Source organism: Inquilinus limosus, from assembly GCF_051487185.1.
In the GTDB taxonomy this organism is placed as follows: Bacteria; Pseudomonadota; Alphaproteobacteria; order DSM-16000; family Inquilinaceae; genus Inquilinus; species Inquilinus limosus_F.
Window position 1 is genome coordinate 55,799 of sequence record NZ_JAHVDK010000021.1, and the last position, 56,292, is coordinate 112,090.

48 protein-coding genes and 1 pseudogene (2 of these 49 only partly in view) are annotated in these 56,292 nt (G+C 70.0%); 31 read left to right on the forward strand and 18 right to left on the reverse strand.

Features of this window, described 5'->3' with window-relative positions:
- The 7 genes and pseudogenes from KXR53_RS22805 to KXR53_RS22835 form a co-directional block, all read left to right on the forward strand.
- A protein-coding gene (locus KXR53_RS22805) for a peptidase C39 family protein (protein ID WP_437377572.1) crosses the window boundary here: on the forward strand, positions 1 to 676 show its 3' portion. 461 nt of this gene lie to the left of the window's left edge; 676 of the gene's 1,137 nt are visible here — the last part of the coding sequence; the start codon falls outside the window, past its left edge; it ends in the stop codon at positions 674 to 676.
- On the forward strand, positions 673 to 2,136 hold the full coding sequence (locus KXR53_RS22810; protein ID WP_437377573.1) for a RimK family protein: 1,464 nt from the start codon (positions 673 to 675) through the stop codon (positions 2,134 to 2,136). Before KXR53_RS22805 ends, KXR53_RS22810 begins: the two co-directional genes overlap by 4 nt.
- Before the next feature lie 26 nt (positions 2,137 to 2,162).
- Entirely contained in the window at positions 2,163 to 2,756 is a 594-nt protein-coding gene (locus tag KXR53_RS22815; protein WP_437377574.1) for a DUF4893 domain-containing protein, read from the forward strand.
- 161 nt (positions 2,757 to 2,917) lie between these two features.
- Positions 2,918 to 3,673 carry an SDR family oxidoreductase gene (locus KXR53_RS22820; RefSeq protein WP_437377575.1) on the forward strand — a complete coding sequence of 252 codons (756 nt, stop codon included), beginning with the start codon at positions 2,918 to 2,920 and terminating at the stop codon, positions 3,671 to 3,673.
- A gap of 12 nt (positions 3,674 to 3,685) precedes the next feature.
- A complete protein-coding gene (locus tag KXR53_RS22825) occupies positions 3,686 to 3,895 on the forward strand; it encodes a hypothetical protein (protein WP_437377576.1) in 210 nt (69 codons plus the stop codon).
- Between the two features lie 34 nt (positions 3,896 to 3,929).
- A pseudogene (locus KXR53_RS22830) lies at positions 3,930 to 4,451 on the forward strand (low temperature requirement protein A); the annotation flags it as partial.
- A gap of 16 nt (positions 4,452 to 4,467) precedes the next feature.
- On the forward strand, positions 4,468 to 4,710 hold the full coding sequence (locus KXR53_RS22835) for a hypothetical protein (protein WP_437377645.1): 243 nt from the start codon (positions 4,468 to 4,470) through the stop codon (positions 4,708 to 4,710).
- A 12-nt stretch (positions 4,711 to 4,722) separates the two neighbouring features.
- On the opposite strand, the gene KXR53_RS22840 is transcribed toward KXR53_RS22835, so the two are convergent.
- From KXR53_RS22840 to KXR53_RS22850, 3 genes are all read right to left on the reverse strand, one after another.
- The gene (locus tag KXR53_RS22840) at positions 4,723 to 6,264 is read right to left on the reverse strand and encodes a SpoVR family protein (RefSeq protein WP_437377577.1); all 1,542 of its coding nucleotides are present in this window, start codon (positions 6,262 to 6,264) and stop codon (positions 4,723 to 4,725) included.
- A complete protein-coding gene (locus KXR53_RS22845) occupies positions 6,261 to 7,574 on the reverse strand; it encodes a YeaH/YhbH family protein (protein ID WP_437377578.1) in 1,314 nt (437 codons plus the stop codon). The genes KXR53_RS22840 and KXR53_RS22845 overlap by 4 nt, the downstream gene beginning before the upstream one ends.
- A 173-nt stretch (positions 7,575 to 7,747) precedes the next feature.
- Positions 7,748 to 9,694 carry a PrkA family serine protein kinase gene (locus KXR53_RS22850; protein ID WP_437377579.1) on the reverse strand — a complete coding sequence of 649 codons (1,947 nt, stop codon included), beginning with the start codon at positions 9,692 to 9,694 and terminating at the stop codon, positions 7,748 to 7,750.
- 664 nt (positions 9,695 to 10,358) lie between these two features.
- Here KXR53_RS22850 and KXR53_RS22855 point away from each other — a divergent pair.
- The 3 genes from KXR53_RS22855 (at position 10,359) to KXR53_RS22865 (ending at position 12,375) form a co-directional block, all read left to right on the forward strand.
- On the forward strand, positions 10,359 to 11,240 hold the full coding sequence (locus tag KXR53_RS22855; protein ID WP_437377580.1) for a LysR substrate-binding domain-containing protein: 882 nt from the start codon (positions 10,359 to 10,361) through the stop codon (positions 11,238 to 11,240).
- A gap of 81 nt (positions 11,241 to 11,321) precedes the next feature.
- Positions 11,322 to 12,053 carry an AzlC family ABC transporter permease gene (locus KXR53_RS22860; RefSeq protein ID WP_437377581.1) on the forward strand — a complete coding sequence of 244 codons (732 nt, stop codon included), beginning with the start codon at positions 11,322 to 11,324 and terminating at the stop codon, positions 12,051 to 12,053.
- The gene (locus KXR53_RS22865) at positions 12,046 to 12,375 is read left to right on the forward strand and encodes an AzlD domain-containing protein (RefSeq protein WP_437377582.1); all 330 of its coding nucleotides are present in this window, start codon (positions 12,046 to 12,048) and stop codon (positions 12,373 to 12,375) included. Before KXR53_RS22860 ends, KXR53_RS22865 begins: the two co-directional genes overlap by 8 nt.
- A 3-nt stretch (positions 12,376 to 12,378) precedes the next feature.
- Here KXR53_RS22865 and KXR53_RS22870 read toward each other — a convergent pair whose 3' ends face one another.
- Positions 12,379 to 14,046, reverse strand: a complete 1,668-nt coding sequence (locus KXR53_RS22870) for a thiamine pyrophosphate-binding protein (protein WP_437377583.1) — start codon at positions 14,044 to 14,046, stop codon at positions 12,379 to 12,381.
- Positions 14,047 to 14,179: 133 nt separating this feature from the next.
- Here KXR53_RS22870 and KXR53_RS22875 point away from each other — a divergent pair, with 133 nt between their 5' ends.
- Positions 14,180 to 15,190, forward strand: coding sequence for a serine hydrolase domain-containing protein (locus tag KXR53_RS22875; protein ID WP_437377584.1), 1,011 nt, complete (start codon positions 14,180 to 14,182; stop codon positions 15,188 to 15,190).
- A 157-nt stretch (positions 15,191 to 15,347) separates the two neighbouring features.
- Positions 15,348 to 15,797, forward strand: a complete 450-nt coding sequence (locus KXR53_RS22880) for a Dps family protein (protein WP_437377585.1) — start codon at positions 15,348 to 15,350, stop codon at positions 15,795 to 15,797.
- A 60-nt stretch (positions 15,798 to 15,857) separates the two neighbouring features.
- On the opposite strand, the gene KXR53_RS22885 is transcribed toward KXR53_RS22880, so the two are convergent.
- Complete coding sequence (locus KXR53_RS22885) at positions 15,858 to 16,757, reverse strand: LysR substrate-binding domain-containing protein (RefSeq protein WP_437377586.1); 900 nt, start codon at positions 16,755 to 16,757, stop codon at positions 15,858 to 15,860.
- Positions 16,758 to 16,879: 122 nt separating this feature from the next.
- Between KXR53_RS22885 and KXR53_RS22890 the strand changes: the two genes are divergently transcribed.
- Together KXR53_RS22890 and KXR53_RS22895 are read left to right on the forward strand one after the other, a co-directional pair.
- On the forward strand, positions 16,880 to 17,710 hold the full coding sequence (locus KXR53_RS22890) for an oxidoreductase (RefSeq protein ID WP_437377587.1): 831 nt from the start codon (positions 16,880 to 16,882) through the stop codon (positions 17,708 to 17,710).
- A 279-nt stretch (positions 17,711 to 17,989) separates the two neighbouring features.
- Positions 17,990 to 19,411: an APC family permease gene (locus tag KXR53_RS22895; RefSeq protein WP_437377588.1), complete on the forward strand. Its 1,422-nt coding sequence runs from the start codon at positions 17,990 to 17,992 to the stop codon at positions 19,409 to 19,411.
- Between the two features lie 13 nt (positions 19,412 to 19,424).
- Here KXR53_RS22895 and KXR53_RS22900 read toward each other — a convergent pair whose 3' ends face one another.
- From KXR53_RS22900 to KXR53_RS22920, 5 genes are all read right to left on the reverse strand, one after another.
- Complete coding sequence (locus KXR53_RS22900) at positions 19,425 to 20,240, reverse strand: ABC transporter permease (RefSeq protein ID WP_437377589.1); 816 nt, start codon at positions 20,238 to 20,240, stop codon at positions 19,425 to 19,427.
- A 4-nt stretch (positions 20,241 to 20,244) separates the two neighbouring features.
- Positions 20,245 to 21,483 (reverse strand): ABC transporter permease, encoded by a 1,239-nt coding sequence (locus KXR53_RS22905; protein WP_437377590.1) that lies wholly within the window; start codon positions 21,481 to 21,483, stop codon positions 20,245 to 20,247.
- Between the two features lie 184 nt (positions 21,484 to 21,667).
- Entirely contained in the window at positions 21,668 to 22,708 is a 1,041-nt protein-coding gene (locus tag KXR53_RS22910; protein WP_437377591.1) for an ABC transporter substrate-binding protein, read from the reverse strand.
- 46 nt (positions 22,709 to 22,754) lie between these two features.
- Entirely contained in the window at positions 22,755 to 23,507 is a 753-nt protein-coding gene (locus KXR53_RS22915; protein WP_437377592.1) for an SDR family NAD(P)-dependent oxidoreductase, read from the reverse strand.
- Positions 23,508 to 23,630: 123 nt separating this feature from the next.
- A complete protein-coding gene (locus tag KXR53_RS22920) occupies positions 23,631 to 25,598 on the reverse strand; it encodes a VTT domain-containing protein (protein WP_437377593.1) in 1,968 nt (655 codons plus the stop codon).
- Positions 25,599 to 25,771: 173 nt separating this feature from the next.
- On the opposite strand from KXR53_RS22920, the gene KXR53_RS22925 reads away from it, so the two are divergent.
- Both KXR53_RS22925 and KXR53_RS22930 read left to right on the forward strand, forming a co-directional pair.
- On the forward strand, positions 25,772 to 26,524 hold the full coding sequence (locus tag KXR53_RS22925; RefSeq protein WP_437377594.1) for a ChaN family lipoprotein: 753 nt from the start codon (positions 25,772 to 25,774) through the stop codon (positions 26,522 to 26,524).
- Between the two features lie 177 nt (positions 26,525 to 26,701).
- Positions 26,702 to 27,925: a hypothetical protein gene (locus KXR53_RS22930; RefSeq protein WP_437377595.1), complete on the forward strand. Its 1,224-nt coding sequence runs from the start codon at positions 26,702 to 26,704 to the stop codon at positions 27,923 to 27,925.
- A gap of 13 nt (positions 27,926 to 27,938) precedes the next feature.
- On the opposite strand, the gene KXR53_RS22935 is transcribed toward KXR53_RS22930, so the two are convergent.
- A complete protein-coding gene (locus KXR53_RS22935) occupies positions 27,939 to 28,286 on the reverse strand; it encodes a VOC family protein (protein ID WP_437377596.1) in 348 nt (115 codons plus the stop codon).
- 146 nt (positions 28,287 to 28,432) lie between these two features.
- On the reverse strand, positions 28,433 to 29,344 hold the full coding sequence (locus KXR53_RS22940; RefSeq protein ID WP_437377597.1) for a LysR family transcriptional regulator: 912 nt from the start codon (positions 29,342 to 29,344) through the stop codon (positions 28,433 to 28,435).
- Positions 29,345 to 29,602: 258 nt separating this feature from the next.
- Here KXR53_RS22940 and KXR53_RS22945 point away from each other — a divergent pair, with 258 nt between their 5' ends.
- Together KXR53_RS22945 and KXR53_RS22950 are read left to right on the forward strand one after the other, a co-directional pair.
- Positions 29,603 to 30,235 (forward strand): glutathione S-transferase family protein, encoded by a 633-nt coding sequence (locus KXR53_RS22945; RefSeq protein WP_437377598.1) that lies wholly within the window; start codon positions 29,603 to 29,605, stop codon positions 30,233 to 30,235.
- 26 nt (positions 30,236 to 30,261) lie between these two features.
- Positions 30,262 to 31,185 carry a DMT family transporter gene (locus KXR53_RS22950; protein ID WP_437377599.1) on the forward strand — a complete coding sequence of 308 codons (924 nt, stop codon included), beginning with the start codon at positions 30,262 to 30,264 and terminating at the stop codon, positions 31,183 to 31,185.
- Here KXR53_RS22950 and KXR53_RS22955 read toward each other — a convergent pair.
- The gene (locus KXR53_RS22955) at positions 31,172 to 32,044 is read right to left on the reverse strand and encodes a LysR substrate-binding domain-containing protein (protein WP_437377600.1); all 873 of its coding nucleotides are present in this window, start codon (positions 32,042 to 32,044) and stop codon (positions 31,172 to 31,174) included. The genes KXR53_RS22950 and KXR53_RS22955 overlap by 14 nt on opposite strands.
- A 103-nt stretch (positions 32,045 to 32,147) precedes the next feature.
- Between KXR53_RS22955 and KXR53_RS22960 the strand changes: the two genes are divergently transcribed.
- The 4 genes from KXR53_RS22960 (at position 32,148) to KXR53_RS22975 (ending at position 35,260) form a co-directional block, all read left to right on the forward strand.
- Entirely contained in the window at positions 32,148 to 32,780 is a 633-nt protein-coding gene (locus KXR53_RS22960; RefSeq protein WP_437377601.1) for an FMN-dependent NADH-azoreductase, read from the forward strand.
- A 74-nt stretch (positions 32,781 to 32,854) separates the two neighbouring features.
- Positions 32,855 to 33,682, forward strand: a complete 828-nt coding sequence (locus KXR53_RS22965; protein ID WP_437377602.1) for a class I SAM-dependent methyltransferase — start codon at positions 32,855 to 32,857, stop codon at positions 33,680 to 33,682.
- Between the two features lie 190 nt (positions 33,683 to 33,872).
- Positions 33,873 to 34,400 (forward strand): MarR family winged helix-turn-helix transcriptional regulator, encoded by a 528-nt coding sequence (locus KXR53_RS22970; protein WP_437377603.1) that lies wholly within the window; start codon positions 33,873 to 33,875, stop codon positions 34,398 to 34,400.
- A complete protein-coding gene (locus tag KXR53_RS22975; RefSeq protein ID WP_437377604.1) occupies positions 34,397 to 35,260 on the forward strand; it encodes a DMT family transporter in 864 nt (287 codons plus the stop codon). Before KXR53_RS22970 ends, KXR53_RS22975 begins: the two co-directional genes overlap by 4 nt.
- Here the strand turns inward: KXR53_RS22975 and KXR53_RS22980 are convergent.
- Positions 35,257 to 36,159 carry a LysR family transcriptional regulator gene (locus tag KXR53_RS22980; RefSeq protein ID WP_437377605.1) on the reverse strand — a complete coding sequence of 301 codons (903 nt, stop codon included), beginning with the start codon at positions 36,157 to 36,159 and terminating at the stop codon, positions 35,257 to 35,259. The two genes, KXR53_RS22975 and KXR53_RS22980, sit on opposite strands and share 4 nt — an antisense overlap.
- 102 nt (positions 36,160 to 36,261) lie before the next feature.
- Between KXR53_RS22980 and KXR53_RS22985 the strand changes: the two genes are divergently transcribed.
- From KXR53_RS22985 to KXR53_RS23010, 6 genes are all read left to right on the forward strand, one after another.
- A complete protein-coding gene (locus KXR53_RS22985) occupies positions 36,262 to 36,891 on the forward strand; it encodes a glutathione S-transferase family protein (protein ID WP_437377606.1) in 630 nt (209 codons plus the stop codon).
- A 29-nt stretch (positions 36,892 to 36,920) separates the two neighbouring features.
- Positions 36,921 to 38,561 carry an FAD-binding oxidoreductase gene (locus KXR53_RS22990; RefSeq protein WP_437377607.1) on the forward strand — a complete coding sequence of 547 codons (1,641 nt, stop codon included), beginning with the start codon at positions 36,921 to 36,923 and terminating at the stop codon, positions 38,559 to 38,561.
- On the forward strand, positions 38,500 to 39,030 hold the full coding sequence (locus tag KXR53_RS22995; RefSeq protein WP_437377643.1) for a flavin reductase family protein: 531 nt from the start codon (positions 38,500 to 38,502) through the stop codon (positions 39,028 to 39,030). The genes KXR53_RS22990 and KXR53_RS22995 overlap by 62 nt, the downstream gene beginning before the upstream one ends.
- 96 nt (positions 39,031 to 39,126) lie before the next feature.
- On the forward strand, positions 39,127 to 39,720 hold the full coding sequence (locus tag KXR53_RS23000; protein ID WP_437377608.1) for a hypothetical protein: 594 nt from the start codon (positions 39,127 to 39,129) through the stop codon (positions 39,718 to 39,720).
- A complete protein-coding gene (locus KXR53_RS23005) occupies positions 39,717 to 40,295 on the forward strand; it encodes a hypothetical protein (protein WP_437377609.1) in 579 nt (192 codons plus the stop codon). The genes KXR53_RS23000 and KXR53_RS23005 overlap by 4 nt, the downstream gene beginning before the upstream one ends.
- Positions 40,292 to 40,894 (forward strand): hypothetical protein, encoded by a 603-nt coding sequence (locus KXR53_RS23010; protein ID WP_437377610.1) that lies wholly within the window; start codon positions 40,292 to 40,294, stop codon positions 40,892 to 40,894. The genes KXR53_RS23005 and KXR53_RS23010 overlap by 4 nt, the downstream gene beginning before the upstream one ends.
- A 138-nt stretch (positions 40,895 to 41,032) precedes the next feature.
- Here the strand turns inward: KXR53_RS23010 and KXR53_RS23015 are convergent, their stop codons facing one another.
- Positions 41,033 to 42,421, reverse strand: coding sequence for a hypothetical protein (locus KXR53_RS23015; RefSeq protein ID WP_437377611.1), 1,389 nt, complete (start codon positions 42,419 to 42,421; stop codon positions 41,033 to 41,035).
- 166 nt (positions 42,422 to 42,587) lie between these two features.
- On the opposite strand from KXR53_RS23015, the gene KXR53_RS23020 reads away from it, so the two are divergent.
- From KXR53_RS23020 to KXR53_RS23030, 3 genes are read left to right on the forward strand one after another with little or no spacing between them, the layout of a single operon-like run.
- The gene (locus tag KXR53_RS23020) at positions 42,588 to 43,919 is read left to right on the forward strand and encodes an MdtA/MuxA family multidrug efflux RND transporter periplasmic adaptor subunit (protein WP_437377612.1); all 1,332 of its coding nucleotides are present in this window, start codon (positions 42,588 to 42,590) and stop codon (positions 43,917 to 43,919) included.
- A gap of 31 nt (positions 43,920 to 43,950) precedes the next feature.
- Positions 43,951 to 47,067: an MdtB/MuxB family multidrug efflux RND transporter permease subunit gene (locus KXR53_RS23025; RefSeq protein ID WP_437377613.1), complete on the forward strand. Its 3,117-nt coding sequence runs from the start codon at positions 43,951 to 43,953 to the stop codon at positions 47,065 to 47,067.
- Entirely contained in the window at positions 47,064 to 50,333 is a 3,270-nt protein-coding gene (locus KXR53_RS23030) for an efflux RND transporter permease subunit (protein ID WP_437377614.1), read from the forward strand. The genes KXR53_RS23025 and KXR53_RS23030 overlap by 4 nt, the downstream gene beginning before the upstream one ends.
- 108 nt (positions 50,334 to 50,441) lie before the next feature.
- Here KXR53_RS23030 and KXR53_RS23035 read toward each other — a convergent pair whose 3' ends face one another.
- The 3 genes from KXR53_RS23035 to KXR53_RS23045 all read right to left on the reverse strand — a co-directional run.
- On the reverse strand, positions 50,442 to 53,411 hold the full coding sequence (locus tag KXR53_RS23035) for a calcium-binding protein (RefSeq protein ID WP_437377615.1): 2,970 nt from the start codon (positions 53,409 to 53,411) through the stop codon (positions 50,442 to 50,444).
- A gap of 348 nt (positions 53,412 to 53,759) precedes the next feature.
- Complete coding sequence (locus KXR53_RS23040; protein ID WP_437377616.1) at positions 53,760 to 56,180, reverse strand: spermidine synthase; 2,421 nt, start codon at positions 56,178 to 56,180, stop codon at positions 53,760 to 53,762.
- 4 nt (positions 56,181 to 56,184) lie between these two features.
- Positions 56,185 to 56,292: the 3' end of a protein-L-isoaspartate(D-aspartate) O-methyltransferase gene (locus tag KXR53_RS23045; protein ID WP_437377617.1), read on the reverse strand. 534 nt of this gene lie beyond the right edge of the window; only the last 108 of its 642 coding nucleotides appear in the window; the start codon falls outside the window, past its right edge; it ends in the stop codon at positions 56,185 to 56,187.

Sequence of the window (56,292 nt, forward strand, 5' to 3'; positions counted from 1 at the left end):
GAAGCGGCTGGGCACCGAAGACCTGCCGCAGGTCGACCTGCACGTGCCCTATTACGCCCAGACCACCAACTTCACCTGCGGCGCCGCGGCGCTCTTGATGGCGCTGAAGGCGCTCGACTCGGACACCGAGCTGAGCCGGGCGCGCGAGCTGCGGCTGTGGCGCGAGGCGACGACGATCTACATGACCTCGGGCCATGGCGGCTGCGATCCGTACGGCCTGGCGCTGGCGGCGCATGACCGCGGGCTGCGGGCGCGGATCTTCGTCAGCGACGATTCGATCCTGTTCCTCGACGGCGTGCGCAGCCCGGACAAGAAGGCGGTGATGACGGTGGTGCAGGAGGATTTCCGCGCCCGCTGCGCCCGTCGCCGGATCGAGGTCGCGCACCGTGCCCTCGCTTTGCCCGAAATGTGCGCCCTGATCGCCGAGGGGGCGATCCCGATCGTCCTGATCAGCATGTTCCGGGGTTATGGCGAGAAAAATCCGCACTGGGTGGTGGCGAACGGCTTCGACGAGCGTTTCATCTACGTCCACGACCCCTGGGTCGCGGTGACGGAGATGGAAAGCGCCTCGGCCAAGGCCAATCTCCCGATCCCGCGCCAGGAATTCGAGCGTATGGCCCGCTACGGCCGCACCCAGCTCAGGGCCGCGGTCGTGCTCAGCAGGAAGGGTTCATGAGCGGTTGGATCATCGTCGTCGACCGTATCGGCGACTTCAAGGGCGACCCGGACGGCCGCCAGCTCGTCACCACCCGGGACTACATCGCCCGGCCGCAGACGCTGAAGGGAGGGGACGCGAAGGTCATCAACCTGTCGCGCTCCACCGCCTACATGACCCGGGGCTACTACGTCTCGCTGCTGGCCGAGGCCCGCGCCCACCGGGTCATCCCGATGGTCGAGACCATCCTCGATCTCGGCCAGAAGACGCTCTATAAGATCGCGCTGCCGGATCTGGAGGACGACCTCAACCGCCGGATCAAGCGCCTGTCGCCGCCGCCGGGCGGCCCGTTCAAGCTGATCATCTGCTTCGGCCGCGCCGATGACGACCGGTTCCAGGATTTCGGCCGCCGGGTGTTCGACTGGTTCCGCGCCCCGATCCTCGAGGTCAAGGTCCGCTTCACCGACCGCTTCCGCATCGCCTCGATCGGCGAGCTGTCGATCGCCGACATCGAGGGCGAGACCGAGGCCTTTTTCTACGACACGCTCGACCTCTACACGCGCCAGAGCTGGCGCAACCCGAAGGAGAACAAGCCGGCGAAATACACCCTCGCCGTGCTGTTCAACCCGAAGGAGGAGTTCGCGCCCTCGACCCACCGCTCGATCCTGAAGCTCGCCCGCGTGGCCGAGACCATGGATATGGAGGTCGAGGTCATCGAGAAGAAGGATCTGCTGCGCCTGGCCGAATACGACGCGCTGTTCATTCGCGAGACCACCGCGATCGACAACCACACCTTCCGCTTCGCCCGCAGGGCGGAGCAGGAAGGCATGCCGGTGATCGACGATTCCACCTCGATCCTGCGCTGCACCAACAAGGTCTATCTCTACGAGCTGCTGACCGCGAACAAGATCCCGACGCCGAAGACCGTGGTGGTCGACAGCCTGAAGAACATCGAGCGGCTGGAGGAGGAGTTCGCCTATCCGATGGTGCTGAAGATCCCGGACGGGTCCTTCAGCCGCGGCGTGTTCAAGGCCAATGACCGGCGCGAGCTGGAGCAGATGGCCGAGCAGCTCCTGGACGATTCCGACGTCATCCTGGCGCAGGAGTTCATGCCGACCGACCATGACTGGCGGGTCGGCGTGCTGGACGGTGAGCCGCTGTTCGTCTGCCAGTACATGATGGCGAAGAAGCACTGGCAGATCGTGCGCCATTCCGCCGACGGCAAGGTCGGCTGGGGCAACTTCAAGACCTTCCCGCTCGACGAGGTGCCGCCCGAGGTGCTGGACGTGGCGGTGCGCGCGGCCAAGCTGATCGGCGACGGGCTCTACGGCGTCGACCTGAAGCAGACCGAGAAGGGCGTGTTCGTGATCGAGATCAACGACAACCCCAATCTCGACCATGGCTGCGAGGATATGGTCGCCAAGGACGATCTGTGGCGGCGGATCTGCCGCTGGTTCATCGACCGCATCGACGCCGGCTGAGCGGCCGCGCGGAAGGGGAGGGGGGAATGGCACGTCGCGCATGGCTTCCGCTGGCTCTGGTCCTGGCCGGCACCAGCCCCGCCTGGGCCGACGGCAGCTTCGACGCCAAGATCACGGCTGCCGACCGGCAGCGGCTCGAGACCTTCGATTCCGTGCGCGGCGAGGCGATCGGCGCCGCCCGCGAGAGCGAGGACAAGGCCGCGCTCGCCGCGCTCGACGCGATCCTGTCCGGCCGGTCGGAGACGATCCGCGGCGCCGGCGACCTCGCCGGCGACTGGCGCTGCCGGGTGGCGAAGCTGGGCGGCAACCTGTCTCTCGTCGTCTATGGCTGGTTCCGCTGCCGGATCACCGACGACGCGACCGGGCTGCGGCTCGACAAGGTCTCCGGCTCGCAGCGCACCAGCGGCATCTTCTATGACGACTCGAATGCCGAGCGACTGACCTATCTCGGCGCGCTGTACTATGGCACTGAAGGCAAGCCCAAAGCCTATGGCAGCGACCCGGAGCGCGACCAGGTCGGCTATCTGGTCCGGGTCGGGCGTGACCGGCTGCGGCTCGAATTCCCGTCGCCTCGTTTCGAGTCCCAGTTCGACGTCATGGAGCTCGAACGCATCCGCTGATCGGCGCGGTCAGGCCCCCGCGGTCAAACGTCCTCGCGCCAGCGCCGACGGAAATCCCGCGGCGTCAGCCCGACATGCCGCTTGAAGGCGGTGGTCAGATGGCTGTGGCAAGATCCTGCGGTCAGCCGGCGAAGCGCCGGCCTGGATCGCAGGAGCATGCCATGACCAACCAGCCCCTCAAGGACAAGGTCGTCGTCATCGGCGGCGGCGCCAAGAATCTCGGCGGCCTGATCAGCCGCGACCTCGCCGGCGCGGGCGCGAGGATCTTCATCAATTTCAACAGCGACGCCACCCGGGGCGCGGCGGACGAGACCGTTGCGGCGGTCAAGGCGGCGGGCAGCGACGCCTTCGCCCTGCAGGGCGACCTGACCAAGGTGGCCGAGGTCGAGCGTCTTTTTGCCGAGGCGAAGTCGCGCTTCGGCCGGGTCGACATCGCCGTCAACACCGCCGGCAAGGTGCTGAAGAAGCCCTTCGTCGAGACCACCGAGGCGGAGTATGACGAGATGTTCGCCGTCAACGCCAAGGCCGCCTATTTCTTCATTCGAGAGGCCGGCCGGACGTTGGAGGATGGCGGCCGGATCATCACCATCGTCACCTCGCTGCTGGCCGCCTTCACCGGCCTCTACTCGACCTATGCCGGGGCCAAGGCGCCGGTCGAGCATTTCACCCGGGCGGCGGCCAAGGAGTTCGGGCCCCGCGGCATCTCGGTCAACAACATCGGTCCCGGTCCGATGGACACGCCGTTCTTCTATCCGGCGGAGACACCCGATTCCGTGGCCTATCACACCACGGCCTCGGCCCTCGGCGGCCTGACCAGGATCGAGCAGATCGTGCCGATCGTCCGCTTCCTCGCCACCGAGGGCGGCTGGATCACCGGCCAGACCCTGTTCGCCAATGGCGGCTACACCACCCGCTAGCGGGACCGGGCGATGGTCGAGCCCCTCGCGGATGCCACTGGCGGATGGGCGTTGGCGCCCATCCTCCTCTGGCTGTTCCGCGAGGGGCGGTTCCTGGCCGACCCGAACGAGCTGACCCGGCCCCTGGCCCTGCCGATGCCCTTCGCCGACGACCGCATGGCGTCGCTGGTGCTGGAGGCCGCCGCCGCGCGGCATCTCGCACGGATGCAGGGGCGGACATAGGATTGGGGGTCATCGGATTCGGAGGAGCCTTCACATGACGCAAGCCGGGTCTCGCAGCCTGCTCCGTCTGCGCAAGGCGCATGAGCACGGCAAGGTCACCTTCGTCGAGCTGTTCTTCGATCTCGTCTTCGTCTTCGCCGTCACTCAGCTGTCGCACGGGCTGCTGAAGGACTTCACCCTGCTCGGGGCGGTGCACACGGCCCTGCTGTTCCTGGCCGTCTGGTGGGTGTGGATCTACACTTCCTGGGTCACCAACTGGCTCGACCCGGACCGCACCCCGGTGCGCCTGCTGCTGCTGGCGCTGATGCTGGCTGGGCTGGTGCTGTCGACCTCGCTGCCCGAGGCCTTCGCCGAGAGGGGGCTGGGCTTCGCCGGGGCTTATGTCGCCATGCAGGTCGGGCGCAGCCTGTTCATGGTGGCGGCGCTGCGCGGGCACAGCCCTGGCAATTTCCGCAATTTTCAGCGCATCACCGCCTGGCTCGTGCTCTCCGCCATGTTCTGGATCGCCGGCGCCTTCGCGGCGGCGGAGGCGCGGCTGGCGCTCTGGGCCGTGGCGCTGGCGATCGCTGAAGATGCAGGGCGTCGAGCAGTTCGGCGACTTCGCCATCCAGATCCGGCTGAAGATGATGACCAAGCCGGGCGAGCAGTTCGTGATCCGGCGCAAGGCCCTGGCCATGATCAAGAAGGCCTTCGACGCCAACGGCATCTCCTTCGCCTTCCCGACCGTGACCGTGGCCGGCGGCGGGGGAGGGGCGGCCTCGGCCGTGGCCCAGCACGCGCTGGACCGCGCCAAGCCGGCGGGGGAGGCGGGGTAGGGCCGTCCAGCCTCAGAAGAACGTCGACCGGGCGCTGGCGGAATGCTCCTTCAGCACGGCGTTGCTGGCCGGGTCGATCTCCTTCAGCAGCACGTCGTAGCCCCAGAGGTCGGCCAGGTGCTGCAGCACCTGCCTCGTGTCGTTCTCGGCCAGCAGGATGCCGTTGACCACGCTGTGGTGCAGGATCAGGCGGCGGTCGCCGGCGAGGTCGACATCGATCACCTGGATGTCCGGGTCAATCCAGGCCACATCGTATTGCCGGGCCAGCACCCGGCGGATCCGGCGGTAGCCGCTCTCGTCGTGGATCGCGTCCACCCGCAGCTCCGGCTGGCCGGAATCATCCAGCAGGTGGAACATCCGCCACTGCCGGATCAGCCGCGGGCTGAGGAACTGGGAGACGAAGCTCTCGTCGCGATAGTTCGCCCAGACGTCCTGCAGCACAGCGGTGGCGTCGCCGCGTCCGGCGATGTCCGGGAACCACTCGCGGTCCTCGTCGGTCGGCTCGGTGCAGATCCGCTCGATGTCCTGCATCATGCCGAGGCCGAGGGCGTAGGGGTTGATGCCGTTGTAGTGCGGCTCGTTGAACTCCGGCTGGTACACGACATTGGTGTGCGACTGCAGGAACTCCAGGAAGGCGCCGTCGTTCATGGCGCCCTGCTCATGCAGTGCGGTCATGATCTTGTAGTGCACCCAGCAGGCGCAGCCCTCGTTCATCACCTTGGTCTGCGACTGCGGATAGAAGTACTGCGCCACCAGCCGGACGATACGCAGGATCTCGCGCTGCCAGGGCTGCAGCCGCGGCGCCGTCTTCTCGAGGAAGTAGAGGATGTTCTCCTGCGGCAGCTCCAGCAGGGCGCGGCGGCGCTCCTCGCTCAGCGTCGGCCCGGCGGAGCGGGCCGGGGCGTTGGGCAGGGTCCGCCACAGGTCGTTGAACACCTGCTCCTGATAGGCCTGACGCTCCTTCGCCCGCTGTTCCTCGGTCCTCAGGTCGGGCCGGCGCGGCCGCGGGTAGCGGTGGACGCCGTGGCTCATCAGCGCATGGGCGGCGTCCAGCAACTGCTCGACCGCCATCTGGCCGTAGCGCTCCTCGCATTGCGCGATATAGCCCTTGGCGAATTCGAGATAGTCGAGGATGCCCTCGGCGTCGGTCCACTGCTTGAACAGGTAGTTGGTCTTGAAGAAGGTGTTGTGGCCGAAGGCGGCATGGGCGATCACCAGCGTCTGCAGTGTCGCGGTGTTCTCCTCCATGATGTAGCTGATGCAGGGGCTGGAATTGATCACCAGCTCATAGGCCAGGCCGCGCAGCCCCTTGCGGTACAGCACCTCGTTCTGGGCGAACTGCTTGCCGAAGGACCAGTGCTTGTAGAACAGCGGCATGCCGATCGAGGAATAGGCGTCGAGCATCTGCTCGGCGGTGATCACCTCGATCTGGTTGGGATAGGTATCGAGCTTCAGCTCCTGGGTGGCCACCTGCTCGACCCGGTCATAGATCCGCTGGATCGTGCCGAAATCCCAGTCGGTGCCGGGAAAAAGCAGCGCGTCATCCGCCATCATTCGGCCCCCACGCCGACATCCCGACGCTGGAACAGCTCGCGGAACACCGGATAGATGTCGCGGCGGTGCCAGACCTTGCGCATCGCGAAGGGGGCATCGGCTTTCCGCACCCGATCATAGGTCTGCCACAGGTCGGTCTGCCGCGGCACCACGCCGGAGGACATCGGGTCCTCGTCGCGCCCGACCTCGAGATAGGCGAAGTACTGGCACAGCGGCAGGATCTCGTCGCTCAGCAGGGCCGCGGATTTGGCGCTGTCGCTCGACAGGTTGTCGCCGTCCGAGGCCTGGGCCGCGTAGATGTTCCAGTCCTCCGGCCGGTAGCGCTGGGCGACGATCGACGCCATCATCTCCAGCGCGGTGGAGACGACCGTGCCGCCGCTCTCGGTCGAATAGAAGAACGTCTCCTCATCCACCTCCTCAGCCATGTGGGTGTGGCGGATGAAGACGATCTCGACATGCTTGTAGCGGCGCTTCAGGAACAGGTGCAGCAGCGCGAAGAAGCGCTTCGCCAGATCCTTCATGTGCTCGGTCATCGAGCCGGAGACGTCCATCAGGCAGAACATCACCGCCTGGGCCACCGGCTTCGGCGTCGCCTCCAGCCGGCGGTAGCGCAGGTCGACCGGGTCGATATAGGGGATGCGCCGGCTGCGCGTCAGCAGGTGGTCCAGCCGTTCCTGCAGCTGGTCGATCCGGTCCTGATCGGCCTCCTCGTCGCCCTCCAGCGCCGCGATCTCGGCCTCGACATCCTTGATCTCGCCGGATTTTGGGCGGCGCAGCGCGATCCGGCGCGACATCGCCTTCTGCATGGTGCGGGTCACCGCCAGGCTCGCCGGCGGGCCGCTGGTGGAATAGCCCGCCCGCCGCCAGCCCACGCTCTCGGCCGCGACCAGCTTGCGCTTGGCCAGGTCGGGCAGCTCCAGGTCGTCGAGGAACAGCTCGAGATACTCTTCCTGTGACAGCACGAAGCGGAACTCGTCCTGGCCGTCGCCGTCGGGCGCGCCTTCGGTGCCGCCGCCCCCGCCGCCGCGCTTCGGCCGCGGGATGGTGTCGCCCTCGACGAACTCCTTGTTGCCCGGCAGCACATGGTCGCGGACGCCGCCGGAGACCGAGCGGTGCAGCCGGGGCTCGTTCACCCCGGTGACCGGGATCGACACCTCACCGCCCTGCTCGAGATCCTTGATGCTGCGCTCACGCGAACTGTCCCGGACCGCCCGCTGCACCAGGGCCTTGGCCCGGCGCAGGAAGCGCTGGCGGTTGACGAGGCTCTTGCCGCCCGGATTGAGCCGCCGGTCGATGATGTGCATGGACATCGTTGCGTCGCTTCCGACCTCCGTCCTCAAGGGCCTCCTGGAAACGCGACTGGCGTGGCCGCCCGACGGCGGTTTCTCCGCTCCCGGCGCTCACGGACCTCCATGTCCGCTGCGCTCCGGTTCTCGAAACCACCGCCAGTCGACTCACGCCAGCGCATGTCCGAAAAGGCCTCTCAACCTGCTTGCTTCACCCGCATGTACCATTCGACCAGGCGCCGGACCTGCCGCTCGGTGTAGCCGCGGGCGACCATGCGCTGAACGAACTCCTCGTGCTTCTTCTCGGTCTCGCCATCCTTCTTGGAGCCGAAGCTGATCACCGGCAGCAGCTCCTCGACCTGGCTGAACATCCGCCGCTCGATCACGTCGCGGATCTTCTCATAGCTGGTCCAGCTCGGGTTGCGGCCCTCGTTCGCGGCGCGGGACCGCAGCGCGAACTTGACCACCTCGTTGCGGAAGTCCTTCGGGTTGGCGATGCCGGCCGGCTTCTCGATCTTGGTCAGCTCCTGGTTCAGCAGGTCGCGGTTGAGCAGCTGGCCGGTGTCCGGGTCCTTGAAGTCCTGGTCCTCGATCCAGGCGTCGGCATAGTCGACATAGCGGTCGAACAGGTTCTGGCCATAGTCGTGATACGATTCCAGATAGGCCTTCTGGATCTCGTGACCAATGAACTCGGCATAGCGCGGCGCCAGATCGGCCTTCAGGAACTCGAGATAGCGCTTCTCCGTCTCCGGCGGCAGCTGTTCGCGCCGCACCATCTGCTCGACCACATACATCAGATGGACCGGGTCGGCGGCGACCTCGTTGGTGTCGTGGTTGAAGGTCGCGGCCAGCGCCTTGAAGGCGAAGCGGGTCGAGATCCCGTCCATGCCCTCGTCGACCCCGGCGGCGTCCTTGTACTCCTGCAGGCTGCGCGCGCGGGGATCGACCTCACGCAGGCTCTCGCCGTCATAGACCCGCATCTTGGAGTAGAGGTTGGAGTTCTCGTGCTCGCGCAGCCGCGACAGCACTGAGAAGCGGGCCAGCATCTCCAGCGTGCCGGGGGCGCAAGGCGCATCCGACAGCTTCGAGCCGCGGATCAGCTTGTCGTAGATCTTCTGCTCCTCGGTCACCCGCAGGCAGTAGGGCACCTTGATCACATAGATCCGGTCGATGAAGGCCTCGTTGTTCTTGTTGTTCTTGAAGCCCTGCCACTCGGCCTCGTTGGAATGCGCCATGATGATGCCGGTGAAGGGCAGACCGCCGATGTTCTCGGTGCCGACATAGTTGCCCTCCTGGGTCGCCGTCAGCAGCGGATGCAGCATCTTGATCGGCGCCTTGAACATCTCGACGAATTCGAGCAGGCCCTGGTTGGCCCGGTTCAGGCCGCCGGAATAGCTGTAGGCGTCCGGATCGTGCTGCGGCAGCATCTCCAGGCTGCGGATGTCGACCTTGCCGACCAGCGAGGAGATGTCCTGGTTGTTCTCGTCGCCCGGCTCGGTCTTGGCGACGGCGATCTGGCGCAGCCGCGACGGCTGCAGCCGCACCACCTTGAAGCGCGAGATGTCGCCGCCGAACTCGTCCAGCCGCTTCAGGCACCAGGGGCTGACCAAGCCGGTCAGGCGCCGGCGGGGAATGCCGTAGCGGTCCTCGATCTCGGCGCTCATCTGGTCGGGGTTGAACAGGCCGAGCGGGCTCTCGAAGATCGGGCTGATCTGGTCGCCCGCCTTCAGCACGTAGATCGGGTTCACCTCCATCAGCGCCTTCAGCCGTTCGGCCAGCGAGGACTTGCCGCCGCCGACCGGGCCGAGCAGGTAGAGGATCTGCTTGCGCTCCTCCAGCCCCTGGGCCGCGTGCAGCAGGAAGCTGACGATCCGCTCGATCGTCTCCTCCATGCCGTAGAATTCCGAGAAGGCCGGGTAGATCCGGATGGTCCGGTTCATGAAGATCCGGCCGAGCCTGGGGTCGCGGGCCGTGTCCAGGATCTCCGGCTCGCCGATGGCGGCGAGCAGCCGTTCCGGCGCGCTCGCATACATCATCGGGTCGCTGCGACAGCCCTTCAGGTACTCTTCGAGCGACATCTCCGCCGCACGGCGGGCCTCGTAGGACTTCGCATAGCTGGTGAAGAGGTCGTCGGTCGATGCCATTGCCACCCGCCTAGAGGTTCGAGGATCGAAACTCACCGTCTGCAGTTTCTGGGCGTCCGCCTCGGCTCATGATGTGCCGGGGTCTGCGGCGAGAATCAGGTGGCCGACGAGGTGCAGCCTCACCGCCCCTGCCCACAGACCCAACAGGGCCTGGGCAGTTCGGGATCCGGTGAGGTGTAATATCTGGCACTACCCCTTCTCCACCGCTCGCTCTGGATATCAATATAGGGCTGAAACTGGGCGATAATACTACTGCTTTGAATTTTCTGTCGGCCCGTTGCCCCGTTGATCGGGATCTTGGCTTGGCCTGCCATCGGACTGGATCGTCGGATCAGTCGTAACAGGGTATGCCCTGTTCGCCGGAAAGGCGATGCGGCTTTTCGGCCAACTCGCCTTAAGCACGAGATATGTGGCCGTACGATCGGCGACGCCTATCGATTCGATCGGAATAAGTCGACTGATCGATCGGTTGGGCGACCCGAGGGTCCCCGGCCGGGGCTACGGCACTCGCCGCCACTCCCCGGCGTCGGTCTCCGATTCGCGCCGCCCTCGAGATTCGGCCCGGCCTTCCCGTCACCGCCGCCGCGGCCCGTGTCGCACCGCCGGCCTCGACCTGATCAAGCTGTTCTTCTGATCGTCCGCTCGGCTGCGCTAGGGTCGGCGCATGACCCTGGAGCAGCTCCGGATCTTCGTCGCCGTCGCCGAGCATCTGCACGTCACCCGTGCGGCGCAGGCGCTGAACCTGACCCAGTCCGCCGCCAGCGCCGCGATCCAGGCGCTGGAGGCGCGCCACGCCACCAAGCTGTTCCACCGCGTCGGCCGCGGCATCGCCCTGACCGACGCCGGTGCCGCCTTCCTGCCGGAGGCGCGGTCGGTGCTGGCCCGCGCCGCCCTGGCCGAGCGCGCGCTCGACGACCTGTCCGGGTTGCGCCGCGGCGTCCTGGCGCTGCATGCCAGCCAGACCATCGGCAACTACTGGCTGCCGCCCCTGATGCACCGGTTCCGGATGGCGCATCCCGGGCTGCGCCTCGACCTCACCATCGGCAACACCGCCCAGGTGGCGGAAGCGGTGCGCGAGGGCCGCGCCGATCTCGGCTTCGTCGAGGGTGATCTCGACCTGGCCGGATTCGAGCATTCCAGCGTGCCGGGCGACCGGCTGGTGCTGGTGGTCGGGACCGGCCATCCCTGGGCCGGGGAGAAGACGATCGCGCCGGCCCGCTTCGCCGACAGCGCCTGGGTGCTGCGCGAGCGCGGCTCCGGCACCCGCCAGGTGTTCGAATCGGCGCTCGAACGCCTCGGCGTCGACCCCACGGCGCTGCCGGTGGCGCTCGAGCTGGCCAGCAACGAGGCGGTGCGGGCGGCGATCGAGGCCGGGGCGGGGGCCGGGGTGCTATCCAGCCTGGCGGTGGAATCGGGGCTGCGCTTCGGCACGCTGCGCCGGCTCGACCCGCCGTTTCCGGCCCGCCGCTTCCGCGTGTTGCGGCACCCGGAGCACTATCGCAGCCGGGCCGTGGACGCTTTCCTCAAGCTGCCGGAGCTCAGCTAGGCGGTCGGGCGCGGCGCCGCAGATCCTCCATGCCGGATCGGCATGCCGGCAGGTGCGATCGCCGTCCTAAAAGCGAGTCCCATGCTCGACCGGACTCGCGCCGACGCCTCGCCGCGCGCCGCCTTTCGCGGCGGGGCTCGGGACATCCTGGGCGCGCCGCTGCTGGTGCTCGGCGCCTCCTATGTCGGTTTCGGCTCGCTGGTGCGTGCCAGCGGGCTCGATCTCTCGGTCGGGCTGCTCTCGACCCTGACCGGCTGGGCGCTGCCCGGCCAGATGGTGCTGGTCGAGGCCTATGCCGTCGGCGCTTCCCTCCTGGCCATGATTGCGGCGGTGGCGCTGGTCAATGTCCGGCTGCTGCCGATGACCCTGGTGCTGCTGCCCGGCTTGCGGGTGCCCGGGCGGCCGCGCTGGTGGGATTATGCGACGGCCCATCTCGTCGCCATCACCGGCTGGGTGCAGGGGATGCGGGTCTGTCCCACCTTGCCGCCGGAGCAGAGGCTGCCGTACTTCGTCGGCTTCGCCGGGGCCTTGTGGGCGTCCTGCGTCGCCTGGACCGCGGTCGGCTATCACCTGGTGACGGCGGTTCCAGCCTCGGTCTCGCTCGGCCTCGTCTTCCTCAACCCGCTGTACTTCATCCTGGTGCTGACCGCCGATCTCCGGAACCGGGCGTGGCTCGGCGCCATGGTGCTGGGCGCGGCGCTGGGGCCGCTCCTGTACCAGCTCGACCCGGAATGGGGGCTGCTGGCCACGGGGCTGATCGCCGGCTCGGCCGCCTTTTTCGCCGATCGCGCCTGGCGCCGCCGCCATGGTTGAGACGGCGCTACCCTGGCTGATGCTGCTCGGCGCCGCGCTCGCCACCTATGTCTGGCGGGCCCTCGGCGTCTATCTCGCCGGCCGGGTGCGCGAGGGCGGGGCGCTGCTCGACTGGGTCGGCTGCGTCGCCTATGCCATCCTGGCCGGGCTGATCGCGCGCATGATCCTGCTGCCGGCCGGCCCTCTGGCCACGACCTCGATGGCGGAGCGGGCCGGCGCCACCGCGCTGGGCGTCGCCGTGTTCCTGCTGTTCCGGCGCAACGTGCTGCTCGGCGTCAGCGCCGGCGCCGGGTCCCTGATGCTGATGGCCGGCTGGGCGTAGCGCTTAACCCTTCTGCTGCGCCGCGGCGCGGATCTCGCTCAGGCTGGCGCGCGGCGTGATCGCCTCGGGGTCCAGCTTGATCCAGATCAGGGCCGGCTGCCCGGAAGCGACCGCCCGCTCGAAGGCCGGCGCGAAATCCTCGGTCCGCTCCACCGTCTCGGCATGGGCGCCATAGGCCTCGGCCAGCCGGGCGAAGTCCGGGTTCTGCAGCCCGGTGCCGCTGATCCGGGCCGGGTATTCCCGCTCCTGATGCATGCGGATGGTGCCGTACATGCCGTTGTCGATCACCAGGAACACCACGGCGGCGCCGTACTGCACCGCGGTCGCCAGCTCCTGCCCGTTCATCAGGAAGCAGCCGTCGCCGGCGGCGGCGATCACCACCCGCTCCGGGTTCGCCAGCTTGGCGGCGACCGCCGCCGGCACGCCGTAGCCCATCGATCCGTTGGTCGGCGCCAGCTGGCTGCGCCAGCCGCGATAGCGGTAGAAGCGGTGGAACCAGGTGGCGTAATTGCCGGCGCCGTTGCAGATCACCGCGTCGGCCGGCAGCCGGCCGACCAGCCAGCGCACGATCTCCGACATCTGCACCGCGCCGGGCGAGACCACCGGCTGCTGCCAGGCCTCGTAATCGGCGCGGGCGGCGCGCACCCACTCCCGCCGCGCCGGCAGGTCGCCGGCCGGGGCCAGGGTGCGGAGCGCCTTGGCGACAGCGGCGGAGCCGGCATTGATCGCCAGTTCCGGCTGGTACACCCGGCCCAGCTCCTCCGCCCCGGCATGGATGTGGACCAGGCGCTGCGCCGGCACCGGCACGTCGAGCAGGGTGTAGCCGCTGGTGGTCATCTCGCCCAGCCGGGCGCCCAGCACGATCAGGAGGTCGGTGGTCCTCACCCGCTCGGCCAGCTTCGGGTTCGGGCCGATGCCGACATCGCCGACATAGTGGCCGTGGTCGTTGTCGACATAGTCCTGGCAGCGGAAGGAGACGCAGAGCGGCACCTCCCAGGCCTCGGCGAAGGCCTGGATATCGGCGCGGGCCTGGGCGCTCCACCCGCCGCCGCCGATCAGCAGCAGCGGCCGCCTGGCCTCGGCCAGCAGGTCGCGCAGCCGGGCCAGCGTCTCGGCGCCGATGCCGGTCTCGACCGGGGCGGCAGGGCGGACGTCCGGCGCCCCGGTCTCCTCGACCAGCATGTCCTCCGGCAGCGCCAGCACCACCGGGCCGGGCCGGCCGGAGGTGGCGGTGTAAAAGGCGCGGGAGACGAATTCCGGCACCCGGTCGGGGTCGTCGATCTGCGCCGCCCATTTGGTCATCGAGCCGAAGACCTTGCGGACGTCGACCTCCTGGAACGCCTCGCGCTCGAACATGTCGCGGCCGACCTGGCCCATGAACACGATCACCGGCGACGAATCCTGCTGCGCCACATGGATGCCGACCGAGGCGTTGGTGATGCCGGGGCCGCGGGTGACGAAGCAGATGCCGGGCTTGCCGGTGGCCTTGGCATAGGCGTCAGCCATGTAGGCGGCGCCGCCTTCCTGGCGGCAGACCACCAGCTTGATCTCCGGCACGTCGTGCAGCGCGTCGAGCACGGCCAGATAGCTCTCGCCCGGCACGCAGAAGATGGTGTCGACGCCGTTCAGGCGCAGGGTGTCGACCAGGGCGCGGGCGGCGGTGCGGGGCATGATGGCGACCGTTGTTCGTGGGCGTTTCCGGCCGGTCTAGCATGCGACCGACCGGCATCCAACCCGCCCTGGCCTTGCGGCGTCCGCCGCGGCCGTGCTCTAACGGCGCCGTCTGTCCCGACGAGCCGCGTCCATGAGCCTCGAGACCCTCGCCGACCATGCTTTCGCTCCCGTGGCCCTGGCCCTGGAGGAAGGCCGGATTCCGGGTGCGGCGCTGGGCATCGCCACCGCCGATGGCCAGCGCGCCATCCGCTGGGGCGGCGTCGCCACCACCCTGCCGAAGCCGGAGGCGCTGCAGCGCGACACCTGGTTCGACCTCGCCAGCCTGACCAAGGTCATCGTCACGGTGACCGAGATCCTGCGGCTGGTGGAGGAGGGGGTGCTCGACCTCGACGACCCGCTGTCCAAGCACCTGCCGGATGCGGCGCCGCTGCACGGGGCGATCCCGCTGCGCCGGCTGCTCGACCACTCCAGCGGCCTGCCGGCGCAGGAGCGGATCTATCTCTGGCCCGGCCCGGCGGAACAGCGCCGCACCGCGGTGATCCGCAAGCACTGGCCGGTGAAGGCCGAGCCGGTCTATTCCGACATCAACTACATGCTGCTCGGCTTCGTGGTCGAGCGCTGGCGCGGCGTGGCCTTCGGGCAGCTGCCGGTCGGCACCGGCCTGTCCTTCGCGCCGCCGCCGGCGCAGTCCGCGGCGACCGAGGTGTGCGCAGTCCGCAACCGCCTGCTGCGCGGCGAGGTGCATGACGAGAACGCCTGGTCGCTGGGCGGCGCCGCCGGCCATGCCGGGCTGTTCGGCACGGTGCGCGGCGTGCTCGATTTCGGGCTGGAGCTGCTGCGCGGCCGTCTGTTGAGCCCCGCGGCGATGGTCGAGCTGTGCGCGCCGCAGCAGACGCCGGGCCGGGCGCTGGGGTGGGAGCGGCGCCATCCCGGCTGGCGGGGCGGCAGCCTGTGCGCGCCGCGCACCATCGGCCATCTCGGCTTCACCGGCACCGGCCTGTGGATCGATCTCGACCGCGGCATCGCCTGGACGCTCTTGACCAACCGGGTGCATCCCAGCCGCGAGATCGACACCGGCATCCAGGACCTGCGCCTGTCGGTCGGCAACCGCATCGCCGCGCGCTGGCGCGACTGGGCCTGAGGAATGGCGCCCGCTGTCCTGCGTTTTCCGATAAGCAGGGTCGATGGGGGCGATCCGATGGATCGATTGGAAGTTGCCGCGGCCGGCCTCATTCTATGATCCGTGGCGCCGATCCCCGAGCCGGGACGGATCGCCTCCCAAAACGAGGAGAAGGGTGATGAGCAAGGCCTCCAATACGCCGGTCGTGGACGCGCTGAAGCAGGTGCTGGCCGATACCTACGCCCTCCAGATCAAGACCCAGAACTACCACTGGAACGTCGAAGGGCCGCAATTCCATTCGCTGCACGGCATGTTCGAGGAGCAGTACAAGGCGCTGTTCGAGGCGGTGGACGAGGTGGCCGAGCGGATCCGCGCCCTCGGCGAGCACGCACCCGGCAGCTTCGAGGCCTTCTCCAAGATGACCAAGGTGTCGCCGCCCAAGGAGGGGATCGACGGCATCGCCATGGTCAAGGACCTCGCCAAGAGCCACGAGCTGTTGTCGGACCAGGCCAAGGCGGCGCTGGCGGTCGGCGAGAAGGCGGGCGACGACTCGACCGTCGACCTGCTGACCCAGCGCATCTCCTATCACGACAAGGCCGCCTGGATGCTGCGCGCCACCGCGGCGTGACACGCCTGCAGGCAAGTCAGAAACAGGCCCGGGCTTCTGTCCGGGCCTTTTTTCCGAGGCCTATGTCTCCGGCCATTCCTCGCGCGCAATGTCGATGAAGGCGCGCAGGCCCAGCGGCAGTTGCCGCCGGCTGGGGTAGTAGAGGAAGAAGCCCGGGAAGTCCGGGCACCAGTCCTCCAGTAGGCGGACCAGCCGCCCGTCGGCGAGGGCAGGCGCCGCGACCGCCTCGAACACGCAGGCGATGCCGGCGCCGTCCAGCGCGGCCCGCAGCATCAGCTCCTGGTCGCCCAGCGTCAGCGGCCCGTCGACCTCGACCTCCAGCGCCTCGCCGTCCTTCTCGAACTCCCAGCGGAGAAAGGCGCCGCTGTGGAAGCGGTAGCGGATGCAGGCATGACCCTTCAGCTCATGCGGGGTGCGGGGCCGGCCCCGTCCGTCGAGATAGCCCGGCGCGGCGATCACGGCCCAGCGCTGCCTCGGTCCGAAGCGGACGGCGATCATGTCCTGCTCCAGGCTCTCGCCGAAGCGCAGCCCGGCGTCGAAGCCGCCGGCGACGATGTCGACCAAGTCGTCGTCGTTGACGATCTCCAGCCGCATCTGCGGATAGGTCCGCACGAAGCGCGCCATGATCGGCGCCAGCACCTGCCGGGCCCCCTGATGCGGCGCGTTGATGCGCAGCGTGCCGGCCGGCCGGTCGCGGAATTGGTTCACCTCCTCCAGCGCGTCGCCGAGGTCGCGGAACATCGGCTGCAGCCGCTGCAGCAGCCGCGCGCCCGCATCGGACGGCGCGACGCTGCGGGTGGTACGGTTCAGCAGGCGCACGCCCAGCCGCTCCTCCAGGTCGCGCAGCAGATGGCTGACGGCCGAGGGCGACACGCCCAGCTCCGCCGCAGCGCGCCGGAAGCTGCGATGGGTCGCCACGGCGACGAAGGCGGAGAGGCCGGGGAAGTCGATCCGCGCCATGAATTGATGACCTTTTCTCAATGACCAATGGAATATTGATGGGATTATTGTGCAATCGCCCAGCCCTTAAATTCGGAAACGCAACGGCCCGAGGGCGGGCCGGCAGTCTGAAGGAGGGCATCATGAAGGTCTGGTTCATCACCGGCGCGTCGCGCGGCATCGGCGCGGAGATCACCCAGGCGGTGCTGGACGGCGGCGACGCCGTCGCGGCGGCCGCGCGGGACGCCAAGGCCGTGGCCGAGCGCTTCGGCGACCATCCGAACCTGCTGCCGCTGACGCTCGACGTCACCGACGAGGCGCAGGCCCAGGCGGCGGCGCAGGCCGCGGTCGAGCGCTTCGGCCGCATCGACGTCCTGGTCAACAATGCCGGCTACGGCCTGCTCGGCGCGGTCGAGGAGGCGGATGCCGGGGAGGTCGAGCGGCTGTTCGGCACCAACGTCTTCGGCCTGCTGAACGTCACCCGCGCGGTGCTGCCGCAGCTGCGCCGCCAGCGCTCGGGCCACATCCTCAACATCTCCTCGGTCGGCGGCTACCAGGCCTATCCGGGCTGGGGCGTCTACGGCGCGACCAAATTCGCGGTCGAGGGGCTGACCGAGGCCCTGGCGGCGGAGCTGGCGCCGCTCGGCATCCACGCCACGGTGGTCGAGCCCGGCTTCTTCCGCACCAACTTCCTGGACGGCAGCTCGCTGATCCGGACCCAGGCCGAGATCGCGGACTATGCCGAGACGGTGGGGCGGATGCGGGAGTTCGCGGCCGGGCACAACTACCAGCAGCCCGGCGACCCGAAGAAGCTGGCCCAGGCGCTGCGCACCATGGTCGCGGCCGAGGCGCCGCCGGTGCGCCTGCCGCTCGGCCGCGACACGGTCGAGCGGATCGAGGCCAAGAACGCCTTCGTCGCCAAAGAGCTGGAGCAGTGGCGCAGCTTGGCGGAATCGACCGGCTTCGAGGACTGACCGCCGCTGGCTGCACCTATAGGTGCCGGGACAAGTGGATGGGCCGGAGCCGCCCCCTCACCCGAAATCGCTGACGCGATTTCGACCTCTCCCCGAGGAGAGGTGAAGGAACAGCGGCTCCCATTCCCCTCTCCTCGGGGAGAGGGAGGGGCCCATTCGCGACAGCGAGTGGGAGGGTGAGGGGGAGGGCGGCGCGCCGCCTGGGCGGCTTCCCGGGGCGACATCCGGCGGGAAATGATGTTTCATGCAGGACCGTTCGCGATCGGAAAGGGGGAGTCGATGGTCGACATCGCCAAGAACACCCACACCGCAAGCGCCGAAGCCGCGGCCGAGCCGAGCCTGCGCCGGGTGATGGGGCCCTGGCTGCTCCTGCTGTTCATCGTCGGCGACATTCTCGGCACCGGCATTTACGCCCTGACCGGGCAGGTGGCGAAACAGGTCGGCGGCGTGGTCTGGCTGCCCTTCCTGGTGGCCTTCGCCGTCGCCCTGGTCACGGCGTTCAGCTATCTGGAGCTGGTGACGAAGTACCCGCGCGCCGCCGGCGCGGCGCTGTACACGCACAAGGCCTTTGGCATTCATTTCATCACCTTTCTCGTCGCCTTCGCGGTGATGTGCTCGGGCATCACCTCCGCCTCCACCGCCTCGCGCGCCTTCGCCGCCAACCTGTCGAACGCCTTCGAGCTCGGGCTGTCGACCCAGGGCGTCACCGCCATCGGCCTGGCCTTCATGGCCGCGGTCGCGGCGATCAACTTCCGCGGCGTCGGCGAAAGCGTGAAGGCCAATGTCGTGCTGACCACGGTCGAGCTGACCGGCCTCCTGATCATCATCGTCATCGGGCTGTGGGCGATCGGGCTGGGGCAGGGCGACGTCTCCCGCGTCACCCAGTTCGCCCCCGCCGAGCGCGGCGCCATCTGGTCGGTGATCGCGGCCACCACGCTGGCCTTCTTCGCCATGGTCGGCTTCGAGGATTCGGTCAACATGGCGGAGGAATGCCGCAACCCCAGCCGGATCTTCCCGAAGGTGCTGCTGGTCGGGCTGTGCATCACCGCCGTGATCTACACGCTGGTGTCGATCTCGGCGATCACCCTGGTGCCGCCGGAGCAGCTGGGCGAGGGCGAGACGCCGCTGCTCAAGGTGGTGCAGGCCGGCGCCCCGAGCTTCCCGGTCGAGATCTTCGGCTTCATCACCATGTTCGCGGTGGCCAACACCGCGCTGATCAACATGCTGATGGCCAGCCGCCTGGTCTACGGCATGAGCCGGGAGCGCGTGCTGCCCGGGGTGCTGGGCCGGGTCCATCCGGTGCGGCGCACCCCTGCCGTGGCCATCGGCTTCACCACGCTCCTGGCCTTCGGCCTGATCGGCTTCGTCGGCGGCATCCCGGCTCTGGGCGGCACCACGGCGCTGCTGCTGCTCTGCGTCTTCACCGTGGTCAACATCGCCGTGCTGGTGCTGCGCCGCGACCGGGTCGACCACCAGCATTTCCGCACCCCGACCTTCCTGCCGGTGGTCGGCGCCGTGGCCTGCGCCTTCCTGGTCGGGCCCTGGACCGGGCGCAACCCCGAGCAATATGCGATCGCCGGCGTTCTGCTCGCCATCGGCGTCGGGCTGTGGGTGGTCACGGTGCTGATCAACCGCGCCACCGGCCAGACGGTCGCGGAGCCGGCGATGGAGGATCTTGGCGGCGATGGGCCGGTGAATTGAGGCGCGTCTAAGCCTAGCGCCTCGCCCGCAGCCTCTCGCCGCGGCGGCGCAGCGCCTCGATCGCGACCAGCATCAGGGTCGAGACCACGATCAGCACGCTGGCTGCGGCGGTGATGGTGGGGGTGATGCTCTCGCGGATGCCGTTGAACATCTCGCGCGGCAGGGTGCGCTGGCCCGGCCCCGCCAGCAGCAGCGCCACCACCACCTCGTCGAAGGAGGTGACGAAGGCGAAGAGCGCGCCGGAGATGACGCCGGGCAGGATCAGCGGCAGCGTCACCCGGAAGAACACGGTCGTCGGCCGGGCGCCGAGGCTCGAGGCCGCGCGCGGCAGGTTGCGGTCCAGCCCCTGCAGCGTGGCGCCGACGGTGATGACGACGAAGGGCGCCGCCAGCGCGGTATGCGCCAGGATCAGCCCGGCATAGCTGTTGGTCAGCCCGACCGCGGCGAAGGCGAAGTACAGCCCGACCGCCACGATCACCACCGGCACGATCATCGGCGAGAGGAGAAGGCCGGTCAGCAGGCCGCGGAAGCGCAAGGGGGCGTGGTTCAGCCCCAGCGCCGCCGGGATGCCCAGCGCCGTCGCCAGCACCGTGGTGGCGCCGCCGACGATCAGGCTGTTGGCCAGCGCCCCCATCCAGCGTTCCGAGTTGAAGAACTCGGCGAACCAGCGCAGCGACACGCCGTCCAGCGGATAGACCAGGAACGATCCGCCGTTGAAGGACAGCGGCATGATCGCCAGGATCGGCGCGATCAGGAACAGCAGGGCCGCGCTCCCCGCCAGCCACAGCAGGGCGCGCCAGAAGGCCAGGCTCTCGAACAGCCGTCCCATGGCGTCAGCCCAGCCGCATGCGGTCGGCGCCCACCAGCCGAGCATAGACCGCGTAGAGGACGAGGGTGGCGACCAGCAGCAGCAGGCCGAGCGCCGAGGCCATGCCCCAGTTGACCGTGCTGGTGGTGTAGAAGGCGATGAACCAGCTGATCATCTGGTCCGCCGGCCCGCCGACCAGGGCCGGTGTGATGTAGTAGCCGAGCGCCAGGATGAAGACGAGCAGGCCCCCGGCGCCGATCCCTGGCAGCGTCTGCGGCAGATAGACCCGCAGGAAGGCGCCGACCGGCCGGGCGCCGAGCGAATAGGCGGCGCGCAGATGCGCCGGCGGGATCGCGCGCATGACGCTGTACAGCGGCAGGATCATGTAGGGCAGCAGCACATGGGTCATGGCGATCAGCACGCCGACCCGGTTGTAGACCAGTTGCAGCGGCTCGGAGGTGAGGCCGAGCCCGGTCAGGATCTCGTTGACGGTGCCGTTGGTCTGCAGCAGCACCACCCAGGCGGTGGTGCGGACCAGCAGCGAGGTCCAGAACGGCAGCAGCACCAGGATCATCAGCAGGTTGGCAATGCGCGGCGGCCGGGTCGCCAGCAGATAGGCGACCGGGAAGCCGATGACCAGGCACAGCGCGGTGACCGAGAGGGCGACCAGGAAGGTGCGCAGGAACACGCTGCGGTAGATCGCCTCGTCGGGCGGGGAGGGGACGATTACCCCGGCGGCGTCGCGGCGCAAATCCAGCGCCGCCAGCAGGTAGAAGTCGGTGGTCGGCCCGGCGGCGCGGGCGATCGCGCCCCAGATGTCCGTCTGGCCCCAGGCCGGGTCGAGGGCCGCGAGCGTCTCGCGCCAGCTGCCCTTCGGCGCGTCGGGCAGCTTGCGCGCGGTGTTGGTCACGACCGTGCGGTAGCCGTTGCGGTCGTAGTTCAGGCGCCGGGCGGCGGTCGGCAGGGTCTTGTCCGCCCGCGCCTGCGCCAGGTCGGCGGCCAGCGCGGCGAAGGCCTCCTCGCCCGGCAGCCCGTCGCCCTGCCAGCCGGCCAGGGCGGCGACGGTGCGCGGCATGATTGGGGCCAGGTCGCGGTCGTCGACGGCGCGCCACAGCATGCCGGCGATCGGCGCCACGAAGACCAGCAGCAGGAAGGCGACCAGCGGCGCCAGCAGCAGCCAGGCCTCGATCCGCCGTCGCCTCCCGGCCCGCCGCAGCGACCGGCGGATCGCGGTGCCGTCCTGGGCGAAGGCGGTCGCGCTCACCGCTCTTCCATCCTCCCCCTCCCCTTGCGGGAGGGGGGCGGGGGGAGGGGGCTGTCGATCGAAGGGAGCAGGCCTGACAGGACCGAGTGCTCCTGCGGCCCGAACCCCCTCCCCCTACCCCCTCCCGCAAGGGGAGGGGGAGAGTAGAAGGAGCGGCTGGCCCGAGGCTCCAAGGACATCCCTGTTACTTCGCCGCCCAGGTGTTGAAGCGCTCGGTCAGGCTGTCGATGTTCTCCAGCCAGAACTCGGCGTTCAGCTCAATCGCCTGGGACATGTTCTCCGGGTTGGTCGGCAGGCCGGGCAGGTATTCCGCTGGGATCATCGCGGTCGCCGCCTTGTTGGTCACGCCATAGGCGATCTTGGTCGGCAGCTTGGCCTGGTTCTCCGGCTTGCCGACGAAGGCCAGGAACTTGGTGGCGGCGTCGACATTGGGCGAGCCCTTCAGGATCACCCAGCTGTCGATGGTGAACAGGCTGCCGTTCCAGACGACCCGGAAGTCCTTCTTGTCGGCGACATTGGCGGCGGCGATGCGGCCGTTGTAGGCGGTGGTCATCGCCACCTCGCCCGAGGCCAGCATCTGCGGCGGCTGCGCCCCGGCGGTCCACCAGATCAGGTTCGGCTTCAGCTCGTCCAGCTTGCGGAAGGCGCGGTCCACGCCCTCCGGCGTCGCCAGCACCTTGTAGACATCGGCCGGGGCGACGCCGTCGGCCATCAGCGCGATCTCGAGATTGATCTTCGGTCCCTGGCGCATCGCCCGCTTGCCGGGGAACTTCTGCACGTCCCAGAAATCCGCCCAGCTCTTCGGCCCGTCCTTGAACTTGGCGCCGTCATAGGCCAGGACGTTGTTGTAGACGATGGTGCCGACACCGCAGTCGCTCACCGCCGCCGGCAGATAGGCGTCGCGGCCGCCGATCGCGTCCCAGTTCAGCGGCTCGAACAGTCCCTCCTCGCAGCCCAACGCCAGCTCCTCGGACTCGACCTGGACCACGTCCCAGCTCGAATCGCCGCCCTCGACCTTGGCGCGCAGCACGCCGATGCCGCCGTCCCAGCTCTCGTCGTGCATCGGGGTGCCGGTGGCCTTGAACGGTTCGAAATAGATCTCCCGCTGCGCGTCCTGATAGGCGCCGCCCCAGGACACGACGGTCAGGTCGCGGGCCATGGCGGGCGCGGCGAAGCCGGCCGCCAGCAGCACTGCCGCGGGCAGGAGGCGGGTGAAACGGATCATGACTGCACTCCCTGTTCTTCGTTCCGCCGAGGCGGCGGCTTAACGCTCAGACATGCTGGCCGCCGTTGATGTGAACCTCGGCGCCGGTAATGTAGGACGAACCGGCGGTGCAGAGGAACATGATCGTCGCGGCGACTTCCTCCGGCCGGCCCAGCCGTTTCATCGGGATCTCCTTGTCGATGATCGCCTCGGTGCCCGGCGACAGGATCGAGGTGTCGATCTCGCCCGGCGCGATCGCGTTGACCCGCACGCCATGCGGCCCGAACTCATGAGCCATCTCGCGGGTCAGGGCCGCGAGCGCGGCCTTGGAGGTGGCGTAGGCCGGGCCGGCGAAGGGGTGGACGCGGCTGCCGGCGATCGAGGTGACGTTGATGATCGTCCCCTTCGCGGCCCGCAGCGGCTCGAACAGCCCGCGGGCCAGAAGAGCGGTCGCGAACAGGTTGACGTTGAAGACGTGCATCCAGGTCGCGTAGTCGGTGTCCAGCACGCCCATGCGCTTGCCGCCGGGCAGCTTCGGCGAGATGCCGGCATTGTTGACCAGCGCGTCCAGCCGCCCGTTCGGCAGCCGCATGCGCAGGGCGGACAGGCCCTGCTCGATCCCGTCCAGATCGGCGAGGTCGAGCTGGACGTGGTTCTCCTCCCCCGCATGCCACGGGCAGTCCTTGGAGAAGGCCTGGCGCGAGACGGTGATCACCCGCCAGCCGGCGGCGCTGAAGCGCTTGACCGTGGCGTGGCCGATGCCGCGGCTGGCGCCGGTCAGGATCAGGGTCTTCGGCTCGTCCGTCGGGGCCGTGCTCATGGCTACACCTGGATTGAAGAAATCGACCCTTGAGAACGGATCGCGACCGCATCATGCGGTGCGCCGCAGCATCCGTCCAGGGGTGGGGAGGCATGGCTGCCGCTACCCTCCGCCGCAGACAGATCAGGGCTGCGCTAGGACCAGCCCGGGCGTCGGTTCCGCCGCCTGCGGCAGCGACCGCAGCTCGGACAGCTCCGGCAGCGGCGCCTCGTCCTCGGCGTCGATGGCGCTGACCAGGCCAAGCGGGTGGTGGATGATCTCGACCCCGGGCGCGCCCAGCAGGATCGGCTCGCCGCCGTCCAGCGCGAAGCCCGAGGGCCAGAGTCGCAGCACCTGGCGGCCGGCGCCGCCGGCCTCAGGCCGGATCAGGGTCAGCACCGGCATCCGCCCATCCTGCAGCACCGGCGGTACCGGTAGGGTCCGGGCGTCAGCCATATCGTCGAGGAACCGGACGGCAGTCGCGACGGTCCAGCCGGGCGGCTCGATCCAGCCGAACGGCGTGAGGGCGGCGGCCAGGGCCTCCGGCGGCCCGGCCCATTGCAGGCGGAAGGGCTGCTCGGCCTCGCCCTCCAGGTCGATCCGGCGCTGCGGCAGCCGGCGCCAGCCCTCGGCCCGCCACTCCGCCGCCGGGATGGCGACGACCATCTCGCGCGGGACATACATCGCCGTGGCCTTGCGGTAGCCGGTGGCGACATGGGCGCCGCCAGCGACAACCAGCGCCAGCAGCAGCGCCGCGGCGAAGCGGCGCGGCCGGATCCGCTCCGGATCGGCGCGGCGGAAAGCCATGGCGAAGGCGATGGTCATGCCCAGGCCGAACAGCAGCCCGGCCGCGACATCGGACGGCCAGTGCGCCGCCAGGTAAACGCGCGAGGCGCAGATCAGCCCGATCAGCGCGGCGGTGACGGTCAGCGGCACCAGTTGCCAGCGGCCGGGCAGGCCGCGGGCCACCAGCCAGCCCAGGATACCGAACAGCACGGCGGAAAAGGCGGCATGGCCACTGGGGAAGCTGAAGGCGTCGGCGCCGCTGTAGAGATCGGTCGGCCGGGCGATCTGCAGCCGTCCCTTCACCAGCGGCACGAAGCCGGCGGTGACGGCAACGGCGATGGCGACGCCGCCGGCCCGGTGCCAGGCCCGGTGCAGCAGCAGCCAGCCGATCGCGGCGACCACCAGGGCTGCGACGGTGCGGCCGTCGCCCAGCATGGTCACGATGGTCAGGGCGGCATCGCCCCAGGGGGTGCGCAACCCTTGGACGAGGGTGCTGATCGCGCTGTCGGCCCGGGCCATCCCGCCCTGGGCCACCAGGCGCAGCAGGTTGACGAAGCCGGCGACCAGGACCAGCACCACGACGCCCAGCGCCGCCATGGCGCGCAGGTCCGGCTCCTCCGGGTCGGCCAGCCGGGCCAGCAGGCGGGCAGGGCGGCCGCCATGGGCCAGGGCCCAGCGGTGCACGGCGTGCTGCGCCCAGCCGAGCAGCGGCACCAGCCGGCGCCAGACCCAGCGGGTCAGCAGCACCAGCAGCCACAGCGTCAGGGCCAGCACCGCCAGCATCGCCACAAGCCGGCCGCTGACCGCGCCGAGCGCGCCCAGCGAGGCGCCGAGTAACGCGCCGCCCAGGATATGCGCCGGTGCCCAGACGATCGCGGAGGCGATGTTGACGGCGTAGAACAGCCCCGGCCGCAGGCCCAGCGCGCCGGCCACCATCGGGATCATCGGCCGCAGCATCGGCAGGAAGCGGCCGAGCGCGATGCTCTTGCCGCCGTGCCGGCGGAAGAAGGCCTCACCGCGTGCGACCAGTCCCGGGTACCGGTTCATCGGCCAGGCGCCGAGAATGGTGCCGCGATAGCGCCTCCCGAGCTCGTAGGAGGCGCCGTCGCCGAGGATCGCCCCGGCCGTGGCCCAGAGCAGCATCGGCCACAGCGGCAGATGGCCGAGGCCGACCACGGCGCCGACGCCGATGAGGATCGGCGAGCCGGGGATGAACAGCCCGACGACCGCGACCGATTCGGCGAGGGCGATCAGGAAGATCAGAATCCCCGCCCAGTGTGGGTGCTGGCCGACGAATTCGATGACCGTCTGCGCGATGTCGGTCATGCTCTTGCCTGTCCTGCCGTCATCGCGACTCCGTCACCTCGAAACCGGCGTCATAGCTCGCGGTTTGGGCGGATTTGCGCAACCCCGCTGGTCGCCGCACGCGGCGAGGCGGTTGCCGCCAGGGGCGAAGACTGCCACATGAGTGCGGTGTCGGATGGAGCGGAAGAATGAATATGAGGGGGAGGATCCTGGTCCTGGCGCTGGCGGGCCTGCTCGGCTGGTCCACGGCCTGCACAGCGACGCCCGCCCCGGCGCGGCCCGACGGCGGCGTGGTGCTGCTCGGCGAGGCCCATGACCGCGTGACCGACCATCACTGGCAGCTGCAGCGGATCGCCGCGCTGCACGAGGAGGAGCCAGGGCTCGCCATCGGGCTGGAGATGGTGCCGCGCAGCCGCCAGGCCGCGCTCGACGCCTGGGTCGCCGGCACGCTCGACGAGGCCGGCTTCCTGCGCGAGGCCGACTGGGACCGGTCCTGGGGCTTCGATTTCGGGCTGTACCGCCCGATCTTCGCCTTCGCCCGGATGCACCGCATCCCGCTGATCGCGCTGAATGTCGACCGTGCGGTGGTCCGTGCGGTCGGCAAGGACGGCTGGGCAGCGCTGCAGGCCTGGCCCGATCTCGATCTCGGCCGGCCGGTGGCGCCGTCGCCGGACTACAACCGCATGCTCGCCGCCGCCTTCGCCGGCCATGGCCGGGCGGCGGAGGGCGACGCCCTCAACCGCCGCTTCCGCCGCTTCGTCGAGGTGCAGCTGCTGTGGGACCGGGCGATGGCCGCGCGCATCGCCGAAGCTCGGGCGGCCGGTACGCCGCTGGTCGTGGTGCTGGCCGGCAGCGGTCATGTCCGCGACGGCATCCCGCGCCAGCTCCAGGACCTCGGCTACACCAGCACCTCGCTGGTGGCGCCGGACGCCGAGAGCGGCTCCTGAACTGGCGCCGCATTCCGCCTGTGGTCTCGCCTGAATTGCGACATGAAGTTGGGGGATCGTCTGCTCGGTTGCTGTGAATATTGAAAGGCGACTGGCTTGATTTCCTTCCATCGAAGTGAATTTGATTCATTTTTCAATAGGATGGCCATCTCAATTCGAGTGAAGGGGCTGGCCTGTGTGGCCGCTGCCGCCCTGGCCTTGCACCTCGCCGTGCCGGCCACGGCCGCGGCGGCGACACCGGTGGAGCTGACGCAGAAGCATCTCTATGCCGGCTCGATCGCGGAAGGGGAGAAGGCCCTGGCCGGCATCCTTGCCAAGCGGCCGGATGATGCCGAGGCGATCGCCGGGCTCGGCCTGATCCGCCTGGCCAAGGCGACGGAGCGTTTCAGCCAGTCGCTGTACCGCTACGGCTTCCGGCCGCCGGAAGATCCGATGATGACGGTGCCGCTGCTGACCATGCCGGTGCCGCCGAACCCGGATCCGGAGGTGATCCGCTACGAGGATGCCCGCGCCATCCTGCAGACGCTGGTGGACGACCTCGACGCCGTGGACCGCACGCTGCAGCCGCTGGGTGACCGGCCAGCGAAGCTGCCCGTCGCCATGGGGCGGGTGAAGCTCGATCTCGCCGGCAACGGCCGGGGCCAGGCGACGCTGTACGAGGTCTACAACGCCGTGCTGCTGGGCGGCCAGGGCGACCCCGCCGCTGCCGGCAAGCTGGTGATCGCCTTCGATACCGGCGACGTGCTGTGGCTGCGCGCCTACACCCATGTGCTGCGGGCGGGCGCCGAATTCCTGCTGGCGCGCGACTGGCACCGCAGCTTCGATGCCGCCGCGCATCTTCTGTTCCCGCGGCCGGATTCGCCGTTGGCCGCGACGCTGTCCCTGCCCACGCAGGGGATGATCACGGGGCCGGAGGACGGGCGGATCGCCGATGCCATCGCCTGGATCCATCTGCTGAACTGGCCGGTGGCGGAGCCGGACCGGCTGCCGCGGGCGCGCGAGCATCTCCTGGCCGCGGTCGGGCTCAGCCGGCAGATGTGGGCGTCGATCCGGGCCGAGGCCGACGACGACCGCGAATGGCTGCCGAACGCGAAGCAGGCCAGCCTGACCCCCGGCATGACCATCACCGATGAGCGCATCGAGTCCTGGCTGGCGCTGATGCAGGAATCCGAGGCGATCCTGAACGGCGACAAGCTGCTGCCGCATTGGCGCTTCGACCAGGGCTTCAACCTGCGCCGCCTGCTGGAATCGCCGCAGCCCTTCGACCTCGTGCTGCTGCTGACCGGCACCGACATGGTGCCCTATCTCGAGGACGGCCCGGTCAGCGAGCGGTCGTTCTGGGAGCAGGCGACCGAGGCCTTCGAGGGCGAGTTCCTCAGCTTCGCGGTCTGGATCAACTGACGTCCGGCCGGCGTCAATGCGTCAGGATATTGACCAGCCGGCCGAACGGATCGCGGACAAAGAAGCGGCGCACGCCCCAGGGCTCGTCGGCCGGGCCGTACTCGATCGGCAGGCCCATCGCCACCGCCTTGCGGTGCATCGCGTCGACATCGTCGACCTCGATCGACAGGTCCGGCACCGGGGTGCCGGAGCCGCCCTCGCTCATCACGCTGATCTGCGGCGTCATCGTGGTGTCGGAGGTGAAGGTCAGGATCCAGCCCATGTCCATGGCCAGTTTCAGCCCCAGCAGGCCACCGTAGAAGCCCTGCGCCCGGGCGACGTCGTCGGTCGCGATATTGGCGACGATCCGCTTCACGGCCATGGGAGTGCCTCCTGTCTCAATTCCGACCATCCTAAACCGTCATCGCGAGGAGCGAAGCGACGTGGCGATCCAGGGGGGCGGTGCCGCTGGATCGCCACGCCCCTGCGGGGCTCGCGATGACGATGAGGTGCATGGCCTCACCAGCATCACTCTGCCACGGCCGGCCGGCGCCCCTCCAGCAGGTCGCGCTGCCGGGTCAGGGCGGCGGCGGCGAATTCGGTGAAGGCGCTGACTCGGGCGGTGCGGCGCAGATCCTCATGGGTCAGCACCCATAGCGCGGCACTCTCGGGGACGGTCGGCGTCGCGATCCGCACCAGCCCCTCGCTGGTGTCGCCGAGATAGCAGGGCAGGGCGGCCAGGCCGATCCCGGCGCGCGCGGCACGGCACATCTCCACCAGCGAATCCGTGCGCAGCGCGACGGCCGCGGCCGGCAGCGCCTGGCGCATCCAGCGGGCGACAGCGGTGCCGGCCAGGCTGTCATCCGGCGTCACCCAGGCATGCGCCGCCGGATCGACCGCCCCGGCCCTCGCCGCCGGGTGGCTGGCCGCGGCGTAGACGGCGAAAGCGATGCCGGCGACGCGGCGGCCGACCAGCGTCTCCGGCGGTTCCAGCACCGGCCGGATGGCGACGTCGGCGTCACGCCGGGTCAGGTTCGCCATCAGATTGGCCGTCGTGACCTCCAGCACGATGCCGGGATGCAACTCGCGGAACTGAGCCAGGAGCGAAGGTAGGACCGAGGCCATCAGCGTATCGGCGGTGGCCACCCGCAGCGTGCCTTCCAGGCGCAGGTCCTGGCCGGCCAGTCGGCGCTCCAGCGCCTCGACCGTCGCCGCCATGCCGCGGGCCGCCGCGACCAGCTCCTCGCCGCCCGCGGTCAGGGCGTAGCCGCCGGGCAGCCGGTCGAACAGCCGCAGGCCCAGCCGCTGCTCGAAGCCGCCGATCCGGCGCAGCACCGTGGTGTGGTTGACGCCCAGCCGCCGCGCCGCCCCGGCCAGCGATCCGGCCTCGGCCACCGCCAGCACCGTGTGCAGGTCCTCCCAGTCGATCTGCTCGTTCATGGGGAGCTCTGTGCGTTGCTGCAGTCGGATCCTGCGATATTACAGATCGAACTGCATCAGCGCACGGATCATCTTCCGGTCGTTGGCGGATGGTCCGCCCTCGAGACCTCTTCGGAGTGCCCACTCCCATCGTCATCGCGAGGAGCGCAGCGACGTGGCGATCCAGAGGCCGGTGCCGCTGGATGGCCACGCCCCTTCGGGGCTCGCCATGACGGGGTGGGGGATGGCGAAGAGGTCTCGCCTCCCGGAGAGACAGAGATGACCCCGATCCAGCTCTACACCTATCAGACGCCGAACGGGCACAAGGCCTCGATCATGCTCGAGGAGACCGGGCTGCCCTATGAGGTCCATGTCATCGACATCGAGCGCGGCGACCAGCACGACCCCGCCTTCCTGGCGCTGAACCCGAACAACAAGATCCCGGTGATCACCGACCCGGACCGCGGCCGCACCGCGTTCGAGAGCGGCGCGATCCTGACCTATCTCGCCGAGCGCTCCGGCAAGCTGCTGCCCGCCGATGCCGGGGAGCGGCTGACGACGCTGCAATGGACCTTGTTCCAGGCCGCCCATCTCGGTCCGACGCTGGGGCAGCTCTGGAACTACAAGATCTTCGCTTCCGAGAAGATCCCTTACGTCATCGGCCGTTTCGAGAAGGAGGCGGCGCGGGTGTTCCGGGTGCTCGACGGCGCGCTCGGCCGGCGCAGCCATCTGGCGGGCGAAGCCTATGGCATCGCCGACATCATGAGCTGGCCCTGGATCCATGCCGGGCTGGTCCATATCGGCCTCAACCTCGAGGCCAGCCCCAATCTGCGCCGCTGGTACGAAGCGATCGCCGCTCGGCCCGCCGTGCAGCGCGGCCTGCGCGTGCCCGTCCTGGGCAGTCGCGATTGACCGAACGTTCGGTCGGAGAATTCGCCATGGAAACCCTGTTCGTCCCGATCGCGCTCTTGGCCGGCGGCCTGCTCGCGGTCCAGGCCGGCGCCAACGCCCAGCTCGCCAAGGCGACCGGCAGCCCCTTCGCCGCCACCACGCTGCAACTGTCGGTTGGCACCGCCCTCTTGCTGGCGGCGGCGCTGGTGACCGGCACGCTGTCGGCGCTCGCCGCCCTGCCGGGCGTGGTCTGGTGGCATGCCGCCGGCGGCGTCGCCAGCGCCGTCTATGTGATCTCGACCATCCTCTTGTTCCCGCGGCTCGGCGCCGTGGTCAGCGTCGGCCTGTTCATCGCCGGCCAGATGCTGGCCTCGCTGGCGCTCGACGGCTTCGGCCTGCTCGGCGTGCCGGCGGCCGGATTCGCCCCGGCGGCCCTGGCCGGCACGGCGCTGGTGCTGGCCGGGGCGGTGGCGATCGTGCTCGGCCAGTCGGGCGGCGCCGCGGTGCCGGCCTTGTCGCGGGCCGGCTGGATCCTGCTGGCCCTCGCCGGCGGTGCGGTGCTGCCGGTGCAGGGCGCGGTCAACGCGCTGCTGCGCCGCGACCTCGGCGCGCCCTTCGCCGTCGGCGCCGTCAGCTTCCTGGTGGCGACGGCGGCGATGGCGGCGGTGCTGCTGCTGGCGCTGGCCCTGCCGCGCCAGCCCCGGCCGCGTCTTACCGGCATCGCGGCGATGCCGTGGTGGGGCTGGCTCGGCGGCGTCGCCGGCGCCACCTACGTCACCACCGTGTTCACCGCGATCCCGGTGATCGGCGCGGCCGCTGCGGTCGGGCTGACCGTCGCCGGCCAGCAGGTCGCCTCGGTCTTCGTCGACCGGCACGGCTGGTTCCGCCTGCCGCGACGCCCGGTCTCGGCGCTGCGCCTGGCCGGGGTGGCGGCGCTGCTCGTCGGCGTCGCCGTGATCAAGCTGGGCTGAGCTCGTCCCACCGTCCGAGCCGGCCGGCCGACCGGCGCAGCGTGTCGGCCAGGGCCCGGGCCGGCTCCGACGGGTCCTCCGCCGCGGTGCAGACCACGAACTCCGCCTCCGGCAGCGGCGGCAGCCCGTCCTCCGGCCCCGCCACCCGCAGCCCCGGCCCGACGGCGCTCAGCGGCAGCGGCGTGGCGGCCAGCCCGGCCAGGGCCGCGGCGCGGACGCCGGCCACGCTGGGGCTGACATAGGCGATCCGCCAGGGCCGTCGTGCCCCGGCAAGCGCCGCCAGCGCCGCTTCCCGATACGGGCAGGGATCGGGGAAGAAGGCGAGGGGGATCGGGTCGGGCATAGGGCCGGCATCCTCGGCGACGGCCCAGGCCAGGGGCTCGCGCCACAGAATCCAGCCGCGGCCGTCGCCGCGGCAGCGGCTGCACAGGATCAGGTCGAGCCGCCGATCGTCCAGCGCCTGGAACAGCGATGTGGCGATGCCGACCTCGACCTCGATCCGCACGGCCGGGTGGCGCGCCGCGAAGCGCCGCAGCACCTCCGGCAGCCCGGACCCGGCGACATCCTCCGACGCGCCGATCCGGATCCGGCCCGCCAGCGAGGATTCCGACAGGCTGGCCCGCGCATCCTGGTTCAGGCGCAGGATGCTGCGGGCATAGCCCAGCAGAGTCTCGCCGGCCTCGGTCAGCGCCACCGACCGGGTGCTGCGCCGCAGCAGCGGCCGCCCGGCCTGGGCCTCCAGCCGCCGGATCTGGGCGCTCACCGTCGACTGGGTGAGGTGGAGATGCTCCGCCGCGCGGGTGAAGCCCTGCAGCTCCGCCACCGCCACGAAGCTGCGCAGCAGCTCGGTTTCGAACATGGCTGCAATATATCGCGGTTCACCATCAATCTCATGGAATCTATTCGTTTATCCGCTGAACGGCGAGCCGCTAGCCTGGTTCCATCCCAGCAGGAGAACCGCCATGGCACGGCTGCTCTATGTCGAAGCATCGCCCCGCAAGCAGCGCTCGGCCTCGATCGAGGTCGCCCGCGCCTTCCTCGCCGCCTATCGGGAGACCCATCCCGCCGACGAGATCGAGACGCTGGATCTCTGGGCCGTCGACCTGCCGGAATTCGACGGCGCGGCGATGGAGGCGAAATACGCCGGGCTCAGCGGCACGCCGCTGACCGAAGCGCAGGAGGCGGCATGGCGCCGGATCCGCGCGCTGGCGCAGCCCTTCCGCGCCGCCGACAAGCTCCTCTTCGCCGTGCCGCTTTGGAACTTCGGCATCCCCTACAGGCTGAAGCATCTGATCGACGCGATCTCGCAGAAGGACGTGCTGTTCTCCTTCACCGAGCAGGGCTTCTCCGGCCTGCTGCAGGGCCGGAAGGCGGCGGTGATCTACGCCCGCGGGCTCGACTACGGCCCTTCGGCCTTCACCCCCGCCGCCGGCTTCGACTTCCAGCGGCCCTATATGGAGATGTGGCTGCGCTTTATCGGCATCACCGACATCACCGCTGTCACGGTCGAGAAGACCCTGTTCGGGCCGGAGGTCGACACCCAGGCCCGGGCCGAGGCGAAGAGCTGGGCGGAATCCGTCGCGAAGACCTTCTGAGGGGCTTCCCCGGACGGCTGCGGTGCCGATCCCTCCCGCTTGCGGTAGGATGGCCGGACCCACAGGAGGCGGCCATGGAAACCGAGCAGGCGGTCGCGCGCCATTACGGCCGCAGCGGCATCGAGCAGGCGGTGATCGAGGCGCTGCGGGCCAGCGGCAAGGATGTCGACCGGCTCGTGCCCGGCGACCTCTCCGGCGCCGACGAGTTCCATCTCGGCTGGTACGCCGCCACGGCGGAGCTGGCGCAGGATCTCGGCCTGGGGCCGGATCTGCATGTGCTCGAGGTCGGCTGCGGCATCGGTGGGCCGGCCCGCCATTTCGCCGCGGCGCATGGCTGCCGGGTCACCGGCATCGACCTGACGGCGGAATTCATCGAGGCGGCCGAGGCCTTGACCCGCCGCTGCGGCCTGGCCGGCCTGGTGTCGTTCCGCCAGGGCAGCGCGCTGGCCACGCCGTTCCCGGATGCCGGCTTCGATGCCGCCACCCTGATCCATGTCGGCATGAACATCGCCGACAAGGCGGCGCTGTTCGCCGAGGTGCGGCGGGTGCTGAAGCCCGGCGGCCGCTTCGGCGTCTACGACGTCATGCGGGCGGGGCAGGGCGATCTGCGCTATCCGATGCCCTGGGCGGCGACAACGGAGACCAGCTTCGTCGAGCCGCCCGAGACCTATCGGCGGCTGCTCGGGGAGGCCGGCTTCGCGATCGAGGCGGAGCACGACCGCAGCGCGCTGGCGCTCACGCTCGGCCGCGAGATGAGGGAGCGGGTGGCGATCCAGGGCGCCCCGCCGCTCGGCCTCCACATCCTGATGGGCCCGGCGACGCCGGAGCGGATGGGCAATGTGATGGCGGCGCTGGAGTGCGGCCTGATCGCGCCGATGGAGATGGGGGCCAGGGCGGGGTGAGGCCGGTCGAGGTCGGCATTCGGCAACCCTCACCGTCATTGCGAGGAGGCGAAGCCGACGAAGCAATCCATGCCTCCGCTCTTGCGGCCCTGGATTGCTTCGCTGCGCTCGCAATGACGGCATTCAGGGTCTGGTGCAATTAAATCCGATATGATTTCATAATGAAATCATTTTGAGATCGGAACGCGCCATGACCGATCCATCATCCCTCGCCGCAACCGCCCCCGCCCTGGAGCTCGGGCGCTGGCTGCCCTACCGGATGTTCGTCGTCGCCGCCCGGGTGGCAGAGCTGCTGGAGAGCTTCTACGGCCCGCGCTGGGGCATGGGCCTGCCGGCCTGGCGTATCCTGGCGGTGGTGGCCGACCGGCCGGGCGTCAGCGCCCGCGAGATCGCGCGGGCCTGCGGCCTCGACGCGGTTGCGGTCAGCCGCGGCATCGCCCAGCTCGTCGCCCTCGGCTTCGCCCGGCGCGAGGCCGGGGCACAGGACCGGCGCTACGCCTCGGTGACGCTGACCAAGGAGGGAGAGGCCGCCTTCGCCGAGATCGCGATCCTGGCCCGTGCGATCGAGGCCAAGCTGCTGGCGGCGCTGCCGGAGGTGGAGCGGGCGGCGCTCGACCGCGCCCTCGACCGGCTCGACACCGCCAGCGGCAAGCTCATCGGTGCCGGCTGGCGGGCGCTGCTGGCCGAGGCGGCCGAAGCCGGGGAGGCAGGGCGGTGACCGCGGTCCTGTTCCTGGCCACGGCGCTGCTCTGGGGCGGCGGGGCGCTGGCCACCGCGCTGCAGGCCGGGCCGGTGGCGGCGACGGTCTCGGTCGGCTACCGCATGGCCGCGGCCGGCCTGCTGATGCTGGGCCTCGGCGCCGCCACCGGTGCCCGGCTGCGCCTGTCCCGCGCCGACCTGCCCTGGGTGCTGCTGCAGGGCGTGCTGTTCTTCGGCCTCGCCTTCATCGCCTTCTACAACGCCACGCGGCTGATCCCGAGCGGGCTGGCGGCGCTGGTGCTGTCGCTCTCCGCCGTCTTCGCCGGGCTGCTCGGCCGCGTTTTCCTCGGCACCGCGCTGACGCCGCGGCTCTGGGCCGGGCTCGGCTGCGGCGTGCTCGGCCTCGCCATCGTCTTCGGCGGCGATCTCGGCGCCGTGGCGGCGGATGGGCGCAGCCTGGCCGGGCTGGCCTGGGCGGCGCTCGCGGCGCTGGCCACCGCCGGCGGCACCATCCTCGGCGCCCGCAACCAGAAGCGCGGCATCCCGATCCAGGCGGTGATGGGCTGGGGCGCCCTGACCGGTGCCGCCGCCGCCTTCGCTTGGTCGGCCGCGGCCGGGGCGGCCTTCGCGATCGACACCTCGCCGCGCTATCTCGGCAGCCTGGCCTATCTCGCCGTCGCCGCCTCCTGCGTCACCTTCCTGATGTATTTCGACCTGGTGCGCCGCATCGGCCCGGCCCGCACCGCCTACACCTTGGCGCTGGTGCCGGTGGTCGCCCTGGCGCTGTCCGCCGGCTTCGAAGGCCTCGCCCTCGGCCCCGGCCTGCTGCTCGGCGCCGCCACCATCCTCTGCGGCAATGTGCTGGTGCTGCGAAGCTAGGTCCTGAGCGCCGGGTCGGCGCGCAGCCCATCCGCCAGGAAATCGACCAGCGCCCGCACTCGGGCAGAGGCGCGGCGGCCCTCCTGGTGCACGACATGGATCGGGATCGGCGGCGGCTCGAACTCCTCCATCAGAACCACCAACTGCCCGGCCCGGATCGCAGCCGCCGCCTGGTAGGACATCACCCGGGTGAGGCCGCGCCCCGCCACCGCCGCCGCCACCGCGACATCGGCCTGGTTCACGATCAGCCGCGCCCTCGGCGTGATAGTCTCGGTCCGGTCGCCGTGATGGAAGGTCCAGTCGCGCGGCGTGGAGCCCTGGAAGAAGGGGATCGCCTCATGCTCCGCCAGCTCGGCCGGGCTACGCGGCGCGCCGTGGGCGGCGAGATAGGCGGGCGAGGCGCAGACCACCCGCCGCACCGAGCCGACGCGGATGGCGCTGAGGCCGGAATCCGGCAGCTCGGCGATGCGCACGGCGACGTCGTAGCCCTCCTCGGCCAGGTGGACGATGCGATCGATGAAGAAGCTGCGCACCACGAGGCCTGGATAGCGATCGGCGACGTCGAACAGCACCGGCGCCACATGCAGTCGGCCGAACAGCACCGGCGCCGTGACCGCGACCGGCCCGCGCGGCTCGGCATGCAGCCCGGCCGCCGCGGCCTCGGCCTCCTCGATCTCGGCCAGGATGCGGCGGCAATCCTCCAGGAACCGCGTCCCGGCCTCGGTCAGCCGCACGATCCGGGTGGTCCGGTGCAGCAGGCGGGCGCCGATCCGCTCCTCCACCGCCGCCACCGCGCGGGTCACGGCCGGCGGCGACAGGCCGAGCCGCCGGGCGGCCGGGGCGAAGCCGCCAGCCTCGGCCACGGCGACGAAGATGCGCATGCCATCCAGCCGGTCCATCATTCCGCCATTTGAAACGGTGATCTGCTGATGGCGATTATTATCCACAGAGGGTGGAATGGACAAATCTTGCGGCGAACTCTCTGCCGAAAGGACGCCGCCATGCCGGTTCCCGCCCAGCCCATCCGCTTCTACCGCTTCGCCCTGTCCGGCCATTCCCACCGGGTCGAGCTGTTCCTGTCGCTGCTCGGCCTGCCCTTCGAGATCGTCGAGGTCGATCTCCGCCAGGGTGAGAACAAGACGCCGGAATTCCTGGCCAAGAGCCCCTTCGGCCAGGTGCCGGCGATCGAGGACGGCGAGGTCGCCCTGGCCGACAGCAACGCCATCCTGGTCTATCTCGCCGGCCGCTACGACGAGACCGGCCGCTGGCTGCCGCGCGATCCGGTGGCGGCCGCCCAGGTGCAGCGCTGGCTCTCCGCCGCGGCCGGCTTCCTGGCCTACGGCCCCGGGGCGGCGCGCCTGGTCACCGTCTTCGGCGCCAAGCTCGACCACGACCGCGCCAAGGCGATCGCCGCCCGCCTGTTCGAGGGGATGGAGGCGCATCTGGCCCGGGGCGGCTTTCTCGCCGGCCCGGAACCGACCATCGCCGACGTGGCGCTCTACAGCTACACCGCGGTGGCGCCGGAGGGCGGCGTCTCGCTGCAGCCTTGTCCCAACATCCGCGCCTGGCTCGCTCGGGTCGAAGCTCTGCCCGGCTTCGTGCCGATGCCGCGCAGCGCCGTTGCCGCCTGAGGGCCGCGCGGCATCCATCGAGGTGCATCATGCCCGACACCGTCACTCCCCCGCCGCTGGCCGGCTGGCCGCATGAGGAGCCGCCGTTCCACCCGGGCGAGTTGGCCGCCCAGGCCCGCGCCGGGGTGCGCGAGCGGCTGGCGGCGGCCGGCCGGCGGGTGATCCGCGGCATCATGCCGGACCAGCACCGCGACTTCTTCGCCATGCTGCCCTTCGTCGTGGTCGGCAGCCTCGACCGGCAGGGCCGGCCCTGGGCCTCGATCCTGTCGGGCCGTCCGGGCTTCCTGCAATCGCCCGACCCGCGGACCCTGACCGTGGCGGCGCGGCCGGCCTATGGCGACCCGCTGGACGCCAACCTGGCCCCGGGCGCGCCGATCGCGCTGCTCGGGATCCAGCTGGAGACGCGGCGGCGCAACCGGATGAACGGCACGGTCACCGAAAGGGGCGAAGACCGCTTCGCCGTCACGGTCGGGCAGAGCTTCGGCAACTGCCCGCAATACATCCAGGCGCGCAGCCCGAGCTTCGTCGCGGAGCCGGAGAGCCTGGGCGCGCCGCGGCCCGTGCAAGCCGAGGGACCGGTGCTGTCGCCGCGGGCGGCGGCGCTGGTCGCCACGGCCGACACCTTCTTCATCGCCACCCGCTCCGCCGAGGCCGGAGAAGGCGGGGCGCCGAGCGAAGGCGTCGACGTCTCGCATCGCGGCGGCCGGCCCGGCTTCGTCCGGGTGGCGGAGGAGGGCGGGCGCACGGTGCTGACCGTGCCGGACTTCGTCGGCAACTTCTACTTCAACACCTTCGGCAACATCGAGGCCGACCCGCGCGCCGGCCTGGTCTTCGTCGATTTCGACACCGGCGGCGTGCTGCTGCTGACCGGCACGGCCGAGGTGGTGTGGGACGGGCTCGAGGTCGCGGCTTTCGCGGGGGCGGAGCGGCTGCTGCGTTTCTGGCTGGAGGAAGGGCTGTGGATCGAGGATGCGGTGCCGCTGCGCTGGTCGGCGCCGGAACAGGCGCCGCAGCTCGCCGCCACCGGCACCTGGGATGAGGCCGAGCGGGCGGCCGCGGCCGAGGCGGCGCGCAACACGCTGCGCCCCTTCACCGTGAGCCGGATCGTGGAGGAGAGCGCAACCATCCGCTCCTTCATCCTCGAGCCGGCCGACGGCAGCAGCGTCGTGCCGCACCGGCCCGGCCAGTTCCTGCCGATCGCGCTCGACATCCCCGGCCGCGACCGGCCGGTGCGCCGCACCTACACCCTGTCCGACGCGCCGGACGGCCGCAGCTACCGGATCAGCGTCAAGCGCGAGACCGGGCCCGGCGGGTCCGGCCTGGCCAGCCACTGGCTGCACGACCATGTCCGGGTCGGCGACATCATCCGGGCGCTGGCGCCGCGCGGCGACTTCGTGCTCGCCGCCGACAGCCGCCGGCCGGTGCTGCTGCTCTCGGCCGGGGTCGGGGTGACGCCGATGATCGCGATGCTGAACCATCTGATCGGCCGCAACCCGGAGCGGCTGCGCCACCCCGGCGGCGGGATCTGGTTCGTCCACGCCGCCGCGCGACGGGGCCGAGCACGCCTTCGGCGACCATCTCCGGGCCCTGGCGGCGCGGGCGCCGAGTCTGACCGTGCATGTCCGCTACAGCCGGCCGCGGCCGCAGGACGTGCCGGGCCGGGACTATGACGACGCCGGCCACATCGACGCCGCTCTGCTGCGCCGGCTGCTGCCGCTCGACGATTACGACGTCTATCTCTGCGGCCCGGCCGGCTTCATGCAGGCCATGCGCGAGAACCTGTCCGGCCTGGGCGTGCGGCCGGAGCGGATCCGCAGCGAGGCCTTCGCCGCCGGTTCGGCCGAGCCGATGGACCCGGCCTCCCTACCGCCGGCGGTGGCGGAGTCCGAAGTCGAGTTCCGCGCCTCCGGCCGCACCACCGGCTGGGACCCGTCGAAGGGCTCGCTGCTCGATCTCGCCGAGGCGGCCGGGATCGCGGCGCCGTGGAGCTGCCGCTCCAGTCTGTGCGGCACCTGCGCCGCGCGGGTGTCGGAGGGAACCGTGACCTATCCCGAGCCGCCGGCCGGTGCGCCGCAGCCGGGCGAGGCGCTGGTCTGCTGTGCTGTCCCGGCCAGCGGAAGGGTGGTGCTGGAGCTGTGAGGCGCTGGGTAGGGATGCCGCCGTCCCACCGTGACAACAGGAACCAATTCGCGTATCGCGTGTTCGATCGGTCCTGTGTGGGGGAGCGCCTTCAGCATGTCGCTGCGGCAACGGCTCGGCCTGGGCGGGTTGAGACAGAGGACCGTGGTCTGGCTGACCACGGGCATCGGCGGCTTCCTGGCCGCCGGGGTGGCCCTGGTCATGACCGTCGCCTCCTACGGCAAGGACGAGGCGTTGCCGAGCTTCCCTGCCGGTGCGCCGATCGAGGCTGGGCAGTGGCGTGTGGTGCCACTGAGCGCGCGGATCGACGGCGCCACCCCGGACGGAAGGCCGGTCCGGGGCGGCGGGAAGGCCGTGGTGGTGGAGGTCGAGCTGACCAACCGCACCGGCGAGTCCAGCAACAGCTTCTATCGCCTGCTGACCCTGGACCCGCCGATCGGCGAGGACAGGCCGGACGTCTTCCTGCTGCGCGACCGCGATCGGGCCGCGGAGCTGCATCCGGACCTGACGGAGCGGTTGGCGATGGTCTGGACCCTGCCGCAGGAGGCTGCGGTGCCGCCAGTGCTGCGGCTCGCCATCCACGGTTCGATCTACAAGCGGCGCGACAATCTCCGGGGGCAGTCCGGCTGGTACAATCCGCAGGTGATCGGCACCGTCGACCTGCCCGTCCAAGCGGCCGACCCGGCATGATGCGGTGGCTCGCCCGATTGGTGGCGCTGGCGGTCGCCGCCGTCCTGCTGCTGGCCATGCAGTGGACCACGCCCTATTACGACCGGAAGACCGACCCCATCCCGATCCACGGCCGGATCGGCGAGACCGTCGCCGCCCGGAAGTTCACGGCCCGGATCGAGACGATCCAGTTCGCCCGGCAGCTCCGCTTCGAGGCCTATGGCAAGCCGGTGGTCCGCGACACCTCCGGCCTCTGGGCGGTCGTCACCGCGACCCTGGCGGCACGGTCGGAAAGCACGCTGGTGCACGAGGCGGTCTGGGAGGGGCCGACGGGGCTGCGCTATTCCCACAGCGACCGGCTTTCCGGCGTCCGGTCGCTGCTGGCCGGCGCCTTGCTTCAGCCCGGCCTGCCGCGGCGCGGCTGGTTCATCTTCGAGATCCGCGAGGACCAGGCCCGCGGCGCCACCTTCATGGCCCCGGGCGTCGGCACCACGCGGCTCGACTCCGTCGTCCGCATCGCCCTCGGCGACGGCGGCGGGGCGTTGCCGATCGCCGACAGCCTGGACCTCAACCGCACGCCGGGGGCGATCGAATGAGCGCGGCCGAACAGCAGGACGACACCGCCGCCACCGCCCTGGTCCCGACCGACACCGGCGAGCGCCGATGGCGCCGTCGCAGCCTCTGGGCGCTGCTCGTCGCGGTGCCCGTCAGTTTCCTGGTGATCGCCAGGGAGAATATCGGGGAATGGTGGCAGGCCCAGGAGCTGTTCGAGCAGGCCGTGCCCGCCGGCGCAGAGGTCCGCTTCGCCGGGGCCGACTGGCGGCTGGAGACGGTCGAGGTGCTGCCGCTCAAGCAATCCGGATGGCCGCGCCGGCAGGGGCAGGGCACGCCCGTCCGGGTCCGCCTCGTCGCCACCGTGCGCGAGCCCGGCATCGAGACGCTGTGGACGCGCTGCCGGGTGCTGCTGCGGGACGATCAGGGGCGCCGCTGGTCGGCCGGCAGCTTCGGCGGCCCGCGCTCGACCGAAGGCACCATGACCTGCGGCGCCGCGACCCTGGAGCCGCGGCCGCCCGGCATGGTGCTGCGGATCGAGCACGACTTCACCGTCCCGCACGACGCGGTCGAGATCGTCGAGCCGACCGTGAGCATGGACGGCGAACGGCCCCGGTATATGCGCTTCAAGCGCGGTTCGTAGAGATCTCGGCGAAGCGGCGGGGCCGGAGCCGCCCCCTCACCCGAAATCGCTGACACGATTTCGACCTCTCCCCAAGGAGAGGTGTGAAGGCTGCGGCTCCTATCCCCTCTCCTCGGGGAGAGGGAGGGGCCCGGCCCGTCAGGGCCGGGAGGGTGAGGGTGAGGGGGACGGGGCCGTGCCGTCCAGCGGAGCCTGCGCCTCAGCCGTTCCTGTCGCCTCCGCCGCCTGCGACCGGGCGAAGGCGGTCTCCAGCACCGCGGCGATCAGGCAGGCGCGCAGCGGCTCGACCAGGATGCCCGGCGTGGTCCCGGACAGGTCGCCGAACAGCAGCGACAGGCCGTTGTTCAGGATCTGCCAGAGATCGAGCGGATGCGGCCCGATCAGATGCGCCGCGCCGATCCACAGCCAGTCGGCCGCCCATCCGATCGCGCGCCAGCCGACGATGAGGACCAGGAGCAGAACGAGATCGGCGTGCAGCACCAGCCGAACACTGTTGGCGACCGGCAGGTATCGGCTGCGATAGCCACTGATGAAATGGCCGATGAAGTCGCGCACGAATTTCGGCAGGGCGGCATAGCGGCTGCCGATGCGCTCCAGCCGCCGGTGCCGCATCCAGCCCGGATCGCTGCCGAGGTCGTGGCCGTAAATCAAGGCCGCCATCACCAGCCAGACCAGCGGCAGGAGGGCATAGAAGAAGAGGCCGGTGGCGACGGTCCACGCATCGGGCAGGGCCTGCTCGACCGGTTCGGCGGCGGCGAAGGCGGTGGAGATCGGGTTCAGCACCGCCTGCCAGATCCCGTTCAGCCAGTCCCAGGCCGCGCCGCTGGCCACCCAGGCGAGAACCTCGTCCTTCCACTGCGACAGCACGAACAGACCGATGAAGATCCAGTTGGTCTCGCACAGCACGATCAGCAGTTTCCAGATCGGGGCGCCGGTCCGGTCGCGCAGTGCCATGAACAGCCGGCGCAGGATCCAGGTGCCGACGACGGAGACGACGAGCCAGCGCGCGCCGATGGCATTGAGCAGCTGGCCGTCGCCGCCGAAGGGGGCGAGCTCCAGCCCCAGGATCGAGTATTCCCGGATGGTGTCGCCGAGGAAGCCCCAGGCCGCGTAGTAGGCGAAGAACGGCACCAGGGCGATGGTCAGGGTGGTGGCGAAGCCGGCCAGCCGTTCCCGGCGCGTCGGCCCGGCCGGCCTGGATGCGCTGCCGGCATCGCCGGGGGCGTCGGGATCGGGGCCGGTGACCGGCACCGCCGTCCCGGCGGCCAGTGCCTGGGCGGCAGCCACGGCCGGAAGCGCCGGCCGCATGATCAGGAAGCTCGTGACCGTGACGACCAGCTTGGTCAGCACCACGAGAGTCAACGCCGCGAAGCCGAGGGAGCGGTCGACGAAGCCGATCCGGGCCGACAGCAGCAGCAGCTGGTCGCTGAGCAGGATACCGATCAAGACCAGAAGCGTGAGCTGCGGCCAGAAGCGCCACCACAGCTTTCCGGTCAGCACCAGTGGCGCCAGCAACTCCCGATACATTCCATCCCCCACACCCGACGGGCCCAGTAACCCGCGACCTGCGTCTTTGTGCCCCATCCGGGCGGCGGAAGCGATGGTCCCGCGGTCCGACGGAGCCGGAAGCATCCCGCCGTGTAGGGGCCGGTAGGGGGTCCGCTGACCGTAGACACGGATGGGTGACGGACCAATGGATGCTCGCGTCGAGGACCGCCCGCGGCCGGTCGAGGAAAAGGAAAGGCCGGTCCCGGCGCGAAGCCGCGGCCGGCGGGGGCTTTGGGTCGCGGGCGGCGTCGCGGTCGCGGCGCTGATTGCCTTCGCCACCTGGCTCGTGGTCACGGCGCCCGCCCCGCCGCCGGCCGGCGGCGGCCGCTTCGCCGGGATGCCGGCCCAGCCGGTCGGGGTCGCCACGGTCGGCCGCGGCGACATCCCGATCACGCTCGACGCGCTCGGCACCGTCACGCCGCTCGCCACCGTCACGGTCAGGACGCAGATCGCCGGCCAGCTGGTCGAGGTCGGGTTCCAGGAAGGCCAGATGGTGAAGAAGGGCGACTTCCTGGCCCAGGTCGATCCGCGCCCCTACCAGGTGGCGCTGGAACAGGCCCAGGGGCAGCTCGTCCGCGACCAGGCGGTGCTGGCCCAGGCCCAGAGCAGCCTAGCGCGCGACCAGGAGATGCTGAAGCAGAACGCCGTCTCGCGGCAGCAGGTCGATGATCAGGCCTTCCTGGTGCAGCAGACCCAGGGCACGATCCAATCGGACCAGGCGCAGATCGACACGCAGAAGCTCAACCTCGCCTACGCCCGCATCACGGCGCCGATCGACGGCCGGGTCGGGCTGCGCCAGGTCGATCCCGGCAACTACGTGCAAGCCTCGGACACCAACGGCATCGTCGTCATCACCCAGCTGCAGCCGATCTCGGTCGTGTTCTCGCTGCCGGAGGACGACCTGCCGCAGATCCAGGCCCGGCTGCGCGCCGGCGCCAGCCTCCCGGTGATCGCCTTCGACCGCTCCGGCACGACGCAGATCGCCACCGGCACGCTCTCCACCCTCGACAACCAGATCGACACCACCACCGGCACGGTCAGGCTGCGGGCGGTCTTCGACAATGCCGACGGGGCGCTGTTTCCGAACCAGTTCGTCAATGCCCGCCTCCTGGTCGACACGCTGCACGACGCCGTCACCGTGCCGGTCGCGGCTGTCCAGAACGGCGCGCCGGGTGCCTTCGTCTACCTGGTCGATGCCGGCGGCACCGTCTCGGTCCGGCCGATCAAGGCCGGCCCTGCGGAGAACGGGATGGTCTCGGTCCAGGACGGCCTGCAGCCCGGCTACCGGGTGGTGGTCGACGGCACCGACCGGCTGCGCGACGGCGCCCATGTGACCGTGGCCGGCCAGGACGGCGCGCCGGCCGCCCCGGCGGACGCGCAGGCAGGCCAGCAGCACCATCGTCAGGGCTCCGGCGAGGGCGGCGGCCAGCACCGCCGCCGCGACAACCAGACCCAGCAGTCCACGGCGACTCCATGAGCGCCCGCGGATCGCGGAGCGGAGGCCGGCCGTGAACCCGTCCCGTCCCTTCATCCTGCGGCCGGTCGGCACCTCGCTGCTGATGGCGGCGATCCTGCTGGTCGGCGCCGTGGCCTACCGCTTCCTGCCGCTCTCGGCCCTGCCGGAGGTCGACTACCCGACCATCCAGGTGCAGACCTTCTATCCGGGGGCGAGCCCGGAGGTGATGACCTCCTCCGTCACCGCGCCGCTGGAGAAGCAGTTCGGCCAGATGCCGGGGCTGAACCAGATGACCTCGGCCAGCTCGGCCGGCGCCTCGGTCATCACCCTGCAATTCGATCTCGACCTCAGCCTCGACGTGGCGGAGCAGGAGGTGCAGGCCGCGATCAACGCCGCCGGCAACCTTCTGCCCGGCGACCTGCCGGCGCCGCCGATCTATGCCAAGGTCAACCCGGCCGACGCGCCGATCCTGACGCTCGCCGTGACCTCGAAGACGATCCCGCTGACCGAGCTGCAGAACCTGGTCGACACCCGCCTGGCGCAGAAGATCTCGCAGCAGCCCGGCGTCGGCCTGGTCAGCCTCAGCGGCGGCGCCCGGCCGGCGGTGCGCATCCAGGTCAACCCGCAGGCGCTGGCCGCCTACGGCCTCGCCATCGACGACATCCGCACCACCCTCGGCAACGCCAACGTCAACACGCCGAAGGGCAACTTCGACGGGCCGACCCGGTCGTCGACGATCAACGCCAACGACCAGATCACCCAGGCGCAGGACTACGGGAACGTGGTCGTCGCCTACCGCAACGGCGCGCCGATCCGCCTGTCGGACGTCGCCACCGTGGTCAGCGGGCCGGAGAACGGCAGGCTCGCCGCCTGGGCGAACACCACCCCGGCGATCATCGTCGACGTCCGGCGTCAGCCCGGCGCCAACGTGATCGAGGTGGTGGACGGCATCAAGGCGATCCTGCCGCAGCTCGAGGCTTCCCTGCCTGCAGCGGCCGAGGTTGCGGTGCTCGGCGACCGAACCGTCACCATCCGCGCCTCGGTCGCCGATGTCGGCTTCGAGCTGATGCTGGCCGTGGCCCTGGTGGTGATGGTGATCTTCCTGTTCCTGCGCACCGCGGCGGGCACCATCATCCCCAGCCTGTCGGTGCCGCTGTCGCTGGTCGGCACCCTGGCGGCGATGTACCTGCTCGGCTTCAGCCTCGACAACCTGTCGCTGATGGCGCTGACCATCGCCACCGGCTTCGTCGTCGATGATGCGATCGTGATGATCGAGAACATCGCCCGCTTGGTCGAGGCCGGCGAGCCGCCGCTGCAGGCGGCGCTGAAGGGGGCCGAGCAGATCGGCTTCACCATCATCTCGCTGACCGTGTCGCTGATCGCCGTCCTGATCCCGCTGCTGTTCATGGGCGAGGTGGTCGGCCGGCTGTTCCATGAGTTCGCGATTACGCTGGCGGTCACCATCGTGATCTCGGCGGTGGTGTCACTGACCCTGGTGCCGATGATGTGCGCCAGGCTGCTGCGGCATCGGCCGGAGGCCGAGCGCGGCCGCTTCGACCGGGCCGCGGAGCGCGCCTTCGCCTCGGTCATCGGCCAGTACGGAAGGGCGCTCGGCTGGGTGCTCGACCGCCAGGCGCTGACGCTCCTGGTCGCGGTGGCGACGCTGGCCCTGACCCTCGCGCTGTATGTCGTCATCCCCAAGGGCTTCTTCCCGGAGCAGGACACCGGGATGATCCAGGGCATCTCCGAGGCGGCGCAGACCGTCTCCTATGCCGAGATGGCGAAGCACCAGTCGGCCTTGGCCGAGGCGCTCCTGAAGGATCCGGACGTCGCCGGCCTCAGCTCCTTCATCGGCGTCGACGGCACCAACACCACCCTGAACAGCGGCCGGTTCCTGATCAACCTCAAGCCGCTCGGCCAGCGTACCGCGACAGCCGGAGAAATCATCGACCGGCTGCGGCGCGAAACGGAGGGCGTGCCCGGCATCACCCTCTACCTGCAACCGGTGCAGGACCTGACGATCGATTCCACCGTCAGCCGCACCCAGTACCAGTTCGTGCTGCAGAACGCCGATCTTGACCAGTTCCAGGACTGGGTGCCGAGGCTGATGCAGCGGCTGCAGCAGGTGCCGGAGATCACCGACGTCGCCAGCGATTACGAGCAGCAAGGCCTGGCGGTCGACCTGGTGATCGACCGCGCCACCGCCGCCCGCTTCGGCATCACCCCGGCGACGGTCGACAACGCGCTCTACGACGCCTTCGGCCAGCGCATCGTCTCGACCATCTACACCCAGGCGAACCAGTACCGCGTGATCCTGGAGGCCGACCCGTCGCTGCAGCAGTCGCTGCAGGGGCTGTCGGCGCTGTACCTCCCGTCCTCGCTGTCCTCGACCGGACAGGTGCCGCTTTCCGCCATCGTCAAGGTGGTGCAGCGCACCGCGCCGCTGCAGATCACCCATCTCGGCCAGTTCCCGGCGACGACGATCTCCTTCAACCTGGCCCCGGGCGCCTCGCTCGGCGCCGCGGTCGACGCCATCGAGAAAGCGGAGCGCGAGGTCGGCCTGCCCGACAGCTTCGTCACCGCCTTTCAGGGCTCGGCCGCCGCCTTCCAATCCTCGCTGGCCAACGAGGCGCTGCTGATCCTGGCCGCGATCGCGACCATGTACATCGTGCTGGGCGTGCTCTACGAGAGCTTCATCCACCCGGTCACGATCCTGTCCACCCTGCCGTCGGCCGGCCTCGGCGCGCTGCTGGCGCTGATGGCGGCGGGGGATGGGCTCGATGTGATCGGGATCATCGGCATCATCCTGCTGATCGGGATCGTCAAGAAGAACGCGATTATGATGATCGACTTCGCGCTGCAGGCGGAGCGCGAGGAGGGCCGGCCGCCGCGCGAGGCCATCTTCCAGGCCTGCCTGCTGCGATTCCGGCCGATCCTGATGACCACCATGGCGGCGGTGCTCGGCGCCCTGCCGCTGATGCTCGGCACCGGCATGGGCTCGGAGCTGCGGCGGCCGCTCGGCGTTGCCATCGTCGGCGGCCTCGTCGTCAGCCAGCTCCTGACCCTGTTCACAACCCCAGTGATCTACCTGGCCTTCGACCGGCTGGCGCAGCGGATCACGGGGCGCCGGCCACGCTCCCGCTTCGGCCCGGGGGAGGGGCGGGCGTGAACCTCTCCGCCCCCTTCATCGCCCGGCCGGTGGCGACGACGCTGCTGACCCTCGGCATCGTCCTGGCCGGCCTCTTCGCCTATCTCCAGCTGCCGGTGTCGCCGCTGCCGCAGGTCGATTTCCCGACCATATCGGTCACCGCCTCGCTGCCCGGTGCCAGCCCGGAGACGGTGGCGGCCACGGTGGCGAGCCCGCTGGAGCGGCATCTCGGCGCCATCGCCGACGTCACCGAGATGACGTCGCAGAGCTCGGTCGGCCAGGCGCGGATCACGCTGCAGTTCGGCCTCGACCGCGACATCGACGGCGCCGCGCGCGACGTGCAGGCGGCGATCAACGCGGCCCGGGCGGACCTGCCGGCCAGCCTGCGCAGCAACCCGACCTACCGCAAGGTGAACCCGGCCGACGCGCCGGTGCTGATCCTGGCGCTGACCTCGAAGACCCTGACCCGCGGCCAGATCTACGACGCCGCCAGCAACGTGCTGCAGCAACGCCTGTCGCAGATCGAGGGCATCGGCAACGTGACGCTGGGCGGCGCCGCGCTGCCAGCGGTCCGGGTCGAGCTGAACCCCCAGGCGCTGGCCCGGTACGGCATCGGGCTCGAGGATGTGCGGGCCGCCCTGGCCGCGGCCAATGCCAACAGCCCGAAGGGCGCGATCGAGGAGGCCGGCCGCCACTTCCAGATCACCAGCAACGACCAGGCCAGCCGGGCCGAGGACTACAGGCCGCTGGTGATCGCGTACCGCAACGGTGCCGCGGTGCGGCTGCAGGATGTAGCCGAGGTGGTGGATTCAGTCGAGGACCTGCGCAACGCCGGCTTGGCCGACGGCCAGCCCGCGGTGCTGGTGCTGCTGTACCGCGAGCCCGGCGCGAACATCATCGACACGGTCGACCGGGTGAGGGCCGAGCTGCCGCATCTGCGCGCGGCGATGCCGCGGGACATCGAGATCACCCCGGCCGCCGACCGCACCGGCACCATCCGCGCCTCGCTGAACGACACCCAGCTCACCCTCGTGATCTCGGTCCTGCTGGTGATGCTGGTGGTCTTCGCCTTCCTGCGCGACCCACGCGCCGCCATCGTCCCGGCGGTGGCGGTGCCGGTCTCGATCACCGGCACCTTCGGGGCGATGTACCTCCTGGGCTACAGCCTCGACAACCTGTCGCTGATGGCGCTGACCATCGCCACCGGCTTCGTCGTCGACGACGCCATCGTGGTGCTGGAGAACATCGCCCGCCATGTCGAAGCCGGGATGCCGCGGCGCCAGGCGGCGCTGCGCGGCGCGCGCGAGGTCGGCTTCACCGTACTGTCGATCAGCATCTCTCTGGTCGCCGTGTTCCTGCCGATCCTGCTGATGGGCGGGCTGGTCGGCCGGATCTTCCGCGAATTCGCGCTGACGCTGTCGGTCGCCATCGCCGTGTCGATGGCGATCTCGCTGACCACCACGCCGATGCTGTGCGCCCTGCTGCTGCGGCACCGACCGCCTGCCGCCGAGCGCCGATCCGGGCTGCTGGCCCGGACGCTCAGGGTCTATGAGCGGACGCTGGGCTGGGCGCTGCGCCACGGCGGCCTCGTGCTGCTGGTGCTGTTCGGCGTGGTCTGCCTGAACATCGCGCTGTTCGCGGTCATCCCGAAGGGCTTCTTCCCGCAGCAGAGCACCGGCCGGCTGGTCGGCGGCATCGTCGCGGATCAGAGCATCTCGTTCCGGCTGATGCAGCAGAAGCTGGGTCAGCTGATGGACATCGTCCGCGCCGACCCGGCGGTGGAGAGCATCGTTGGCTTCACCGGCGGCGGGGGCGGCGGCCGGTCGCAGACCAACACCGGCCAGGTCTTCGTCACGCTGAAGCCGCTGCCCGAGCGCGGCGTCAGCGACGACGAGGTGATCGCCCGGCTGCGCGACAAGCTGGCGGTGGTGCCGGGCGTCCGCCTGTTCCTGGTCTCGGCCCAGGACATCCGCGCCGGCGGGCGGCAGAGCAACGCCGCCTACCAGTACACGCTGCAGTCCGATTCCTCGCAGGAGCTGCAGGAATGGGGGCCGAAGCTGGTGCAGGCGCTGCAGCAGAGCCCGGTGCTGGCCGACGTCAACTCCGACCAGCAGCAGAAGGGGCTGGAGACCGACCTCGTCATCGACCGCGACACCGCGGCGAGGCTCGGCATCACGCCGCAGCAGATCGACAACACCCTCTACGACGCCTTCGGCCAGCGCCAGGTCTCGACCATCTACAGCGCCATCAACCAGTACCACGTGGTGATGGAGGTGGCGCCGCAATACTGGCAGAGCCCGGAGACGCTGAAGGACCTGTACGTCAGCACCTCGGGCGGCAGCGCCAGTGGTACCGCCAGCACCAATGCGGCCGCGGGGACGGTCGGCACCGCCGCGGTCGGTGTGAACGATGCCGCCCGCAACGCCGCCACCAACGCGCTGGCCAATGCCGGCCGCAGGGGCACGTCGAGCGGCGCCGCGGTCAGCACGGCACAGGAGACGATGGTGCCGCTGTCGGCGATCAGCCATGTCGGCCCCGGCAACACGCCGCTCTCGGTCAACCACCAGGGCCTGTTCGCGGCGACCACCATCTCGTTCAATCTGGCGCCGGGGAAATCGCTCAGCGACGCCGCGGCGGCGGTGCAGCAGGCGATGGTCGATCTCCACATGCCGGCCACCATCCACGGCAGCTTCCAGGGCACGGCCCAGGTGTTCCAGAGCTCGCTGCGCGACGAGCCGGTGCTGATCCTGGCGGCGCTGGCCGCCGTCTACATCGTGCTCGGCATCCTCTACGAAAGCACGATCCATCCCATCACCATCCTCTCGACCCTGCCCTCGGCCGGGGTCGGGGCGGTGCTGGCGCTGATGCTGTTCGGCACCGAGTTCAGCCTGATCGCGATGATCGGCGTCATCCTCTTGATCGGCATCGTCAAGAAGAACGCGATCATGATGATCGACTTCGCGCTGGAGGCGGAGCGCAGCCGTGGCCTCTCCCCGCGCGAGGCGATCTTGGAGGCCTGCCTGCTGCGCTTCCGCCCGATCCTGATGACGACCATGGCCGCGATCTTCGGCGCCATCCCGCTGGCGGTCGGCTTCGGCAGCGGCAGCGAGCTGCGCCAGCCGCTCGGCATCGCCATCGTCGGCGGGCTGATCGTCAGCCAGCTGCTGACGCTCTACACCACCCCGGTGCTGTACCTGGTGCTCGACCGCCTCCGGCACTGGTCCCGCGGCCGCTGGGCCCGCGCCTTCCCGCGCCTCGCCGGCGCGGCGCCGGGGGCGGCGGAGTAGGGGACGTGAGGCCGCAGTCGAGATGTCCGGATACATCGTTCTCCCGACTGGCCGTCGTTGAAGACGGCCAGTCGGGTGGCCGTGCCGTCACGCCCGTCAACGGCTCGTTTACAGCACGATATCCGACACCATGAGGCTAATCGTGCCGGTCAGCTGGATATGGAAATCGCTGACCTTGTCGCCATTGATGTCCCCGGCAATGGTGGTCACGCCATCGACGATGGCATAGCGCAGCTGGCCGGCCACGCCGGTATAGAGGCCGGTGCCGATGAAGGTGAAGGCCTGGTCGCCCGCGACCGTCGTGTTGGCGTCCATCAGATGCAGGTCAATACGGTCGCCCTCGGCGCGGTTGAAGTCGGTGATCCGGTCGGCATTGGCCCCGACGACGCTGTCGGTGACCGCCATGAAGTAGAACCGGTCGGCCCCGGTGCCTCCGGTCAGGGTGTCCTTGCCGGCGCCGCCGACGAGAGCGTCGTTGCCGCCCCAGCCCTGGAGCACGTTGTTGCCGGCATTCCCTTCCAGCCCGTCATTGCCCAGGCCGCCGGAGAGGTTTTCGATTCCGGTCAGGGTATCGCCCTGCGCCTCGCCGCCGGCGCCCTTGCCGGTGACCAGGCTGACGGAGATCCCGGCCGAGCTCTCGACATAGCTGGCGGTGTCGGTGCCGGCGCCGCCGTCGAGCACGTCGGTCCCAGCCCCGCCCCTGAGGGTGTCATTGCCGTTCCAGCCCTGCAGCGTGTTGGCCCAGGCGTCGCCGGTAAGCTGGTCGCTGCCCTGGCTGCCCGACAGGTTCTCGATCGAGATCAGCACATCGCCCTGCGCGTCGCCGCCGCTCGCGGTGCCGGCGGCCAGGTTCACGATGACGCCGATGTTGCTGGTGAAGTAGCTGGCGGTGTCGGTGCTATTGCCGCCGTCGAGGCGATCGGCTCCGGCGCCGCCGCGCATCACATCGTCACCGTTCCCGCCCTGCAGGACATTGGCGCCCGCATCACCGGTGAGGGTGTCGTTGCCCTGGCCGCCGACGAGGTTCTCGATCCCGACCAGGATATCGCCCAGGGCCTCGCCCGCGGTGCCCTTGCCCGTCGAGAGGTCGACCGTGACGCCCGTGCTGGCGAAGTCGTAGCCGGCGGTGTCGATGCCGGCGCCGCCATCGAGGCGGTCGGCCCCGGCTCCGCCGCGCAGCAGATCGTCGCCGTCCTGGCCCTGCAGGACATTGGCGCCGGCATTGCCGATGAGGGTGTCGTTGCCGTGGCCGCCGGTGATGTTCTCGATTCCGACCAGGACGTCGCCCTCGGTGCCCTTGCCCGCGGAGAGGTCGACTGTGACGCTCGACCAAGCGGGGGCGTAGCTGACCGTGTCGATGCCGCTGCCACCATCGAGGCGGGCGGCCCCGCCGAAGCTGACGATCGTGTCGTCGCCGGCGCCGCCGTCGACGCGGTCGCCATCGTCAGCGGAGATCGTGTCGTTGCCGGCACCGCCGAAGAGGACGTCCTTATAGGCGGTGCCGATGACCGTGAGAGCGTTGGTCGAGGTGTCGAAGATGAAATTGGCGTTGCTCAGGCTGCCCAGGGCGACATTCTTGATGCGGATGGTCTCGCTGTCGCTGTTGTAGCCGAGGGTGATGACGACGTCGTTGCCGTCCTGGGTCATGAAGGGCAGGAGCCTGCCGATATCGGTGACGTGAAGAGCGGACAGATCGATCCGGTCGCCGTTGGTGTTGAAGTCGACGATCGTGTCGGTGTCGAACTCACGGGCCTTGTACGCGAAGATGTCGTTGCCGGCGCCGCCGACCAGGGTGTCGAAGCCCTCGTTGCCCGAGATCGTGTCGTTGCCGGCACCACCAAACAGAACATCCCGGTAGAAGGTGCCGGTGACGGTGAGCGGACTGGTCGACGTGTTGAAGACGAAATCGGCGTTGCTCAGGCTGTCCAGCGAAACGTTCAGGAGGCGGATGCTCTCATCGAAGCCGTAGCCGAGGGCGATGACGACATCGTTGCCGTCCTGGCTCATGAGGGGCCGGAGGCTGTCGATATCGGCGACGTTCAAAGCCGACAGGTCGATCCTGTCGCCATTGGCGTCGAAGTCGGCGATCGTGTCGTCGTCGAACGCACGCTGGTTAAAGATGAAGACGTCGTGTCCGGCTCCCCCCATGAGCCAGTCCTGACCGCCGCCACCGATGAGACGGTCGTTGCCGGCGCCGCCGACGAGGCGGTCCCATCCATCGCTGCCGCCGCCCGAGATAGTGTCATCGCCGTTGCCGCCGAACAGGACATCCCCGTAGGGGGTGCCGGTGACGTTGAGCGAGCTGGTCGAGGTGTCGAAGATGAAGTCGGCGGCGCTCAGGCTGCCCAGCGCGACGTTCTCGATACGGATGACCTCATCGTTATACACGCCATACTTGAAGGCGATCACGACGTCGGCGCCGTCCTGTGTCATGAAGGGCTGCAGGCTGGCGAAATCGCCGAGATGGAGGTGGGAGAGGTCGATCCTGTCGCCACTGGTGTTGAAATCGGCGATCGTGTCGCGGCCGAACTCGCGAGAGCCGTACACGAAGACGTCGTTGCCGGCGCCGCCAACCAGCCAGTCGCTGTCGGCGCCGCCGATGATCCGGTCGTCGCCGGCGCCCCCGAACAGGATGTCCATGCCGGCGGTGCCGGTGACGGTGAGCGGGTTGGTCGATGTGTTGAAGATGAAGTCGGCGTCGCTCAGGCTGCTCAGGGCGACGTTCTGCAGGCGCAGGCCCGCGGTGCCGCCCAGTTCGGTCCAGCCGAGGGCGATGACGATGTCGTTGCCCGCCTGGATCATCAGGGACTGCAGGCTGGCGAGATCGGCAATGTGCAGATAGGAAAGATCGATCCTGTCGCCATTGGTGTTGAAGTCGGTGATCGTGTCGAAGTCGAAATGGCGCGTGTCGTAGGCGAAGACGTCGTTACCGCCCCCTCCGGTCAGCGTGTCGTTGCCGCCGCGGCCGATAATCCGGTCCTCCCCGGCACTGCCGATAATGGTCTCGCGGCATCGGTTCCGATATAGTCCGTCATCGCTTCTTCCCCCTCCTGCAATGCGATCGAATACGCGCCACACGGCCCCCGCCCATGAACGAGAAGAGGGGCGGGCCAAAGCTTTTTTCCTATCGGGCGGTCGGTCCCGCCCTTCGGTAAGGATGTCAAAGAATCAGGGCGTCTCCCGCAATCGCGGCTTTGGCCTGCGGCCTTACGGCTCGGTCGGCGACGTCCAAGATGTCTCCCCCCATCGGTCAATATGAAGTTTGTCTCAAATCTCGGCTGTCGGCAATCCGCCGGAGGACGCTCCGGCCTCGGCGTCCGGTGGCGTCAGGCGGCTCTTCCGCAGCGGGCCAGTTGCAGTCCCATCGGCCGCCCCGGCCACCGCCGTGTGGGCAATGCCGTGGCGATCCGTCGGGCGGCGGCGCTCTTACTGCGATGGGCGGCCTGAAGCCGGCAGGAAGAAGACCGCCGCACCAACGGCGTAAAGCGCCAGCGCCAAGCCGACGACGATGGTGAAGCCGAGATGCATGGCGAGGATGCTGGCGAGGACAGCGCCGACCACCGAGGCGCAGCCGTTGATGCCCCAGGCCCAGGGCACCAGCCCTGGCGCCCCCGCCGCCACCCGCCCGAGGCCGAGCGGGAAGGGCAGGCCCATGGCGAAGCCCAGGGGCGCGATCAGCAGGACCGCGACCGCCACCTTGGCGCAGACCGGAAGGGCGACGAGTCCCGGGAACACGAAAGGCAGCGCGATGAGGTAGAGACCGGCAAGCGAGACGATGCCGGCCACGGCGATTGCGACCGCGAGACGCCGATGCCGCGACAGCCGCCGGGAGAGGCCGCTGCCCAGCCCGGCGAACACGAGAAAGGCGGCGAGCACCACGGCGACGGCCGCGAGCGGGTGGCCGATGAACAGGGTGAAGCGCTGGATGAAGCTGATCTCGATGAACATGAACGCGAAGCCGAGCATCAGGAAGTAGATCGCCACCCGCCACCGCGCCGGCGCTCCACCCCCGCCGGACTTGGTGCGCAGGATCGAGAGCGGCAGCAGGATCAGGACGAGGCCCGCCGCCGCCGACAGCGGCAGCGCGGCCAGGACCACGAGATAGCCGGCATCCGCCTGGGTCAGCCCGCCCTGGCCGCGCAGCGCCCAGAGCTCCGGCAGCAGCCGCCATTTGACGAAGCGGAAATAGTACGGCCGGTCGTCGGTCGCAGGGGCGATAGCGAAGCCGTAATCGTCGAGGAAGCGCTGGCGGGCCGGTCCGAGCAGCGTCGCGGCGACCTCGTGGAGGGACGGTTCGGCGAGACGGGTGAAACGGTTCGCCTCCGCGGCCGACATCCCGGGGTGCCACGCGACGTCGAAGGCGCGGGCCTCCGCGAAGGCCCGGATCGCGGTGACGTCGGCGGCGGTGAGGGGCCCGTTCTTGATCAGAAGCGTCGCCGTGTCCCAGCCATGGATCATGGCGAGCCGATCGCCGGGCGTCCGCACGCCCATGGCTTCGAGCGCCAGCACGGCGGTGGCGAAGAGCTTGACGGCGTCGCGTGGCGGCGACCGCACCCAGCGGGTGGCGGCCAGCAAGCCGCCCGGGGCGAGGTGCCGCAGATAGGCCTGCACAGCCTCGACCGTGTAGAGCCCGGTCTCGCCCAGCGCCTGGACGCCGGCAGCGGCGGCGGTGAAGGAGTCGAGAAGCGCCACCTGGATCAGGTCCCACCGCCGGTCCCGGCTCGCCTCGACGAAGCTGCGCGCTTCGGCGACGTGAAGCGTCACATCCGCGCGGCCATAGAGCCCTCCGGCGAAATCGGAGAAGTCTTCCCGCACCAGATCGAGCAACGCCGGGTTGAGCTCGACGGCATCGACATGTCGCGCTTCATGGAGCAGCGCCCGCAGCACGTCGGCACCGCCGCCGGCGCCCAGGATGAGCGCATGCGGGCGCTCCAGCAGATGAAAGGGCAGCGCCATCGTCTGCTGATCGAGATACGCCAGCGCGCCTGGATCACCGGTGAAATGGGCGATCGGGCTCAAGGACTCGGCGTCGGTGAAGATGCCGAGCTGCGGCGGCGGCTCGGTCGTCGCGCCGAGACTGAGGCCTGGGGCGTGCCGGAACGGGATGGCCGGACTCTCCACGACCGTCAGAAGCCCGAGCGGGCTCGATCGTTGCGTCACGATCCGGGCGCCAGGCGCCGTCAGCGCCAGGCTCAAGCCCTTGTATGGCGAGGGCGACAGGTCCAGCCAGGACGCCGGCCAAGCGGCGATGGAGATCGCCCCGAAAGCGGCGAGCGCGATGGCCCACCGGCGGGCGGCGCCGGCCCAGGCGGCGAATGCGGCGGCGGCGAAGCCGAGCCCGCCGACGAGACGCAGGCAGTCCTGCGGCCAGGCGACAAACAGGAGCGCCACGATCAGCGGGGCGCCCAGGCCCGCGCCCAACAGATCGGCCCGGTACAGGGTCCCGATCCGGTCCGCTCCGTGAATGAAGGCCAATCCGATCGCGGCGCCGACTGCGAAGAAGGGCACGGCCAGCAGCAGTTGGATCTGCGCGAGACGGACCTGCTGCCCGGCGTCCCAGATCACCTCGAGCGGGTTGAACGACACATGCTGCGCCAGGACGAAGCAGCCGACGGCGGAGACCGCGAACAGGATCCCGAACCCGGCGAAGGCCATGGTGAACCGCCGCGTCAGAAGGTCCTTGGCGAAGACGAGAAACGTGCCGCTGGCGCCGATCCCGAGCAGCGCCACGCTGATGATCATGTAGGCGAAATGGTGCCACAGCAGGATCGAGAAGAGCCGCATCAGCAGGATCTCGAGGGCGATGGCGGCGCCCGCGAGGATGGCGATGGCGGTGAGGAGCGCCACGGGATCAGCGGGCGCCGGCGCCGGTCAGAGGCACGAAGGAGACCGGCAGGAGAACCTCGGTGCGGACCTTTCCCTCCCCATCCTTCGTCACCAGCATCAGGTTCTGGGTCAT

Bases quoted from the DNA above. Each gene is read 5' to 3' on its own strand.
- KXR53_RS22810 (WP_437377573.1), top strand. From the start codon at position 673: ATGAGCGGTTGGATCATCGTCGTCGACCGTATCGGCGACTTCAAGGGC.
- KXR53_RS22815 (WP_437377574.1), top strand. From the start codon at position 2,163: ATGGCACGTCGCGCATGGCTTCCGCTGGCTCTGGTCCTGGCCGGCACC.
- KXR53_RS22820 (WP_437377575.1), top strand. From the start codon at position 2,918: ATGACCAACCAGCCCCTCAAGGACAAGGTCGTCGTCATCGGCGGCGGC.
- KXR53_RS22825 (WP_437377576.1), top strand. From the start codon at position 3,686: ATGGTCGAGCCCCTCGCGGATGCCACTGGCGGATGGGCGTTGGCGCCC.
- KXR53_RS22835 (WP_437377645.1), top strand. From the start codon at position 4,468: ATGCAGGGCGTCGAGCAGTTCGGCGACTTCGCCATCCAGATCCGGCTG.
- KXR53_RS22840 (WP_437377577.1), bottom strand. From the start codon at position 6,264: ATGATGGCGGATGACGCGCTGCTTTTTCCCGGCACCGACTGGGATTTC.
- KXR53_RS22845 (WP_437377578.1), bottom strand. From the start codon at position 7,574: ATGTCCATGCACATCATCGACCGGCGGCTCAATCCGGGCGGCAAGAGC.
- KXR53_RS22850 (WP_437377579.1), bottom strand. From the start codon at position 9,694: ATGGCATCGACCGACGACCTCTTCACCAGCTATGCGAAGTCCTACGAG.
- KXR53_RS22855 (WP_437377580.1), top strand. From the start codon at position 10,359: ATGACCCTGGAGCAGCTCCGGATCTTCGTCGCCGTCGCCGAGCATCTG.
- KXR53_RS22860 (WP_437377581.1), top strand. From the start codon at position 11,322: ATGCTCGACCGGACTCGCGCCGACGCCTCGCCGCGCGCCGCCTTTCGC.
- KXR53_RS22865 (WP_437377582.1), top strand. From the start codon at position 12,046: ATGGTTGAGACGGCGCTACCCTGGCTGATGCTGCTCGGCGCCGCGCTC.
- KXR53_RS22870 (WP_437377583.1), bottom strand. From the start codon at position 14,046: ATGCCCCGCACCGCCGCCCGCGCCCTGGTCGACACCCTGCGCCTGAAC.
- KXR53_RS22875 (WP_437377584.1), top strand. From the start codon at position 14,180: ATGAGCCTCGAGACCCTCGCCGACCATGCTTTCGCTCCCGTGGCCCTG.
- KXR53_RS22880 (WP_437377585.1), top strand. From the start codon at position 15,348: ATGAGCAAGGCCTCCAATACGCCGGTCGTGGACGCGCTGAAGCAGGTG.
- KXR53_RS22885 (WP_437377586.1), bottom strand. From the start codon at position 16,757: ATGGCGCGGATCGACTTCCCCGGCCTCTCCGCCTTCGTCGCCGTGGCG.
- KXR53_RS22890 (WP_437377587.1), top strand. From the start codon at position 16,880: ATGAAGGTCTGGTTCATCACCGGCGCGTCGCGCGGCATCGGCGCGGAG.
- KXR53_RS22895 (WP_437377588.1), top strand. From the start codon at position 17,990: ATGGTCGACATCGCCAAGAACACCCACACCGCAAGCGCCGAAGCCGCG.
- KXR53_RS22900 (WP_437377589.1), bottom strand. From the start codon at position 20,240: ATGGGACGGCTGTTCGAGAGCCTGGCCTTCTGGCGCGCCCTGCTGTGG.
- KXR53_RS22910 (WP_437377591.1), bottom strand. From the start codon at position 22,708: ATGATCCGTTTCACCCGCCTCCTGCCCGCGGCAGTGCTGCTGGCGGCC.
- KXR53_RS22915 (WP_437377592.1), bottom strand. From the start codon at position 23,507: ATGAGCACGGCCCCGACGGACGAGCCGAAGACCCTGATCCTGACCGGC.
- KXR53_RS22920 (WP_437377593.1), bottom strand. From the start codon at position 25,598: ATGACCGACATCGCGCAGACGGTCATCGAATTCGTCGGCCAGCACCCA.
- KXR53_RS22925 (WP_437377594.1), top strand. From the start codon at position 25,772: ATGAGGGGGAGGATCCTGGTCCTGGCGCTGGCGGGCCTGCTCGGCTGG.
- KXR53_RS22935 (WP_437377596.1), bottom strand. From the start codon at position 28,286: ATGGCCGTGAAGCGGATCGTCGCCAATATCGCGACCGACGACGTCGCC.
- KXR53_RS22940 (WP_437377597.1), bottom strand. From the start codon at position 29,344: ATGAACGAGCAGATCGACTGGGAGGACCTGCACACGGTGCTGGCGGTG.
- KXR53_RS22945 (WP_437377598.1), top strand. From the start codon at position 29,603: ATGACCCCGATCCAGCTCTACACCTATCAGACGCCGAACGGGCACAAG.
- KXR53_RS22950 (WP_437377599.1), top strand. From the start codon at position 30,262: ATGGAAACCCTGTTCGTCCCGATCGCGCTCTTGGCCGGCGGCCTGCTC.
- KXR53_RS22955 (WP_437377600.1), bottom strand. From the start codon at position 32,044: ATGTTCGAAACCGAGCTGCTGCGCAGCTTCGTGGCGGTGGCGGAGCTG.
- KXR53_RS22960 (WP_437377601.1), top strand. From the start codon at position 32,148: ATGGCACGGCTGCTCTATGTCGAAGCATCGCCCCGCAAGCAGCGCTCG.
- KXR53_RS22965 (WP_437377602.1), top strand. From the start codon at position 32,855: ATGGAAACCGAGCAGGCGGTCGCGCGCCATTACGGCCGCAGCGGCATC.
- KXR53_RS22970 (WP_437377603.1), top strand. From the start codon at position 33,873: ATGACCGATCCATCATCCCTCGCCGCAACCGCCCCCGCCCTGGAGCTC.
- KXR53_RS22980 (WP_437377605.1), bottom strand. From the start codon at position 36,159: ATGGACCGGCTGGATGGCATGCGCATCTTCGTCGCCGTGGCCGAGGCT.
- KXR53_RS22985 (WP_437377606.1), top strand. From the start codon at position 36,262: ATGCCGGTTCCCGCCCAGCCCATCCGCTTCTACCGCTTCGCCCTGTCC.
- KXR53_RS22990 (WP_437377607.1), top strand. From the start codon at position 36,921: ATGCCCGACACCGTCACTCCCCCGCCGCTGGCCGGCTGGCCGCATGAG.
- KXR53_RS23000 (WP_437377608.1), top strand. From the start codon at position 39,127: ATGTCGCTGCGGCAACGGCTCGGCCTGGGCGGGTTGAGACAGAGGACC.
- KXR53_RS23005 (WP_437377609.1), top strand. From the start codon at position 39,717: ATGATGCGGTGGCTCGCCCGATTGGTGGCGCTGGCGGTCGCCGCCGTC.
- KXR53_RS23010 (WP_437377610.1), top strand. From the start codon at position 40,292: ATGAGCGCGGCCGAACAGCAGGACGACACCGCCGCCACCGCCCTGGTC.
- KXR53_RS23015 (WP_437377611.1), bottom strand. From the start codon at position 42,421: ATGTATCGGGAGTTGCTGGCGCCACTGGTGCTGACCGGAAAGCTGTGG.
- KXR53_RS23020 (WP_437377612.1), top strand. From the start codon at position 42,588: ATGGATGCTCGCGTCGAGGACCGCCCGCGGCCGGTCGAGGAAAAGGAA.